Here is a 57,239-nt window from a genome sequence, read left to right as displayed (position 1 = left end):
AGAAGCGAGCCGAAGTGGCCGCCTTCCAGCGCCTGGCCGCCGAATACGGCGATTAGAGCGATCAGGATGCCGATTATGCTATTGAAGTCCATGCGCGTTCCTTAAGTTTGGCGCGTAACCGCGCAACCACCTGGTTATGTATCTGACATACTCTCGACTCTGATACGCCGAGAACCGCACCGATCTCCTTGAAATTCATCTCCTGCTCGTAGTACAGGCCCATCAGCGTTTTTTCCCGCTCCGGCAGGTCCGCGATCGCGTCGACCAGTACTTGCCGCAGATTATTGTCCAGCAGGCTTGCCAGTGGATCGCTACCGGTATCGGCGCAATTGCGCTCCAGAAAATCATCATCGCCACCCTCCACGAAGTCTTCATAATGGATAAGCTGGGTTCCGCGCGCATCCAGCAGCATCTGGTGGTAGTCGGCAAGTGGCACCTTGAGTTCTTGGGCTATCTCGGCTTCGTTAGGCGAACGCCCAAGACGCTGCTGCAACGCATGCACCGCCGCCTCGATTTGACGCATACTCTTGCGCGCCCCCCGCGGCAGCCAATCCGTCTGCCGCAGTTCATCCAGCATTGCGCCGCGGATGCGCTGCGCGGCATAGGTCTCAAACTGGGCTCCCGGAGTCTCCTCGTAGCGGCTCAATGCATCCATGAGGCCGATCATGCCAACCTGGACCAGGTCTTCCACCTCCACGCTCGCCGGTAGTTTAGCCATCATGTAATTGGCAATGCGTTTAACCAGCGGAACGAATTCGTCGAGTGGACGCTGTTTGGCGACGATACCTGCCGCGTTATACATGGTTCACCTGCTGCTCTCGCCGTCCATGCGATCCTGCGGACGCCGGGTTGGTATCGCTGCCTTGCCCGGCTTGGATCAGGCATTGCATGAAACCCTTCAACCCCCCACCTTCGCTGTTATTTTCACCCTCACGGTACGGCCAGCGAGTGAGTGATTCCGCTAACTGACGGAATGCGGATACGGACGCGGCCGCGGGGAACGATTCGATTACCGGACGCCCTAGATGAACTGACTGCCTGAGTTTGTCATCCGGCGGAACGAAACCCATAAAGTCGAGCGATACCGTCAGATAGCGATTTGCCGCGCTTGCCATATTGTCAAAAATTATCCGCGCTTCGGTTTCTGTCCGGGCCTTGTTGACCAGTATGCGGAATTGTCTCTTGCCGTGTTCGCCGCTGATATGCTTGATCAATGCATAGGCCGCAGTAATCGAAGCCGATTCCGGTGAGACCGCTACCACGACTTCATGGCTGGAACAATTGAGCGGCAGCAGTCGGCTGGCCCGGCCCGCCGCCGCGTCGACCAGTACTACGTCCGCCGGCGGGGCAAAACGTGCGAAACAATCGATCAGATGCGCCTGGTCACGTGAACCAAGCTTTCCGAGCATGCGCATGCCGCGTCCTGCCGGCAGAAGACGGAAGCCTGGGGGGGCAAGGATGATTACTTCATCGAGCGTTTTATCGCGCCGCATCACATCCAGCAGGTCACGGTGTGCGCGGAGGCCCAGCGTACCGCCAAGATTATTGGCACCCGTATTTTCGTCGATCACCAGCACGTCCTTGCCGTCACGCACCAGGGCCGTGGCCAGGTTGATCACCGCGGTGGTCATCCCTACACCCGCACTGCCGGAAGCAACGGTGACGATACGCGGAAAATCCCGTACCAGCAGGCGGCGCAGCCCCTCGGCCTGATCCTGGACCGGGTTAGCCAAGGCGAGCCCCATTCATATTCAGTCTGGCCGCACCACTTTTAATGCCTGCCATGAGCAGCGGGAGTGCCTCCTCCGGCACGGTGAAGGGAGACGCGGCGGGAAGATTGTTGAATGCGCTGTCAACCAGGTAAGCGGGATCCGCCAGATGCAGATCTTCCGGAACGCGCTGCCCAGTGGCGACATAATAGAGCGTTAACTGATGGCGGATTGCGATATCCAGCGCGCAACCCGGCGTAACCGCTTCGTCCAGCTTGGTGATGATGGCTCCGGCCAGGCCGCCGCCCCGGTAGGCCTGAACCACCTCGTTCAGCGTGTCCCCACTGGATGCGGCATTGAGCAGCAGCAAACGCTTGACCTCGGTTCCGCAGCCGGCCAGCATCGCCGCCTGCTCGGCTACCATTTTGTCACGCTGGCCCATGCCGACAGTATCGATCAATACCATATGCTTGCCCCGCAATTCCGCCAGCGCCAGAACCAGATCCTGCGTGTCCTTTACCGCATACACCGTGACGCCCAGGATTTTGCCATAAATGCGTAGTTGTTCATGGCCGCCGATCCGGTAGCCGTCCGTCGTCAGCAGCGCCAATTTGTCCGACCCGTGACGTACGACGCAACGCGCCGCGAGTTTGGCGGTAGTGGTAGTCTTACCCACGCCGGTCGGTCCCACCAAGGCGTAAACCCCACCTTTTTCAAGCATTTCGTTCTCGCTGCCGATCGTCGGGAGATTGTCCGCCAGGACGGTCTTTACCCAATTCATCGCATCTTCCCCATGCCCATCTTCCTGCCGTCCCTCCTGCCACCCTTCCGGTCGCCCTTGCTGTGACGGGGGCAGTTTGTCCAATAGTTCGTGGGCCAGGGAAGTGCTGAAACCTGCCGCCAATAGCTGGCGCAGCACCTGTCCGCGAGCCGGGTCGCGCCGTTGCCGTTCGTTCCAGGTCAGCGCGGCCAATTGTTGTTCCAGGTTGCCCCGCATTGACTTGATCTCGCTAAGCACGCTTGCGGCGACTTCGTCGGCCACCTGGCGAGCAGCGGATTTCTGTTTATCGACGCCGATCCCGGCCTTCGACACCGTCCGGCTGACTGCTTTGCGCGCGCCGGTTGCAGTCTGCCGCTTTTTGACCCCTGTCTTGCCGTAGACAGTTTCCGCCGTTACCGCGTCCTTCGCCGACTCCGCCAGCGTGTTTGCCACCTGATCCGCTATTCGCCTGATTATGGAATGCTCCGTTTTGCGGGCATTCATTGCGGGCTGTCTTTTTTTACCCCCACTGGCGGAATCCTGCTCCTGCTGCCCCCAATGTCCCATATCGATCTTCGTTTGACGGGATTCAATGGCAAGATCGGCAAGTGCCCGCCGTTTTACCAATTGCCCATGCTTCCCGTCGAAAACGGGCAACTTGAGCCGGGGCAGATCTTTGAAGCCTGCCCCGGCCTCCACTTCAGACCCAGGGAAATTTTTTCCAGTGGGAGAATCAACGGCTTTGACCTGGTCCCCAGGCTCGGTTCCATGCCCCTCACGGAGCGGGTGTGCAGTGGCTACGGCTACGGCTTCGTCCTTCACGGCCGCCGGCACCAGTGCATTCATATCGTCGGAACGCAGGGCCAGTATCTCAACGCCCCCATCAACGGCACGATTGGACAGAATCACCCCATCCGGTCCGAGCGCCTCGCGCACCAGATGCAATGCGTCACGTGTTGTTTTAGCCAGAAATCGCTTAATGCTCATGCTCTTGCTCCTAGGATAGAGGTAACTTTAATGTTGCTGGAATCGGGTACTTCAGCATGCGATAGTATTTTGAGCTGTGGCAGAGCCCGGCGCAGGAAGCGTGCGAGCAATATTCGCAGCGGCGCCGGCACCAGCAGTACCGGAACGAGGCCCACTTGCTCCTGGCGCTGGCTTGCCCCCGTCGCTTCACGCAGCAGGGTATCAGCCAGTCCCGGCTCAATGCCGGGGCTGTTCGGACTGGCTAGCAAGGCTTGCGTCAGCAATCGTTCAAGTCCGGCATCGAGCGCCATGACCTGTAACTCGTCAGCCTGGGGCCAGATCTGCTGAACGATCGCACGGCCCAGGGCGATGCGAACCAGAGCAGTCAGCTCATGCGAGTCCTGCACACGGCCGCCGTGCTCGGCCATGGCATCGGCAATCGTTCGCATGTCGCGAATGTGCACGCTCTCTTCGAGCAGGTTCTGCAAAACTTTCTGCACGGTCGAAAGTGGCAGGAGCTTGGGAGTCAGGTCTTCCACCAGCTTGGGCGAATCCTTCGCTAGACGGTCGAGCAGATGCTGCACTTCCATGCGACCGAGTAATTCCGACGCATGGGTGTGCATGACGTGATTCAAATGCGTCGCCACCACCGTGCCGGGATCGACTACGGTATAACCCAGTATCTGTGCCTGCTCGCGATGGCTGGCCTCGATCCAGATTGCGGGCAGTCCGAAGGCGGGATCGCTGGTGGCAAGACCGGGCAAACTGCCTGAAACACCGCCCGGATTAATCGCCAGGTACTGAGTGACGTTGACCTCGCCGACGCCGACCGCGACGCCTTTGAGCGTAATGCGATAGCCATTAGGTCGCAATTCCAGGTTGTCGCGAATATGCACCGAGGGCGGCAGGTATCCGAGCTCCTGGGCAAACTTCTTGCGCACGCCCTTGATACGCCGCAGCAATTCACCGTCCTGCGCCTTATCCACCAGTGCGATCAGCCGGTATCCCACTTCAAGCCCGAGGATATCCACCGGCGTGACGTCGTCCCAGCTGGCGTCCAGCACTTCAGTCTGAGCGGAAGATGCGGCAATCACTGGGGTGGCTGCCTGCTTCTTGCGCCGCGCCATCAAATATGCACCGCCCCCCAGTACAGCGGCCAGCAGCAGAAAGGCAACGTGCGGCATGCCCGGAATGAGGCCCATGAGACCGACAATCGCGGCGGTCAGAATCAGCACCTGGGGCCTGGAAAAGAGCTGACTCGCAAGTTGGCCGCTGATATCCTCGTCGGTGCCGACTCGGCTCACCACCAAGCCCGCGGCGGTGGAAATGATGAGTGCCGGAATTTGGGCGACCAGGCCATCGCCGATGGCGAGCAGCGTGTAATTGCTTGCCGCGGTGGAAATATCCAGGTCATGCTGTAATACGCCGACAATGAGGCCGCCGATTACATTGATGAACAGGATCAGGATCCCGGCGATCGCATCGCCCCGCACGAATTTGCTGGCGCCATCCATCGAGCCATAGAACTCCGCTTCCTGGGCGATCGTGGCGCGCCGCTTGCCAGCTTCCTCCTCGCCGAGGAGGCCGGCGTTCAAGTCGGCGTCTATGGCCATTTGCTTGCCCGGCATCGCATCCAGGGTAAAGCGCGCCGCGACTTCCGCGATGCGCCCGGCACCCTTGGTGATGACGATGAAATTGATCACGACGAGAATAATAAACACGATGATGCCAACCGCGTAGTTGCCGCCCACCAGGTAATGTCCGAATGCCTCGATCACCTTGCCGGCGGCATCCGGCCCGGTATGGCCCTCCATCAGCACAATGCGGGTCGAGGCAACATTGAGCGACAACCGCAATAACGTCGTAAGCAGCAGCACCGTGGGAAATACCGCGAACTCCAATGGCTTGTGGGTATGAATGCTCACCAGTAACACCATGATGGACAAGGCAATATTGAATGTGAACATGACATCGAGCACGAAGGCCGGCAACGGCAGCACCATCATGCCCAGAATCATGAGTATCAATAACGGCCCCATGAGGCTGCGCGCATTCACGCCGTTGAATAGATAGTTGAGCCTGGTGATTGCGTTCATTGGTTATTCGGTCCTTTCTCCGCCAGGCATCGCATGTTCCGGATCCAGTTCGGCTGGCACCGCTGAGGCGTCAGGCATGTGAGGAGCTTTGCCGCCGTATTCGCGATGGCGGCGCAACTGATAGACGTAGGCCAGCACTTCGGCCACTGCGTTGTATAAAGTTTGGGGAACCTCATCGCCCAACTCGGCATGGTGATACAAGGCACGGGCGAGCGGCGGCGCTTCCAGCAGAGGCACCTTGTGTTGCTCGCCCACTTCCCGAATTTTCAGTGCCAGGAGGTGCGACCCCTTGGCGACGACGCGCGGCGCGCGCATCTTGCCCTCTTCGTATTTGAGCGCAACCGAGTAATGCGTCGGATTGGTAACAATCACGTCGGCCTTGGGGACTTCGGCCATCATGCGCTTTCTCGACATCTCGCGCTGCTGGGCGCGAATGCGCGCCTTGATGTATGGATCGCCATCGGTTTCCTTGTTTTCCTTGCGCACTTCTTCTTTTGTCATCCTCAACTTGCGATGGTGATCCCAGATCTGGAATGGCACATCCACCGCTGCGATCAATATCATGGTCCCCGCGATAGCGAGAAAGCTCATGACGACCAGGTCGCCCATATGACCGGCGCCCAGGGCGAGTGGAGCCGCGATGAGTGACAGTACCGCTTCCTTGTGGTGCCAGATGGTCCAGGCGCCCACCCCCCCGATCAGCGTGGCCTTGAGAAGAGCCTTGGTCAGTTCAACGAGACTGTTCCACGAAAACATGCGGCCCACCCCGCTTACCGGGTTGAGCCGTTTGAAGTCGGGTGCGAGAGACTTCCAGGTAAAGAGCCAGCCGGAAATCAGCATCGGCGCGGCCAATGCCACCAGGAACATCAGGATCAGGAAAGGAGCGAAGGCAAACAGGGTATGCAGGGATTGACCGAACAGCCGCTCGAAAAGCAACCCCGAATCGAAGGCGACGTCGCGCGGCACCCGCATTCCATCTCTCATCAAGGATGTAAGCTGAGCGGTGAGGTGATCCCCCATCAGCCACAGACTGCCGCCGGCCGCGATCAGGACCGCGAACGTGGATAGCTCCGCGGAACGGGGGACTTGCCCGTCGTCGCGGGATTTCTCAAGTTTTCTCGGCGACGCAGGTTCCGTTTTTTCCAGATCACTTTCTTCGCTCACCGCTGACCCCTGCAAATGCGTTCATAACCGGCCCATCTGCTGCATGGGAGCGATTATCGAACGGTTCAGGAACCGGCTATCGAATGAAAAGAGCGGAATTCGTCCCGCAATTCTGCTTTAAGAATAAAATTATTGTTGGATGGCTGCTTTAACTTGAAGCCGCTCCGTTGGAGCTGGCGGTGGACAGTCGGCTGTAGCGAACGCACCAAAAGGTGAAACAGCGGCACAAGAAAGCCGGATTCGAGTTTAACCGGCTTCGGGAGGCAGCAAGGTTTGCGTATTAACGGTGGCGTCGCTTCTGACTTCCCGCGTTGTACCGCCTTCCTTGCTCAACGCATCCGCCGCCTTGTTGCTCATCACGATAATGCTGATACGCCGGTTAACGGGATTGGTCGGGTCGTTCTTGTCGAACAGTACTGCCGAGCTCAAGCCTACTACACGCATGATTTTCTGCTCGTTCATGCCGCCCATGATCAACTGGCGTCGCGAAGCGTTGGCCCGGTCAGCCGACAGTTCCCAGTTGCTGTAACTCTTCTCACCGTTTGCATAGACTGTAGCGTCGGTGTGGCCCGAGAGGCTCACCCTGTTTGGCATTTCATTCAGCACCCCGCCTAGCTTTTGCAGAATATCCTTGGTATAGGGTTGCAATTCAGCCCTGGCGAGCGCGAACATGGGTCGGTTCCTGTCATCGACGATCTGAATACGTAGGCCTTCAGAGGTAATATCCAGCAGCAGCTGCTCCTTGAAGTCACGCATGGTCGTGTGAGACTCGATCAAGCGCTCCAGCCGTTTTTTCAAATTTTCGAGCTTGAGTGTATCGAGCGCCTCCAGCTCGGCTTGCGCAGCCTTGAGGCTACGATTTCTTTTACCGGTTTCGAAATCGGCCTTTCTCACCTGCCCTTCGCGCCGCGTCAAGTCCTTGCCGCCCCCCTGGATCAGGCTGGTTTTATCCTCATTACCAAAGCTTCTGGTCGGAGAGATCTGAAGCGGGGTCCGGAAGTATTCGGAGACGCCCTCCAATTCCTCCCTGGTGGAAGAGCTCAGCAGCCACATGAGCAGGAAGAATGCCATCATTGCGGTAATAAAGTCAGCGTAGGCGATCTTCCATTGGCCGCCGTGGTCGGCACCACCTTTTTTAATTTTCTTGACAACGATGCGGCGCAGATCATTAGCCATGAATGGGCTCCGCTTCGATCACTTGTTCCTGGCCTGCCTGACACGGTCTTCCAGTTCAATGAAACTGGGCCGTTCGGTCGAGTACAACACCTTGCGGCCGAACTCGACCGCCAGCGCCGGCGCGTAGCCGTTAATACTGGCAAGCAGGGTAATCCTGATGCACTGCAGCATTTTGGTGGACTCTTCCAGCTTCTGCTCCAGCACGGCGGCAAGCGGACTGACGAAACCGTAGCCAAGCAGGATACCGAGGAAGGTACCCACCAACGCCTGGGCAACCAGAATTCCCAATTCAGACGGCGGCAGGCCTACCGACGCCATGGTATGAATCACGCCCATTACCGCCGCGATAATGCCGAAGGCCGGCATGCTGTCACCCAGTTTGCTCATGCAATGCACCGGCATTTCCCCCTCCTGGTGATGAGTCTCGATCTCGTTGTCCATCAAATTCTCGAGCTCGAATGCATTAAGATTGCCACCCACCATCAGACGCAGGTAATCTGTCATGAACTCGATCACCTGATGGTCGGCGAGAATATTGGGATAGTGCGCAAATATGGGACTTTCAAAAGGTCTATCCACGTCAGCCTCGATCGACATCATTCCGTCCTTGCGCACCTTCGCGAGGAGATCGTAAAGCAGCGCCATCAAATCCATGCATAGCTCTTTTGTGTACCGGGGCCCCTCCAGAACTTTCGGGAGCGTTTTGAACGTCGCTTTTTGCGCCTTGCGCGTATTCCCCAGAACGAAAGCGCCCACCGCCGCGCCGCCAATTATCAATAGTTCCAGGGGCTGGTACAGGGCAGCCAAATGGCCACCGGCAAGAGCAAACCCACCAAATACCGACCCGAGGACAATGAGACATCCCACTATGACCAACATCTTTCCGATACTCCCCGACTTAGGTTATTGCGTCGATTACACAGGCTTCGCCTTGATCCGTGGCTCTTGCGCTGTAAATATGATCAAGCGCAGATGCGGCGACGGGATTAAGGGGCAAAAACACGCACCTGTGTAACGGCCGGAATCCGGCAAACTTTAGGTAACAAGCAAGGAAGGACGGCCAGGAAAGAAAAACCGATGGAGGGAAAAATCCCAACCACCGGTAAAGAGGGTAATCGGACTGGCGGACGACTGCCGGAGCTGCTACGCCGCCATGGCCGCGAGCGTGACCGCCCGTGATTTGTTGGTTTTTCCGGCGCGGGAGGGAGTGTGGCATAAGCCGCACACATAGCGGTGATAAAGATCGTTGCTGTGCACTACAAAATGTCCGCTGCACTGCGTGCAGGGCGCCGTTTGCAGCATGCCGCCTTTGAAGAAGCGTACCAAGGTCCAGGCACGGGTCAGGCTCAATATCGGCTCCAGTTCGCTCATCTGGCAGTGCTCCAGATAGAGCTTGTAGCTTTTAACAATTGCGCTGATACCGCGACAGTCGGCATGCGCAGTCAAATAACGATAAATATCGATAAACACCGAGGAGTGGATATTGGGTTGCCAGGTCAGGAACCAGTCGGTGGAAAACGGCAGCATTCCCTTGGGAGGGGAAACGCCTTTCAATTCCTTGTATAGCTTGATGAGCCGCTCGCGGCTAAGGCTGATTTCGCTCTCCAGCAACTGCAGGCGAGCACCCAGGCCGATCATTTCGATTGCGGCCTGAATCTCTTTAGCTTCCGACACCACGCTTTTTTTACCCATTATGATGCTCCCTCTTTATCCCGCGATCCGGAAAAACTCCTGGCTCCCGGAAACTTTTACCAGCCTTCAGAAAATTTTTTCGACTCTTTGGAAGTCTTCCTGATCTTCAGCAGATTTCTTCGACCGGTTGGCCGGCCATGAGGATAGCGGCATGAGATTGCGCCATCATCTTTTCTTTACCGTAATTGGCGAGCATGCCGAACACCAGGTTATCGTCGAAGCGTATGCGGCACAACATCATATTGGAATTTGACATCTTAAGAATCTGGCCCGGTGTCAGGACCGCCAGTATCTCAGCAATATCCTTGCTGATTCCCAACCGGAAAATCGCCATATCCTTATCGGCATGCACCATCTGCCTGGCCAGCATCAGGTAAGTCAGGTTGAGCTCCTTGATTTCGGTCGTCAATTCATTAGCGTTCATTTTTCACCCCCCATTTGTGTGAGGAGTTCATTGTGCGCATTCGAGCAGCGCGAAAAAACCGGAATCCTTCCGATTTACGCGTAGGAAACGGTCATACCTCCGTGTAGGAAAACTTCCTACACGGAGCGCTCAAGAACTGTAAGAGACGATCTCCCCTGGTAAATCGAATGTCGCCCTGCTATTACAGCCATATTATGAAAGCATGTTTCAATCAACGACGGCATCGCGGGGAACTTTAGGGCGGAACATAAATATTTTTTATTATGCGCGGATACTGGATTTGTCATCCTGACAGGCGAAGTCTGCGCCGAGTTAGTATGGGACTGATGTGTGGCAGAAAAAAACACAGGCCAAGAAAATACTTCTAGAAGTAGAATTAAGAGTGCACCATAACATGTTGTTTTATTGGTGCCCGGAGCCGGAATCGAACCGGCACGGGCGGTTAAGCCCGAGGGATTTTAAGTCCCTTGTGTCTACCAATTTCACCATCCGGGCACTTTAATCGAAATTCATCCCTATTTATCAGCATGTTATGTCAACATTCGGTTGGATAATTGTAACCAATAAGACGACTGCTGTACACGATTAATATTCCTACGCTCCAAGGGCCCCCTGGAGTATCAATTACTTTTGACCTACTTTCCTCCTCCCTCCTCTTCTACATCGCAGCAGATTGTAAACAATCTGTTTATTATATTAAACAAATTGTTTAATATAGCGACATGGTATGTGAATGGATTGAACAAGATGGAAAACAGCTACGCGCGCCTGCTGAAAGCGGCGAAGGAATTGAAGGGGGCAAAGAACGAATCAGCCGTTGCTTTGTTGCTGGATATTTCGGGACAAACGCTACACAACTGGAAAAGCAGAGGTGTGCCGCGCAGAAATCTGGTTGAAATCGAAGCCAGGATCGGCGCTAGCCCCATGTGGATCGCTACCGGCGATGGGGACATGAGCGCCAGAATGCGATCTGGGCAGTCCCATGATTCTCTTATTGTTGATGTGATGAACGCGATGCGGTTCATGTCAGCGGAAGACACGCATCTTATAGCGGAGCTATGTAAAAGACTGAGTAAAAAAAGACCCCGCCTCAGTACTCCCAAGGACACACGTAAAATCCGGCAACGCACTCCAGCTAGTGTTTCTGCCCACCGCGCTCCCGCTGCTTCCCTGTCCTCCTGGTCAGATCGAAGGACAGTCGAGCAGCGAAAGATCGATAACCCGCGATGGTACGGAATAAAAGACCGGCGCAAACATGAAAGGCGTGCAAGCAGCCGCTAACAGCATGCCGAGCTTCAGGATTGGAGCAACAAATCAGGGGTAACTCAGGATTTTGAAGGCCGGTAGCTATTCTATTGGCAAAAAAAGCCGTGAGATATGGACCGGCCGCTAATTAAACGGCTCGGACGACAAAACCAGGAGGAAGCCAGACAATGGAAGTTATTGAACAACCAGCAACGATCCCTTCGCTTGAGGAATTTCAACGCTCTCATCACATCCTCGAGGCGCTCATCGCACTGCTGCCCCCCAATACTCGGAAAGAGCTTGTTAAGCTCCTTCAGACTCTATCTGAGGGGAATGTATCTCAAGAATTATCTGAGTCCATGCGGCGAAGAGCTCTAGAGATAATATCCGGGATTTGCAAGCCAAATTCGGCGCAGGAGCAGATTCCGGCGGAGACGGCGCCGCGAGAGCATCAAAAAAGATTGGGTGAAAGACGACAGCGCGATAGGCGGGGGCAGCCGGTCAATTCCGGTAAACCCTGGACAACACAGCAGGAGCAGGTTTTAAGAAAGCTCGCCGAACAAAATACGCCAATAAGACGGATCGCACTAAGGCTGGGCAGGACTTCCACAGCAGTGCAAACCAAAGCCAGGGAAATTAACCTGCCATTAAATCCACTCAAGATGTCTTCCAGCTAGCATATAGCGGCAAGCGGTAAAAATGTTGAATAAGGAATTCCACGGAACAGTCCGGGTGCGGGTGGTCCTTCCAGCATTCTTCTTTGCACCCCGACAAGATGAGGCGCGCTGTTAAAATACACCGCCGTAATTTTTAGGAACGGGTATTATGCGGATGAATAAGGGTTTGCGTCATCCTTTAATAAAGCAACGAATAATTTTGTTGCCAGCTTGCTCGTCTGTTCATTTTTGGCCGGCTAAAAACAGTCTTAACCCCTTAAAGCGAACACGAAAAAAACAGGGGCACTCAGCCCCTGTTTCTCCCTGGTCGTCACGCACCCTGGTCAAACGCGACGGCGGCGAGCCATCAGGCTTACCATAGCAAGGCCGGCAAGCAGCATCCCGTAAGTCTCAGGTTCGGGTATGGGTGCCAGGAAACCGCGGATCTCCCCGGCGGGGAACGCAGTGGTGTGAATGTTCGCATAAGCGGTACCCGCATCCAGTCCTGCCACAAGTGCACTGAAAGCGCCACTCACGGTTCCATTTGCCGCGACAAAGGTTGGGTTGTAGCTCGACGCGAGTGTCATGTCGAAAGTGTGGTCATAAGTACCAGAGGTCACACCGGACGGAAAGTCCGTAAACGTGGGAACCGTGGTCGCCACACCGACGGCGCCGGTTCGAGGTTCATCCGTACAACAGTGGATGTGTGAAGCTGTGACATCATACAAGAGGCCGCTAAAACTCTCCTGAACACGCATGGTGGATGCATCAAGATCAATGGTGACCGTTGCCGTACCGAGTCCGGGAGAATTATTCGGATCGTCCTCGCTTGGACCATTGAGCACTGCTGTATATACTGTCTGCTGAGCGGCCGCCGGCATGGCGAGTGCGGCCGCGAATAAACAACCTGCAAATAAGGCGCTGAGTTTCATGATCGTTATCCTTCAAGATGGGTTGGACTGCCAAGCGCTGCAAAACAATCAGCGAACAAACTACCAGGATCGACGGAATACAAAGAGCTAGTTCATTTTACTCATCGAGATCGGTTCTTCAATGGTACTTTCGGACTGATCGTGGGGGGTGGTTGACTGACTCCGCGGAGCGGTGCCGTTCAGTACACAGAGCTGTGGACGCATGTTGCACCGGTGCTGAAGAAATTCCCTGCCCCCTTGCAAGCTTCACCAGCCCATTCTGACGAGTGTTTCTTAAGTAAGAAGTTTTCCCACTTCGCGTCATGCGGTAGTATTCGGGACCAAACAAAATTACGGATGTGGAAATTGCGGATCCTCGCCATTTTGGAATCACTCAGGTCGATATGCTCAGAAATTTGACCATCAAGTCGCGCCTGATCTTTATTTTATTTTTCATGGGCGCGTTCCTGCTGGGAATCGAACTGCTCGGCTTGTTCGGCATGAGTAACGCGATTGACGGCTTGAAAACGGTTTATCATGATCGCGCCATCCCCCTCAAGCAGGTCGCCGATATTGAATCGCTCCTGCTGCGAAATCGACTCGCCATCACCTCGGCGCTAATGATGCCAACGCCTGAGACTATTCAGAGCAAAACCGCAGCGATCGACCAGGATATCGAGGAGCTCACGCGTATCTGGGAAGATTACATTACAACTTATCTTACCCCGGAAGAGAAAGTGCTGGCCCTGCAATTCGCTGAAGACCGCGACAGATTTCTTACTGAAGGCATAAAGGCGGCGGTAACCGCGTTACGCGCAAATGAAGTGGGGGAAGCGTACCGGATTCTGGTAGAAAAGATTCGCCCCCTCTATGATCCGGTGAATAGAAGCATCAAGTCGCTCTCCAAGCTGCAACTGGATGAAATCGGCCGGGAATATAACCGGGAACAGAACCGCTTCGAGGCCATTCGCAACCTTCTCATCGCATCGGTAATTATTGCGCTGATGCTGGCTGCACTGATCAGCATCATGGTCAGCAGGACAATTTTCCGGCCTCTGGAACACGTAGTAAAGATTTCACGAGGCGTCGCCGCGGGAAATTTTATGCAGGAAATCGAGGTTCGTTCCAAGAATGAAATCGGACAGCTCATGCAAGCCTTGAAGGAGATGCGGGACAGCCTGGTGGATACCATTCGCCAGATACGCGAGAGCGAGGCACATACCAGCGCCCTCCTGAGCAATCTGATCGATGGCGTCGCCTCGATTGATGAAAAGGGTGTGATCAAAACCTTCAACCCGGCTGCAGAGCGAATTTTTGATTATGCGGAAAGCGAGCTCATCGGGCAAAATGTCAATTTGCTGTTCCCGCAACCGGAGCCCGAGCAAGGTCAATATGCTGACTATTTCAGGCAATATCTGGAAGCGAAAAAATCCGCAGCGCTTGGAATGACCAATGAGGTAACCGGTCTGCGTAAAAATGGCACGGCATTCCCCATGGACCTTGCGGTGGTCGAGATACACGGCAGCGAACACCGCATGTTTGTTGCGATGATGCGCGACATCAGCGAGCGTAAACTGGTGGAGGAACAGAAATCACGTTTAATGGCTGAGCTGGAAAGCGCCAATGAAGAATTAAAAGATTTTGCTTATGTCGTATCTCATGATCTAAAGTCGCCGCTGCGCGCCATTGGGGCGTTAGCGGATTGGCTTTCCACCGATTACGCGGATAAATTCGATGACGAGGGAAAAGAGCATATGCGCCTGCTCGTCAGCCGGGTGCATCGCATGAGTAACTTGATCGACGGTATTTTGCAATATTCGCGGGTTGGCCGTGTGAAGGAGGCACTGATCAAGCTGGATCTCGGCCAGGTTGTGCAGGAGGTGATTGATCTCCTTTCCCCGCCTGTAAATGTTACCATCAGCGTAGAAGCTCCTCTGCCGAACATCATCGCGGAGCCGACCCGTGTCCAGCAGATATTTCAGAACTTGCTCTCCAACGCGATTAAGTACATGGATAAGCCTCGCGGCGAAATTCGTATCGGTTGCAGCGCCGAGGGTGATCAGTGGAAGTTCAGCGTGTCCGATAATGGGCCCGGCATCGAGCCGCGCCATTTCGAAAAAATCTTTCAACTATTCCAGACGCTCGCCCCGCGCGACCGGATAGAAAGCACAGGTGTCGGACTGGCGCTGGTGAAAAAAATCGTGGAGATGTACGGCGGGCGTATCTGGGTCGAATCCGTACCCGGCGAAGGCAGTACATTTTTTTTTACCCTGCCTCAAATTGCGGAAGTTATTAACCTAACTAAAGGAAAAGAAGCGTGAAAATTACTAACAAACCCATTCTCCTGGTGGAAGACGATCAAGTGGACACGATGACGGTCACGCGTGCGTTGAAGGAGATCCACGTAACGAATCCGCTGGTGCATTTGGAAAACGGCGAGGAAGCGGTAAATTACCTGCAAGACCCGGCAAGCGAAAAACCGTGCATCATATTGCTTGACCTGAATATGCCAATCATGAATGGCATCGAATTTCTGCAGGTGGTGAAAAATGATGATCAACTAAAGCGTATTCCGGTAGTGGTATTGACTACATCGGAGGAACAGCAGGACAAGGTAAACAGTTTTAATTTGGGAGTAGCGGGCTACATGGCCAAGCCCGTTGACTACCGGCAGTTCGTCGAGGTCATGCGTTCGATTGACGCGTATTGGACCATTAGCGAGATGCCCTGACAGGGCGAACCATAGGAATATTTCGGGATTCTTGCCACCACCTGATTCTTTTATGACTAAACCGTTGATTCGCGTACTTCTCGTCGAGGACGACGTAGTGGATCGCATGGCCTGCCGCCGCACTCTTGCGCAGGATCCGGACTATGAGTTCGTGCTTTCCGAAGCCGAAACCGGCAGGGAGGGGCTGGAACTGGCTCATGCGGAACAACCGGACTGCGTTTTGCTCGACTACCATTTGCCGGACCTGAACGGGTTGGAGTTTCTGGCTGCATTGAGCGATGTCACGGGTAATATCTCAATACCCGTAATGATGCTGACAGGGGCGGACAACGCCACAATCGCGGTGGCAGCCATGAAGCGCGGCGCGCGGGATTACCTGATCAAGGACACGGACCGGCAATACCTCGAATTGCTGCCCGCCGTCATTCAGCGCGTGCTGGCTGAGCGGCGGATGCTGGCGGAAAAAAAACAGGCGGAAGACAAGCTGTTTCAGGCAGAGGCCAAATACCGTTCCCTGGTCGAGAAAATTCCCGCCATCGTTTATATCGCCGCGCTGGATGGAACGAACCGCTTTCTCTACGTCAGCTCCCAGATCGGGACGCTCGGTTTTTCCCCCGAACAATGGCTGAACGATCCGGATATCCACCTCGCCCAAATTCACCCCGAAGATCGGCCCCATGCCCTTGAAGAACGCGCAAAAAGCCGGGCTACGGGTACTTCATTGCGTTGCGAATACCGTCTGCTTTCCCGTGACGGGGCAGTTTCCTGGTTCCGGGATGAAGCAAGCGTGGTACGCGATGAGTCGGGACGCTCGCTATTTCTTCAGGGCATCCTGGTGGACATCAACGAAAGCAAACAGGTGGAGGAGGAATCGCGTCAATATCGCGACCGTCTTGAGGAACTGGTCGCCAAGCGCACAAATGAACTGGCGAAGCTGAACGAGGAATTGCGCCGGGACATTGCCGAACGCAAGCTGATCGAGGTAGAGCTGACTAAAGCCAAGACCGATGCCGAAAAAGCCAATCTTGCAAAATCGGATTTTCTTTCCAGCATGACTCATGAGCTGCGTTCTCCGCTGAATGTCATGCTTGGTTTCACCCAATTGATGGAGTCCGGTTCCCCCGCGCCGACACCTACCCAAATGACGATGCTCAAGGAGATTGCCGGCGCGGGATGGTACCTGCTGGAATTGATTAACAAAATTCTTGATCTCTCGGCGATCGAATCGGGCAAACTCGTGGTTTCGCAAGAACCGGTTTGTATGGCAGAGGTCTTGTGTGAATGCCAGACCATGAGCGAACCGCAAGCGCAGGAGCGCGGTATTCGTGTGACTTTTCCGCCGCAGGATACACAGCTATATGTTAAAGCCGATCGAACCCGGGTGAAGCAGGTACTGATCAATCTCCTGTCGAATGCGATCAAATACAACCGCGACGGGGGGACTGTGGAAGTGGGCTGCCACGCGTTGGAATCGGGACGTATTCGTATCAGCGTCAAGGATACCGGACCAGGGCTGCCGCCGGAAAAACTGGCGCAGCTTTTCCAGCAATTTAATCGTCTCGGGCAGGAAACCGGCTCTGTTGAAGGCACAGGCATCGGCCTGGTGGTAACGAAGCAACTCGTCGAACTGATGGGCGGGACAATCGGCGTGGAGAGCACCGTCGGAGTGGGTAGCATGTTCTGGTTCGAACTGATCCTGGACGATGCTTCCAGACTTGTTACGAAGGAACATAAAGCCGAAGCGGTTGGTACGAAAAACTAGGATTGCCATTCCCGCATCCACCAATTTCCTGACCATACCAGATTTTCCTAAGCTCTTCTATTTGTCTTCTGGCTGTGCGCGTGAAAACCTCGGAATGTGTGTAGGCAAATCCACCTTGCATTCCACGAACTCCTCGAATACGCATCCCTTTTTTATGCCGCTACCCTCTTCCCCGATCTGTTAACATTATATACAACAGTCCCATAGCTCATCAGTAACCCATGGAATAGCAGACACTCCCCAAGGTCTAACTATGAGGTTCAATCTTGATGAAGACTAAACCAGCAATTGTTAAACCAGCAATTGTTAAACCAGCAATTGGATCACATCCGGCGGACCGGGCGGGCGAATCCATTGAGGCCCTGCGAAAGGCGGCCGTGACTTGTCGGGCTTGCCCACTATGGAAGAACGCTACGCAAACTGTTTTCGGCGAAGGCCCCGCGCACGCGCCAATCATGCTCGTCGGCGAGCAACCTGGAGACCAGGAAGACCTGGCGGGCCACCCATTCGTCGGCCCGGCCGGCGGGCTTCTGACCCGGGCGCTGGCGGCGGTCGATGTTCCGCGCGAGCAGGTGTATGTGACCAACGCCGTCAAGCACTTCAAATTTGAACTTCGCGGCAAGCGCCGTCTTCACAAGAAACCCGTTGATGCGGAAATTGCCGCGTGTCACGACTGGCTGAGACGTGAAATCGAACTGATTGGCCCCAACCTCCTTGTCGCACTGGGCGCAACAGCCGCTCGCTCTATTCTCGGTCGCGCAACACCCATCATGGTGAATCGCGGCAAGCTGCATCAGTATGCGCCAGGGATATCATTATTGATTACCGTCCATCCATCGTTTTTGCTGCGCGTGCCCGAGCAAGACAAAGATAATGAATACCGCCGGTTTGTAACCGATCTCGAGCTGGCAAAGCCGTTCCTGCGCGCCACGTAAAATAGGGCGTTGCTTGCCTTGAGAGCGATGACAAATCTTGTGGAATCCTCCGCAAGCATCAAGCATCGCGAAACCGCTTATGTTCCCATGGTTCAATTATAGATTGACACAGGAGGCATAAATGAAATGGAAAAATCTACGGTTCGAAAATGGATTTCGCGTGGTCCTCGGCAATCGCGGCTCCCAGGCAGCCGAAATGGTTTTACCGCCCGGGAGTGCGGAAGGCGGTTCCGGCAATCGCCACCGCGGCGCTGATCAGTGGCTCTATGTATTGTCGGGAACCGGTATCGCGACAGTGAATGGTGAACGCCACCAGCTGGAAGAAGGCGCGCTCATGCTTGTCGAACGGGGCGACGAGCATGAAATTCGCAATACGGGCCAGGACGCCTTGCGAACGCTCAATTTCTACGTACCGCCCGCCTATACCCCCGGCGGCGAAGCATTGCCGGGCGGACAGGGCTGATAACAAATGGGCGAAACGCGAATTGGAATTTCCGGCTGGCGCTATCCGCCATGGCGGGGGGTCTTTTATCCTCCCGGCCTTCCGCAACATCGCGAACTTGAATACGCCTCTCGCAAGTTTTCCACAATAGAAATAAACGGGACGTTTTACTCGCTGCAAAGACCGGAGAGTTTCGAGCGCTGGTATCAGGATACGCCGCCAAACTTCGTTTTCAGCATCAAGGGGGCGCGCTATATTACGCATATAAGACGTCTGCGGGATGTCGAAGGCCCGCTCGCCAATTTTTTCGCGTCCGGAATATTCAACTTGCGGGAGAAAATCGGCCCCATCTTATGGCAGTTTCCCCCGAGCTTCCGCTACGACGCCGGAAGAATGAAGGGTTTCTTCGAGATTTTGCCGCGTGATACCAAACAGGCGCTGAGCCTTGCCCGCCGGCGCGAGAAACGCATGACCGGGCGTGCCCGCCTGGCTATCGATGCCAACCGCGTATTACGTCATGCGATCGAGATCCGGCACGAAAGCTTCGTCGACGAGTCTTTTGTGCAGCTGCTGCGTGAACACAACATTGCGCTGGTGGTCGCGGATACAGCAGGAAAGTGGCCCTACCGGGAAGACATTACGGCCGATTTTCTCTATCTCCGCTTGCATGGCGACAAGGAGATCTATGCAAGCGGCTATTCCCCCGAAGCGCTGACGCGCTGGTCAGACCGGATCCACGCCTGGCGCATCGGCTCTCAGCCGGATGATGCGCACCTTATCTCCACGCAACCGCCGCCGCAACGGCATTCCCGCGACGTCTATTGCTATTTCGATAACGATGTCAAGGTAAAGGCTCCGTTTGACGCCCAGGATCTGATAGCAAAACTCTAAAGGAGCGCCCCGTCTAACTCCACAGGCAGAGCCTGGAAAGCCTTGCTGCATGAGGTGTAACAGCTGCGGAAGAAGACGTTCTTTCTGTCTTCTTCGCGCACCGGGCTGTTAGCGGTTTTTATGGCTTTGACTACCTGCCTTTGCATGCTGTCCGGAACCCCCGCCCCTGCTCGAAGACGAAGAGTCATTATTGTCCGCACCGCCTTTTCCGCGAGATTCCCCGCCCTTTCGTCCAGCTTCCCGAGCCTCCTGAGAACTGAATTCGTGCGCCCTTCCTTTCTCATGCGCCGCTTGGCCACCTTTTCGGCCGGCTTCACGAGCTTCTTCAGAATCGAACTCGTGCGCAGTTCCCTTCTCATGAGCGGCTTTACCACCCTGGCTGGCGATTTCACGTTGTTTATTTTCATCCATCGAAGCAAAGCCACGTTTACTTTCGTTACCGCCGCCTCTGTCATTACTGTTTCTTTCCCTGTCTGAAGTCATGATGGAAAACTCCTATTTGGAATATTTGAAAAATTCTTCCGCTGACACGTTGTTGAATTCAATTAAGCACATGGATGTCATTGGAATCCTTACCTCATTATAGGTATTAAAAACAGAGGACGATTTGATGCTAGTGAACAAAATCACTTCCTTCTGTTCGGAATCATACATAGTCGGATAGGACTAGCAGGGATAGCAATCAGGCCGTCTTGCCGCCACCGAGCCTTCTCACAAATAGCATGCTCAAGAATTGGGCGGCGAATGTGGGTTATCGAACGGAACCTGAGAGCGCCACGGATTATCTTGCTTGCAACGAATGCATGGCCCATCTGTTATGGATTCGAGAAGAAGCGAAGAAGCGATTTGCGGTCTTCGACAAATCACCCAATTTATCGTTATTGACACAACTGGAGATAATCATGCCGACAACACAAAGCACAACACGGAAATCCGCAACACATGCAACGGGCAAAAGCAAAAACGATGCAACCAAGCTCTTGACTGATGATCACAACAAGGTAAAAAAGCTGTTCAAGGAGTACGAAAAGTTATGCAAAAAGAATGACGAGGAAGGAAAAGAAGAACTGGCCACACAGATCTGCAAGGAACTTTCCATCCATGCGCAACTGGAAGAGGAAATATTCTATCCTGCCGTCCGCGAAGCGATTGATGATGATGATCTGATGAACGAGGCAGTAGTGGAGCATGCATCGGCAAAAGATCTGATCGCGCAGATTCAGTCGATGAATGTTTCCGATCCGATGTATGACGCATTGGTAACTGTATTAGGTGAATATGTTAATCACCACATAGAAGAAGAACAGAATCAGATATTTCCCAAGGCACAAAAATCCAAAATGGACCTTGAAGAGATTGGTCTTGAAATAGCCAGGCGCAAAGAGGAATTAATGGAGGAATAACGAAACGATACCAAAGTGGGGCTGGAGACTCCTGCCGAAACTTCCCGCTGGAAACGTGCCTTCGATAATTTATCGATATCGATGCAAGCAGGAGTCGGTCTTTAAGAAATGACGCTCATATCAGGTCATTTTACTTTTTTTTTATTGGCCCCACTGGATGTTCACGCGAGACAGCAGGACCGCATATGTTGTGCCTGAATACATTGCCATGTCCTCATTCCAGCAAAGCAAATCGTCCCTCTTGGAGACTCAATGCAGACCATTATCGTCATGTCACACCTCCGGTGGGACTTTGTATTTCAACGGCCTCAACATCTTTTGTCCCACCTGGCGGAGCATTACCAGATCCTTTTTTTCGAGGAACCGGTATTTCATGAAAAAGAACATTTGGCGGTGGTTTCTACGCCGCATCCAAACATTACCGTCCACACGCCTCATACCCCGGTAAAAGCTGCCGGCTTCCATGATGCGCAACTGCCCTATTTGAAGCCGCTGATTCGCCAATTGATAGCCGAACACGAAGATCATATCGCCTGGTTCTATACGCCTATGGCAATACCGCTGCTGGACGAATTGCATCCACGCTTGATTGTATATGACTGCATGGATGAACTGGCCGCGTTCAAGAATTCTCCCAGGCAGTTGCTGCAACGTGAAAATGCATTATTCAAGAAAGCTGATATTGTCTTTACTGGCGGCCCCAGCCTTTTTCGGGCCAAACATGAGCGTCACCCTAACGTCCACTGTTTCCCCAGCAGCGTGGATGTCGCCCATTTCGCCCAGGCACTGGATCGTACCCGTATTCACCCCACGCACCGGGCGATATCCCGGCCGCGCCTGGGATTCTACGGCGTTATTGATGAGCGCATCGATACAGGGCTCATTGCGAACCTTGCCGACGCACATACCGATTGGCAAATTATATTGGTCGGCCCGGTGGCAAAAATTGATGTGGCGGAGTTGCCGCAACGCCCAAATGTTCATTACCTGGGCCAGCAGCCTTACAGGGAACTGCCACAATTTCTGGCAAGCTGGGATGCCTGCCTCCTCCCATTTGCGCTTAACGAATCGACCCGCTTCATTAGCCCTACCAAGACCCTGGAATATATGGTGGCGGAATTACCCATCATCAGTACGAATATCACGGATGTCGTCGAGCTCTATGGAAGTGCCGTTTCTGTTGCCGCCCGAACGGAAGAATTCATTTCGGCTTGCGAAAGAGCCTTGCGGGAAACACCACGGGAGCGAGCGGATAGAATCAGGATGATGCACGCTATCGTATCTTCCGGTTCGTGGGAAATTACGGCGGCGAGAATGCATCGCTTGTTGTCGGAAGCGTCACCGAACCCCGGATTTATGGAGTACTTTCAACCTGTGGAGCGGCGCGAGGCTTTGTATCCGAATAAAGCGAACGCGTCCAACGTATCGGACTTCGACTGCATCATCCTGGGAGCGGGGCCAACAGGGCTCAGTGCCGCGTATCATCTGGGAAAAAGCACACTCTTGCTGGAAAAAAATCCGACGGTGGGAGGATGGTGCCGCTCCATCGAAGATAAAGGCTTTACCTTTGATCATGCCGGCCACATCATGTTTTCCAATGATGACTACGTCCAGGAGCTTTATAAGAAATTGCTGGGTGAAAATGTTCATTGGCAGAATCGCGAGGCATGGGTCTACAGCAAGGAGGTTTATACGCGCTATCCCTTCCAGGGCGCGTTATATGGGCTGCCGCCCAAAGTGATCAAGGAGTGTTTGATCGGAGCGATCGAGGCCCGGTTTGGAAATGTCAAAGCAGAAACGAAAAATATGCCAAGCTGTGCCACGACGGCTTCACCGGCCGGTATAGGCAACGACTGCTGTGCGGATGGCACGGTAACCGTTCCATCCAATGCGATATCCCTGGATAGGGGTGCAGAAAAAAAAGAGAATAGTCAGGACTTTGAAGAATTCATTTATAAGATGTGGGGCTTTGGAATAGCAAAGCATTTTGCAGTTCCGTATAACCGAAAGTTATGGACGGTTCCCCTTGAGGAGATGGAAACCTCATGGCTGGGGGGGCGGGTTCCGCTGCCTGACCTTGAGGAAATAATCGAAGGGGCGCTGGAGCCTGTCGCAAAGCCGATGGGACCCAACTCTCGCTTCGGCTATCCTCTGCGCGGGGGATTCCAGGCAATGATGTCAGGCTTCCTGCCTCACATCAAAGGCAAAATTGAACTGAACGCGCAGGTTATTGAGGTTTCGCCCGGCAAACGTCTCGTGAGACTTGCAAACGGGAGCTGTTTTCGTTATGACCAGCTGATCAGTACGATGCCTTTGCCTGAGCTCATCAAGACGATGGGTGAAGAGGCTCCACCCAAAGTACGGGCAGCGGCCCGCGGTTTACGCCACGTATCGGTACGCTGCATCAACCTGGGCGTGGCGCGTGAAAAGATTACCGATAAACATTGGGTTTATTATCCCGAGGACACAATTTTCCATCGCATCTTTTTTCAAGGAAACGCGAGTCCGGAATGCAATCCGCCCGGAGGATTCGGTCTGACCTGCGAAATCACCTACTCTCCCTGGAAACCCTTACCTGTTGACGGACAGAAATTGATCGACCGCTGCCGGCAGGACTGCATTAGCGTTGGTGTGCTGAGGGATGACGACGAGATTATCGCTGCGAATGCCGTGGACATGCCTTACGCTTATGTCGTCTATGACCACCAGCGAGCGGATAATGTCGCGGTGATAAGAAATTGGTTGGCCGGAAATGACATTATTTTAGCGGGCCGCTACAGCGAGTGGGAATACTATAATTCGGACCATGCCTTTATAGCCGGGAAAAAAGCTGCTGAGGCGCTGAAACGTTCGGCTCAGGCGACAGTACAGCTGATTTAGAGGCAAGGGCAGCCGTAGTAAATCCGCCCGATTGGTGCCGCCATAGTGCAGCATAATGACCGCCAAAGCGCAGCAGTTCATCATGCGTGCCCTGCTCGACGATATGGCCCTCGCTCAGCACGAGCAGCCGGTCCATGCGCGCAATGGTCGATAGCCGATGCGCGATAGCGATTACCGTCTTGCCTTCCATCAGTCCAAGCAACTGTTCCTGGATCACGAGTTCAACTTCACTATCCAGGGCCGACGTCGCCTCGTCCAGTACCAGGATCGGGGCATTTTTCAGCACCACGCGTGCAATCGCGATGCGCTGCCTTTGGCCGGCGCTGAGCTTCACTCCTCGCTCGCCTACGTATGCTTCATAGCCAGTACGTCCCTTCCAGTCCTTCTGGCCCAGAATGAACTCGTGCGCCTGCGCGCGCCGCGCGGCGAATTCGATTTGCGCCACGGTTGCCTCCGGGCTGCCATAAGCGATGTTTTCGGCGATGGAACGATGGAACAATGATGTATCCTGCGTTACCACGCCAATTGCCGCACGCAGGCTTTCCTGCGTTACTTCACGGATATCATAGCCGTCGATCCGGACGGTTCCTGCTTCGGCCTCATAGAAGCGCAATAGCAGGTTGATCAGCGTGGATTTGCCGGCGCCCGAGTGCCCCACCACGCCGACGCGTTCCCCAGGGCGAATGACCACGTTGAGGCAGTCGAGCACTTTCCTGTCGTCGCCACGGCTGTAAGCGAAGGCCACGTTTTCGAAGCGAATTTCCCCTCGTACCTTGCCAGTGTCTACGCCCAGCTTGATCGCCCTGGGCTTGTCAATCAGTGTATGAGGCACAGCAATCGTTTCCATGCCCTCCTGTACTGCGCCAACGTTTTCGAAGACGCTGGCCATGTCCCAACTTACCCAGCCTGCCGAGTTGGCAATCGTCCAGACGAGCGGAATCGCCATTGCCACCGCGCTCGCATCCACATGACCCTGGCTCCATAACGTAACGCCGATCGCTGCGGTGCTAACCAAGAGCAGTGCGTTAAGCATGGATAGCGCGACGATAAAGCTTGTAATGACGCGCATGTGGGCGGCGACCGTCGCAGTATGGGCGTCGATCACCTCGCGCACGTATGCGTCTTCGTCAACGGCACGAGAGAACAATTTGACAGTGATAATATTGCTATAACTATCCACTATCCGGCCCATCGTCACAGAGTTCAATGCGCTGCTGGCATTGGCTAGATCACGCATGCGCGGTACGAAATGCCCCAAAAAAAGAATATAGCTGATAAACCATAATGCGGTCGGCAGTGCCAGCCGCCAGTCCGCACCACTCATCAGCAACAGCGAGGAAACTCCGTATACGGCAATGTACCAGACTGCATGGATGCTTTTCATTACGCTTTCGCGTACGGCATGGCTGGTTTGCATGACACGGTTGGCGATGCGCCCCGCAAAATCCTTCTGAAAAAACGGCCAGTTCTGCCGCACGACATGCCAATGACTCTGCCACCGTATCAGGCTCGTCACGCCCGGCACCACAGCATTATGGCGCACCAGGCTGTCGATCAATATTGCGAGGGGTCGCCCGATCAGCACCAGCAACGCCATCCCGACAAGCATGGGCATGGCATCATGAAATGCGATAGCCCGGTCCGCCGCCTCCATCACATGGACGAGACGTCCGATAAAGACCGGGATCAGAATATCAATCAATGCCACGATCAGGCCGGTAACAAATAACGCGACATACAGGCCTTTTGTCTGGCTAACAAAATGCCAATAAAACGCCAGCAACCGGGGGGGTGGCGGCGCATCGGGCACGGCAGTCGGCTTGATGCGCTGCTCGAAGAATGCAAACATGAGGTTTGTGCGCTACTGGAATCGGAAGAGCGGCCGGCCTACGCTGCCCGCATGAAAGATATGGAGCCCGAGGTAATACCAGGGACTGTTACAGCCCGGAGACCTCCGGGAATCAGGAAGAACCTGGACAAAAATATATCCATGGGTTCCCGCTACTTTTAATGCTTTTTTCTTCTACTGTTGCACGATTGGCCAACTGGTTCAATTTGTCCCACACGTTTATCAATTTGCTTATTTCCGGTGTGCAGTTTTCCTTGCGGGTTTCCTCAATATCAGTTAGCTCGTCAGAAGCGGCATAGAGCGGCATAGGCCCTTCTCACCCGGTTTATCCCTTTCAGCCATGGACAGCTCAAGAGGTGGGGTCTACCCGGGACGAGCATAATTCCGATAAGAATCCTCCTACATCTCTTTGTGTTCTGTTCGGTGCACAACATTAGTTCGCTTTTAAACATGAGGAACCCATTCAGCTAAAAGAGCGAGGGCCAATCTGACCAGTATGGGACGTAGATTTCAGTAATGAATGGAAAGACGTCGGGGCGAGACAGGAGGGGTCGGGATAAATGCGTCCCAAGAATATCAGCTTGGCGCCAAGCGTAAACTTTCTTACGCATCTGTTTGTTATCGCACAGAAAATTCCTGTAAAAAGGATCAGCATGACCTACGCCTTGACCTGCTTTATCAAGCGCGTAACCACCCATGTTTAAATATAAGGAGCTCTCATGAAGAACCTGTTAATCATTGCCCTCGCTCTGATGGCGCCTACCATTGAAGCCGTTGCTCAGGATAAAGGCAGCCTCAATGATACACAAATTATTGGTATCTTGATTGCCGCCAACGAAGTCGATATCCACGCTGCGGAGCTTGCAGAATCCAAAACCACCAACGAACAGGTTAAAGCATTCGCTAACACCATGATCAGCGAACATACCGACGTCAACCGGCAAGTAGTCGAACTGGCAAAGAAACTCAACATCACGCCCGAAGAAGGCAAGATCAGTAAAAGCCTAAAACAGGATCGCCAGAAAAATCTGACCCGGCTCAAGAAAATGAGCGGCAAGCGTTTCGATAAAGGTTACGTCTATCAGGAAATCGTTCTCCACAAACAGGTTATCGACGTGATAAACCATAAACTGATGCCTAACGCCAGGAATGACGAACTGAAAGCCTTGCTGACTAAAATAAAGCCCGCGCTGGTGTCACACCTTGCCGAGGCCGAGCGGCTTGAGGTAAACGTGGATCAAATGCACTATCCGAAGTAACCTTCCTCGGCGAGGTGCTGGAGAATAGCGGTTTCCCCGGTCAGCCAGGAGTAGCCAGGTGTCAGTTTGGATCAGTTCCAGGGGGTTCTATGCCACCTTCTCCGCTCGCTACGGTTCTTTGTCCGGTGGCCATGCACCGTCATTGCTCTGTATGGTAGCGTACAGAAAAAGCGCGGCTTTTAGCCATATCATCACGACAAACTCATCAAGCACCTCATCGAATTAGGAAGCTGCGCGTCCACGGCGAATTCGTAAAAGACAAGGGATTTGGCGTAGAAGAGTGCGCCCCTGCCAGGGGCAATGAGCTTTGCATAAATGGCGAAGATCTTTATCACGGAATGCACTGACAGCGTACTCTCCCAGGTTCCGTGCAAGTGCTGAAATATTCGCCTTTACCCTGACTCGACCGCCTCCGAGGGGAACCACGCATTGCAATTTGCCTACCCCCGCCCTCAAATGCAGCGCTCCAATTGGACTTCGCTCAACGGTGTCTGGCGATTTTGCTATGACGACTCAGGACAATATGCCCTGCCATCCCAAATCAAATCCTGGCCAATGGAAATTGTCGTGCCCTTCGCGCCCGAGTCGGAGGCCAGCGGTATCGGAAACCGGGGATTTCACCCATTGTGCTGGTATCAGCGCAACTTCAACTTTAAACCGGCCCCCGGCCGGGTAATCTTACGCTTCGGCGCGGTTGATTATGCCGTTCGGGTATGGATCAACGGTTGCCTGGCAGTTACCCACGAGGGTGGACACACTCCATTTTGGGCCGATATCACCCACATGCTCAAACCGTCCGGCCATCAGACAGTGACGGTGCAGGTGGAGGATGACCCGCATGAACTGGCCAAGCCGCGGGGCAAGCAAGATTGGCAATTGGAGCCGCACTCCATCTGGTATCCGCGAACAACCGGAATCTGGCAGACGGTCTGGCTGGAACGGGTGCCACACACCTACTTCGAGAAAATCCGATGGACGCCCCAGGTCGAGCACTACGCGATTGGCTTTGAAGCCCGCGTCCTGGGAGACCCGGCCCAGGGCTTGAGCGTGGACGTCTGTTTGCGCCACGGCGAGCGTCTGCTTGCCCATGACCGCTACCAGGTGGTGGACCGTGAAACCGACCGGTTGATAGTGCTGTCGGACCCAGGCATCGATGATTATCGCAACGAGCTACTGTGGAGTCCGGAACGCCCTACGTTGATTGATGCCACAGTGCGGCTCATGCGAGGTGAAGAGGTTGTGGATGAGTTCATCTCATACACCGCGTTACGGTCGGTTCACATTCTGCGCGATCGCTTCATGCTCAACGGAAGACCGTACACGCTCAGGCTTGTGCTCGATCAAGGCTATTGGCCGGATACCCTGCTCACCGCCCCCGGCGATGATGCCCTGCGCCGGGATGTGGAGCTTGCGAAAGCCATGGGTTTTAACGGCGTGCGCAAGCATCAAAAGATTGAAGACCCGCGATATCTATACTGGGCCGACCGGCTGGGACTCTTGGTATGGGAAGAAATGCCCTCGGCTTACCGCTTCACGCGCAGCGCCATCAAGAGGACCGTACGCGAATGGACAGAGGTGATCGAGCGCGACTACAGCCATCCCTGCATCATCGTTTGGGTGCCCTTCAATGAATCCTGGGGCGTGCCTGAACTCACTGTCATGGGCAAGCAGCGCCATGCTGTCGAAGCACTGTACCACCTGACGAAAACGCTGGATGCGACACGCCCGGTGATCGGCAACGATGGCTGGGAAAGCAGCGCCACCGACATCATCGGCATTCATGATTATGACGCCAACACGGAACATCTGCGCCAGCGCTATGGCCCCGAAATCCGCTTGGACCAGCTATTCGACCGGCGGCGGCCTGGCGGGCGAATTCTTACACTCGATGGTTATCCCCATCGGGGGCAGCCGATCATGCTGACCGAATTCGGCGGCATCGCATTCGCCAAGTGCCCCCAGCCGGGCATAAAGCAGATTTGGGGCTACAGTACCGCCGAAGACGTTGACGAGTTCGCGCGGATGTATGGCGAACTGATGGATGCAGTGATTCACACGGCGCTCTTCAGTGGCTTTTGCTACACCCAGTTCACCGATACGTTTCAGGAAGCGAACGGATTGCTCTGCGCCGATCGCACACCCAAGATTCCCATTGAAGACATTGCAAAGATGACGCTTGTCTCGCCCACGCACATACCCGGCGGCGTCTAATGCATACACTCGATCTCACCAAACCGGATGGGCGGCAACTGACTCTTTACGCCCGTCAGGCGATCGATCCAAATATCATTGCGCCAAGTCCTTTCGCCGAACCCTTGAATAAGCACCCTCACTTGCGTTGGCATCCACTGCGCGGCGAATGGGTGACTTATGCGGCATATCGGCAAGGACGCACTTTTTTGCCACCCCCGGAGTACAACCCGCTGGCGGTAACCTCTGATCCGGCTTTTCCAACGGAAGTGCCGGCTGGGGAATGGGACGTGGCGGTGTTCGATAACCGCTTCCCCTCCCTCGACAGAACTAGCGCCGAGCCGCCTGCCCTTATCGTGCCGAGCGCACCCGCGGCGGGCCAATGTGATGTGGTGGTGTTCACGCAGAACGCATACGCGTCGCTTGGTTCGCTGTCTCTCGCCCACATTGAGTTGCTGCTGCAAGTATGGGCTGACCGGACCGCCAGGCTCGCCCGGCGTGGTGACATCGCCTATGTATTGCCGTTCGAGAATCGGGGCGCCGAGGTCGGCGTAACCTTGCACCACCCGCACGGACAAATTTATGCCTACCCTGTCGTGCCGCCCGTGCCGGCGCGCATGCAGCAGGAAGCGCAATCACACCATGCCAGGCAGGGCCGCGGGGTACTGCAGGAACTCATTGCGGACGAACGGCGCGTGGGTGTGCGCATGGTTTATGAGGGCGTCCATGCGGTGGCGTTCGTACCGGTATGCGCCCGCTATCCCTATGAGGTCTGGGTCGCCCCGATCGAGCCGGTGGAGAGCTTCATCCAGCTCGCCGTCGAGCAGCGCGCCGACCTGGCCCGGGCACTGAAGACCGTACTGCTGAAATATGATGGGCTCTGGGAAAGGCCTTTCCCGTATTTAATGGCCTGGTACCAGGCGCCTACCGATGGCAAGCCCCATCCTGAATCGCATCTTCACGCGCAATTTTATCCCCCCTACCGCACGCGCGACCGGCTCAAGTACCTGGCCGGGACGGAAATCGCCGCAGGCTTCTTTGCTATGGATGCGCTGCCGGAAGACAAGGCTCGTGAACTACAGCAAGTAAGAATCAAAATCGAATGATTGCCTTCCTACGCTGGAGCCAGGCCGGTTCCACTCCTTCCGCCGAGACATTCAATGAGTAGCTTCCAGGAAATATTTGGAATGTCCCCCGTTGCAGTGGGGCGAGCCCCGGGCCGTGTCAATCTGCTAGGGGATCATACCGACTACAACGACGGCTACGTATTGCCGATCGCCATCGATCAGCACACGCTGGTGAGCATGCGCCCCAACAACAAGCATGAATACGTCTTGCATGCCGATGCGCTCGACGTCACGGTTCGCTTTACGTTGGACCACCCGCCGTCCGAGCACTTCGCCACCTACGTGTATGGCTGCCTCGTGGAAGCCCGCGCAGCGGGCGTCAAAACGTCCGTTCTCGACATCCATGTGTGCTCCAGCGTTCCCATCGGAGTAGGTCTTTCATCAAGCGCGGCGCTCGAGGTCGCAACCCTCCGGGCCTTGCGCTCGCTGACGGGCGTGCAGCTCGATGATGTTCTCATCGCGCGACTGGCACAGCTTGCCGAGGTAAAGCACGCGGGCGTGCGCTGCGGCATTATGGATCAGATGGCTTCAAGCCTTGCCGACACCCGCAACGCATTGTTTCTCGACACCCGTACACTGGAACGGCGGCTGATCCCGTTACCCCCTGTATCGGCGGTCCTGGTCCTGGATTCGGGAGTTCCACGCAGTCTTGCGGATAGCGGCTACAACCGGCGCCGCGCCGAGTGCGAGGAGGCAGCGCGTCGACTGGGAGTGACCGCACTGCGCGACATCCACGACAGCTCCGCCTCCCGCGCCCTGCCTGAGCCGTTGCAACGCCGGGTGCGGCACGTCGTCAGCGAGAATGACCGTGTCCGGCGTGCAGCAGCTTGTAAAAACGCCGAGGAATTCGGCGAACTGATGAACGCGTCTCACGCGAGCCTTCGGGACGACTATGAAGTCTCGATACCTCAGCTTGATTATCTGGTGGCATTGCTGCAGGCGAACCCCCATGTATATGGGGCCCGATTAACGGGCGCGGGATTTGGCGGCGCTTGCGTAGCGTTATGTGAACCCTCCAGGTTGAAAGACGTCGCCGCAGCTGTTCTCTACAGCTACAACGACGCGGGTCACCCCGGAGGATCCGTGCTAGTGCCTTTTACCAAAGGCAGCGCAAATCCAGCCTAAGCGGCAACGGCAGCATCATCCAGCACAGACTCCTTAAACCACTGGCGTATGTGTGCCAGATGTACATCTTCCTCCTGCAAGGCGGTCTCAAAATCCCGGGCCATGTCATCCATGCCCATCTTGGCAGCCAACTGAATAAGCAGTTGCCAAGCGTCGTTATCCGCGAGCTCGGCAATGAGAATAGCTTCCAGACAGTGCGACAAGGATGTGCGAGGATCGGTCAGTACCTGCATCAAGCCGAGCGAAGCCATGCCGTCGACATCGGCGGACGGCGTTTGCGTCGTAGGGTCGGCGCCAATTGAACGTATTGCTCCCTCCAGAAGCCTGAAGTGCCGCAGCTCTTCATTCCGGAATTTCCGCAATGTATCGAGCGGAATCTCGGACGGGGCTCCAGGAATGGATGAGGCCTTCACGATGAGGGCGTCGTAAAGACGCACGCCGGCGCGCTCGAAGGCAAGCCGGCAACCAAGCTTGTCGATGAACGCTTCCGGGTTTTTTCCTGTCAGTTTTTGCATTGCGGTACTTGCCACCCCCTTCAGGGAGCCCGGGGGTGGAACTGAGCCGATAACGCTGGCATCGGCAATGTGCCGGCTACGCATTTCTGCGATTGCTCGTTCGTCTCCGTTTGAGCTGGGAGGCGTGACGTTGGTCAGCGCCAGCATTTTCTTGACGTCAACGGGGGACATATCGATACCTGTGCGATTGGTTCCTAAAGCGGTGCTTTTTTCCATGATTTGATCTCCTGTTGTCTGTATCTGTCGTCCTAGCGGATGAATTCTGTATTCCGGGCGGACTTCGAATCGCGGGTGGCCTCCATATCGCCGGTATACTCGGTTCCTCGAGCAAGCTCTGTTCCGGGAGACCACTGATAGCCAGCCGCAACCGTCTGGGTGGGTGAGCCTCCCGAGTTCATATGTGCCCGGTATTCCTGTGATTCCGGCCCTTCCCGGGATTTATCCACGAATTGCTTGCCAAGAGCGCGTAAATCGACCTCCTGGCTGAGTACGCGGCGTACGAATTCCCGCTGACTTTCATAATGGATGGGCTCGGGTAGTGTCTGGGGCAGAATCTCGGCTGGGTCACGGCGCTCGTACTGCTTGAATAAATCCATTACGACGTTGAGATGACCCAGCTCATAGTCAAGGCACCGCTCCCAGATGGCTTTGACCCGCGAGTTGGATTCCTGCTGTACACATCCGTAGTAGTTGTAGACCTCGTTGGCTTCATGCAACAGCCACTTTTCCATCCAGGTCTCATTCGGATCGATGATCGATTCGTACTGGGTGACATGCTGCTCCTCTATCGACGCAATCTCGGCGTACAACTGCCGCGCCACGGGGTCGGCATAAAGAGGTCCGACATTCATGTAAAAATTATGCGTTTGCTGTTCCCCGGACAGGATGGTCAACGCATTCATTTTTGAAATTGGGGCGGCGCGCGAGCGGTCATAGTGTTCGCGGAGATCGTCCTGGGGGGCGCGGTGCTCCACCCCCGTGGGACGACCCGGAACGATATCCGTGTAGCACTGCGTGATATTATTCGCGTCCTTGCCTTCCAGCCGGTCCAGCAGCGCGCTGTAACGGTAGAGATGGTCAAAATCCTCCAGCATCCCGAAACGGTACACCTGGGCCAGGTACTCATCCGGTTCATTTTGTGCCACGACGGCGGTGACTTCGATCGCAACCTGTTCATAGCCGATCGTTGTTTCCAGCGTTGAGTGGTCGGCGCCGAGCAATCCATTTACCATGGTAGCCTGGTGTTGCTCGACACGGCGGAGCTGTGCGAGCGGGAGTTGCAGCGCCTGGTTCATGCGCGCACAGGAATGCGAGAAACGCAGCGCTTCCATCTCTATGCCGTTCATCAAAATGATCCGGACCCGAGTAAACGCGTCGTCATCGAGCTTGCTGATGGGCGTCTGTACGAGTTCCTTCCAGGTAAACCGTTGCCTATCAAGGGGGCAACCCTTCTCTTCAAATAAATTAAGCGCCATTTTGGTCTCCTCATGGGGATTACTTGCGTAGCGGATGGGGGATGAGGTAAAAGCGTGCAAAGCGTCAGCCTATGCCGGCCCTGGACTCTGTTTACCTCGACTTTTTTCAAGTTTCCTGAAGCAAGTCACGCTTTCATTCTAATAGGCGAGGCTGGATATTCCGTTCGGAATCAAACATAGGGATAAAGAAAGACTCGCCGCCGCAAGTAGGAGGCCGATCTGGAAGCGCGGCTCAAGAAGGAATTCAGCTAAGCACGGAGCCCATTACTTCCGGCAAAAGTTTGGCGATGATGGGTGGCCCATGGCGTCCCAGCATGGAAGTAATGCGAAGCGTGGCATTGCCCTTCTCAACGCCGAGTGAATCCCATGTCCTCAGAGGGTAGCGCTTCCGGAACCCCATTTCTTTCAGCATCCCGGCTGATTCCTCAGTTGTCACAATAGGAATATCCCGGTCCAGATTCTTTTGCACGAACCGGTCGAAATGGTCCTCGTGCATGTGGGAGAGCACGATCAAGTCAATTGGCGGCAAATTCGCCAGCTCGATAGCCGGATTGGTGAGCCGTTTCGAAGTCAAACCATATCCAAGGTGGACATGATCCCCTTCATGCAGAAAATTGGGGGCGGTAAGGATAATCAACCCACCGAAACGTATCATTACGGTTGCAGTTCCAACGAAGGTAACGGAACCCGTTGCCTCTGCGGCCCGCTCCCCCTCGTCCGCAGGAGGGAATGTCAGTAGATATTTGGGTTCCGATTTTCCGTCAGGGTTTTCTGCTGTCGTGGCGCCAGGGAGAATCAGTAGGCATCTTCCCTCCTGTAGGCCGTCAACGCCGGACGCGAACTGAAGCGGACGCGAAGGCCATATCGTCCCGCAAGGGAGCGGGAGATATAATTTTCAGTTTGCGCGGGGACGGTGCCTGGATTTCTGTGAAATGGCAATCACCTTGCCTCCGCTGCGCTCGGACACGTCGTCCAGAAAATTTCGTTCTTTCTTGTGGCGTTTAAACATTTTTCGTGAGCTCTTTTCCGCCCAATCCTCGAACTGGGCAAGGGTGAAGCCGAATATATCCCTGTCTACCGGTTTTTTCATTTTCCACTCCGTGAAGATCCATTGACAAAATGACTAAGCGGCTGCCGCCACTGTCGCGTTTCGAATTCAAGAATTGAAGAGAATCAGAAAAATTTCTCACGAGCACCTTCTCGCATTTCACTAGCTGAATCTGTACGGTAAGCCACATAAAAGAATAGCTCGATCAGCTCATCCCGAAATAACCGCGTTGAGCGCTATGGGTACTATTTATGGCTATCTGGGCTACAGTGCTACGTGACTTGGGAGGTTGACAAAGACATTGGCGCAGCGGCGACCTGCCGGGCCGGCCGAAGGGCCGTGCGGGAAGTGATATCCGGGAATAACAGGTAAAAGGCTTTCCTGGCCCCCGATAACTACCGGGGTCAGGAAAGGCCTATGGATGGGAGTGGAAAGTATGGAAAAAATGCCGACGAAAAAATATGACGCCGTTTTGCTTTTATGTTTACTTCTTGCTACTGAGTGTCGACTATCGGGACGAGAAGTCTAACAAATCGCCTAGCATATCCAGCGGTTCGCTCCGCTGATGAAAACCTATCGTCCGTCCAAGCTGGGATCACGAAGTCACGCTTATTACACTCTCGTATAATTCCGGCTTGAATCCCACCAGCAAACGTCCATCGAGGTCCAATACGGGCCGCTTGATAAGGGAAGGATGCGCAAGCATCAAGGCGGTAGCCTTTTGCGCATCCAGTTCCTGTTTGTCGAGGTCCGGAAGCTTTCGAAACGTCGTACCTGCGCGATTCAGCAACGCCTCCCAGCCGAGCTCCCTGCACCAGTACTCCAGATTACTACGCTCGATCCCAGCCGTTTTGTAATCATGGAAACGATAAACGACTCCCTGGCCTTCCAGCCAGGAACGGGCTTTCCTGATCGTATCGCAGTTCCTGATGCCGTAGATCGTAATGGTCAAATTCAAGTTTCCTCGTTGATACCCTTTATTTCCATATCAATCAGGGTAGTGAGTCCACCTGTCTTCACCACCGATCCGGCGACTTCTTCACGGTCCCTAAAAGATCTCTTTAGTCAATGACATTCAAGGAACCAGGTAGATGGATATTCTTGGGGTGGAGTTGGCACCAAATTGTGAAAGCGCCAGCCTTGTTAGCGACAAAAGAGATGGTCTTGGTTTCTCCCGCCTTCAGTACTTCTTTAATTCCATAGTCATCAATGGAAAATCCCTCGCTGATGGGAGATTTGTTCTCTACAGTAATCTTTACTGAGGTCCCTTTCTTGACGGTCAGCGTCTCGGGTTCATTGAGAACATTGAAAGCGCGAATATTCTTAACTGTCACGCCTTCGACGTTGAGCTCAGGAATATTGGTGTCATAAGCATTAATAACCACGTGAAATTTTTGTTCCGCAGCCTGCGCGCTCCCTATCAACAGCAACCCAAGAGCAAAACCCGCAAACGCTGACATTGTTTTGGTTGTTTTCATCGTTACTTTCCCCTTTACTCAAATTTACGTTTAATGAAATAGCATCCTTGGTTGACAAGCCTTACAATTTCTTACACTGAATGGACTGCAAAAACAGCACCTTGGATATTTACTAAATAACCCATGGGCTTAATACTCTAAATGGGATAATCGCGGATGTCAATCGCAAGCTTTTCCCGACGAATTTCCTCAATAAAAAATAACCGAAGGAGTGTCACAGAAGATACGTTGTCCAAAATGGAGGGTAGCCGAATAAACTATCATTCCACTGACGGACAGGCTGAATTCTGCCTTTATTATGGATACATGTACATCACACTGTATGAAGTTCAACCTGGTCAAAGGCTGCGCGTTGCAACCGGTAGATGTGTAATAACAGTCAAAGTATTTATGCGTATGCGTAGGGATTCAATAGTTGAGACGGCTTGTGGCGGGAACAACAGCCGCTAAAAACGACGAGCTTGAGATGGATACCAGCCGACGGCGATGCCTACAGACGCTCGCCGCCAGTACTGCGGCTATAGCATTGGGTGCGCTAGGCTCAACCACACGCAACGGCGGGTTCACGGTCCTCACATTCGGGGATTCGATCCTTGACTGCGCACGGTACAATGCCTATGGTGTTCATCCGGGACAGTTGATCGTGCGCAATAACGACCAGCTGTTCCCCGACTACAAGGGCCGCGATCTTTCGTCGTTCGTGCCCGCACAACTCAACCATCGGGCACAGGATGGTGGCCGAGTCGATGATCTCTCCCGGCAGGCGATAGCGATCAAGGTGAGCGGCCCGGCGGTCGCCTTGGTAACGGTTGGTGGCAATGATCTCCTTGCCGGACTTGCCGCCGATACCGGGGGCGGCATAGTGCGTTTCCGGCAGCGTTTAGATGCATTTCTGCATGCGCTCCCAGTACGGCCAGTTCTGCTTGGCACAGTTTATGACCCAACGTTCGGTGATGATTCCCGAAACTTTCTGAGTACTGACGCGCGCGTTGCGCGGGGCAACTTGAACCGAATCAATGGAGTCATTACGGAGCTTGCCCCGCGCTACGGACAGATCGTCGACTTGCATCGTCACTTCCTGAACGGCAACCCTTCCTGGTTTACGCATACGATTGAACCGAGCCTCCGGGGCGCATCGGAAGTTCGCGCGGCTTTCCTGCCAGCCGTACTGAAGGCCGCAAATAACGCAATCGTCAGAAGGCAAGCTATTTCCTAAGGTAAGCGAAAAAAAGATGTAACGGGCTTCTGTTTCTGTTTGAGAATCTTGGACAGCTATATTAATTGCAATCGATGCAGCCCGTCCTCTATGTTGGTCCAGCAAATTCCTTACTTGACTTGGCTGCCCGCATTTTTCAAGCAGCGCCCCCACTAGTCGGGCGGAAGCGCTGGCTAAGCTCCACCTCGATCTTGCTTCGACCATAGCATTCAGCGGCAAAACATCATCGTTTTTCAGATAGGGGTAGGCTGCCCTGAGGTGGAGAATGGGATGGGCGATCGAAGGACCGTCATGTTTCCGGTACGAGCCCCTCCTTTAGGCCAGGCGCAAAGAGCTTGAACTTATATTTTATCTGGTGCCGCCTGAACCGCTCCCGGAACCGGCGCCGGATTTCATGCCCGAACTGCCAGGCATATTGCTACCCGGGCTTTTTTTCTTACCTAAATTTGATCCGCTGTCCGTGCTTCCCGAACCGCCCGTCCCGGTAACCGCCGGGTTCATACCAGTCCCGGTATCGGACTGACCCCCTTTAATGTTGCTGAATCCTTGATCTGTGGAGCCGCCCGGTGCACCGACGGCAGACGGACTCTTGGGCGTATCCTCCCGGGCATGAAGCGTCCCCGCGACGACAAAGGCAACTGCCGCGAGTACTGCGCAACAAGCCTGCTTATTTACTGTGGATAGATGCTTCATTCTCAGTTCCTCATGATGAATTAACGAAAAAGAATAAGTCCATTCATCAAAAGCGGCGTTTGGTTTCGTTGTTATTGCTACGCTTTTGTATGAATCAAGCCAATGCAGCTCACACTCTGGATCAGCAAGTGTTGTGATTGGGAGTGGTGTAAAAGACTCTATATCAAAGTTAACCACTACCATTATCTTAGCCGGAGTTTTATTATCGACCGAGGTCAATATCCACCAGAGCCTGAAGATGTCCCCGACGTACTCGAACCTTGAGAAGAGCTTGACCCCATACCGGTGTCTCCTCCTCCGGATTTAGATCCTTTCCCTTTTTCTTTCCCTTGACCTTGGGCCTTGGACCACTCCTCCGGGGCAGCGTTGTTAGTACCAGAAGACCCCTGGCCGGACTTGGACGCGCCCTGTTTAGTTCCTTGGCTTGAAGAGCCTTCTTTCCCGGACGAGCCTTGTCCTGCCATCGAACCGCGCTCCCCTGCTTGGTCGCCAGCACCAGCGGCGTAAGCCACTCCAGATAAACAAAGAGTGATAACACCAGCGAGCACTATTGATCTACCCCCATTTTTTAGACTATGTCCCATGATTATTACCTCGATTGGCCAGCGAAATTGCTTATCGAAATGGTACGCCCGTCTCCCATTCGTTCCGTACGCTAGCGAACCAAGCATCGCCAGACGACTGTAAAGCAAAGTTGCAAAATCCGTTAGTCTTTTGAACGCGACTCCGATTTTACTGATATCGTCATGTGCCGCACGATTCTGCCTGGCTAGCCTTTTGTGCCTTCAGTTTCTGCCCGGGGGCTATGCCATTTGCAAGTAATTTATGCGCAACGTCGCGCTCTCTGTTGCCCCCTCAAAGTCAATATCGGATGGATGTCCAGAGATAGCAGTTTTTCCTGGTGTCGAAGTGATATTTTTGAGATGCCCCACTTACTTTCGGCAGGGCTAACAATCGTGAATAAGCGGGCTCACAAAGAGCTTGCAGGCTTCGCGCCAAGGCTTGGTGCTGTAAACCCCGGTTAAAGTCAGGACATAAGGGGTAATTCCATTTCACAAGATAGGGTTACCCGAAGAATTACCCAATACAACGTTGACAGCGTTGAATGGGAATGAACGAATCTCACAGTATCAATGGCTTACGTCGATATTCCTTTCGCCACTACCTAGAAAACACTCCTTTATCCATGCGGGTTTCGGAGGCATGGCGAAAGTAAAATATGGTTTTTGGTGCAGTAAGATTGATATGCTGTTTGGAAAATTGTTGCTTATATTACCGCTCCATCTGGGCTCTTATTGAGCCAATCATGTGCGGCAGCCTCAGCAGCATGATGCGCACTTTGCATGTCAAACAGGCCGCTCAGGAAGCCTTCATGAACTATTATCTCCTTTCCCTCTTGAGCACGGTAAACACTATAGTGAGGCTTATAAAAGCCAGGTAGAGCCGAGGACTCCGCGTCGGCTACGATTCCGACGCATGATTTCTCTTTGTCACCCATGATGATCTCCTAATTAAAAGGGAGTTCGATAATGACTGACAATCGTTAAAACATCTACCCTACAATCAATATCAGGGCAATGTAGCTATAAGCCAATGTTCCTCGCCCTCGCCTCCATATTCTTCATTGCCGTCCTGGCATTTGTAGCAATTGCCCCGCAGCAAGTCATCCAAATATTCCTGGCGTTCACATGGTTCGGGATGGGGCTATCGGTGGTTTACACCATCCTAGCGGGCATCTTCTCGTAATTCCTTTACCTTCGTGTTGAGCCCGGCCATGAGCTTCGTGATTCGATCATCGATCGCTTTTACCTGTTCCCGCGTCGCACCCTTTTCAACCAGGTCAGCTTTCAGCTTGCGCTGTTTCGATACCAGTCGCTCCACCAGATTGGCGCGCACTATCTGCGCATACAGAGGCGGCAATTCACGCTGCGGCTCCGATTTCGCGGCTCCATCGACTCCATAGTTGGAATTCAGAATCGGCGTAAGAACATCTACTTTTTTGCTCAGCTCAGCAGCGCGATGAACGATCCCCTGCAACCTAGCTATCGCACATTCCTTCTCGCTCCGTGGCACACTTAATTGACCTATTGCCATTCCATTCATTTTGTTTTCGCCCATAAAAAAAAAGCCCGCCGAAATTGGCAGGCCAGAAATGCAAAAACCCACCAACAAGGTGGGTTAAATATTAGAAAGTAAGGCTTGAAATATTATTTAACTCAATTTTTCTGACGACCTGTGCTGATTCTTGCGCCGCCCCAGAAATCCAACCAATCCAAGTCCAGCCACAAGCATTGCATACGTCTCAGGCTCAGGAACAGCAGATATGGTAAAACTTAGGTTATCGACCTTTAGCACACTGCTAATGTCAGGAACTCCGAAAAAACCGCTTACGTAATAAAACCCCGGAACTCCGAACCCAAGCACACCACTAGCAAAGTCGGGATGCTGAGTTGGATCAACTGCGGTGATATTTTTTAGATCCGTAATGAGCGAAAAATCTGCTGCCTTGAGCCCAGCGGCATGCACTGTTTCAAATGTTCCTCCTAAAGTAGGACCTGAAATGACCTCCACATAAGAGTAAATATTTCCGCCTTGCGTTAAGACAACCGCAATGGCGTCACTGGCCGGCCGTGATAAGGCGGCATACGCATCGTATGTAAACTCGATTGAATCAATCGGTCCTTGAAGGCTCGGATCATACTGAAATGTCGTATTAATCAAATACTCGGTTGTATAAAATATTTGATTAGAGCTTGCGGGAATATGTGTATCAACCTGAAGCGCCGCACCTGGATTTCCTCCCGCCAACGTTTGACTTACAGTGATGTCTGCACCCCCTGTTTGATATGTTGAAATTGAATAATCGGACAGGTTAAAAGTACTATCCGAAAATGTCACACTTGCCGCCGCCATACTGGAAAACGTGAAGCCTACCAACGAGGAAAACAAGATTGCGGATAATTTATTCTTCATTTTTGCTCCGAAAAAAGTAGTTTCATACCGAAAACCGTTTTAAAGTTGCGCGGCGTTCGGAGGGATGTTTCGCCACGTCACGATGCACGTAAGCATGGTACAGCAGAGCTATGTTTTTTGCTCATCCACACGAGAAAATTTGTGTAGAAACAATAAAAACCCACCGGGTTATGGGTGGGTTAGGTTTTGAAGTGAGTATTTCTCACTCTATAGAATACTTCTATCAGCGCTTCCCGAGAAATGCCAAGTACATCGCCTGGGCCCAAAACCGGGAGCAATCAGGATTGTCACTTCGCACTTTGCAAGACCGGGAGAAGTACTGGAAGAAATTAGGACCTGTGTTCTCTGAGGCATCAATCGATCAATTGAGACCGGGATAAATGATCCGATATTTCGATCAACGATCATCCAAAGTCTCCGCCAAAAAAGAAATAAAACTCCTTTCCGTGATATTCAACTAGGCGCGCGCAAGGGGATTTATGTCTACCGCCAATCCTGTCACGGGCACCACAAAGCAAATGAAGGTCAAGGAAGGCCGGGATATTTATGTCACCGACGAGATGGTGGCGCTGGTATACGAATGCGCTTCGCCAGTAATTCAGGATGCGATCGATCTTGCCTACCTAACCGCCCAGCGCCCGGCCGACGTATTAAAGATGCGATGGGATCAGGTCAAGGATGGGGCGTTGTCGGTAGAGCAAGGAAAAACCAAGGCGCGGCTTCAAATCGATGTCGTTGGTGAACTCTCGCAACTGCTTGATCGCATCAAGTCACGCGGAGTCGTCGGTATGACTCTGCTCTGCGATCCGAAAGGGCAGCAATTGAAACACTCGGGTTACTTTCGCAGCCAGTTTAAGTTGGCTCGCGACAGGGCCGAGAAACGCGCCACCGAACTCGGTATTAAGCTTATCCGGTTCCAGCTCAGGGATCTTCGGGCAAAGAGCGCTTCTGACATGGAGAGCATGTCTAAAGCCAGGAGGCTGCTGGGACATTCAACCGAGGCGATGACTGCCGAATATGTGAGAGTGAGAGTCGGGGAAAAAGTCTCTCCGGTTTTGATCTCAGGTTATGCCAAACGAGAAAAAGCGTAAGAATGGCGAAAAAGTTGCAAAAATGGCGAAAAACTTTTTTCTCCATTATTACCTAAGCTACTGATTATAAATGGAGGCGGGGGTCGGAATCGAACCGGCGTCCACGGCTTTGCAGGCCGCTGCATGACCACTCTGCCACCCCGCCTTGTTACGCAACCCGAATGGATTGCGCTGCAATAGCAAAAACAAAAGGGAAAACGGATTTCAGCAAAGGCGCATAATTTAACTACGCATGGCCTTTTGCGAAAGGATCCATTTTCCCTGCAAACTGGAGCGGGAAACGAGGCTCGAACTCGCGACCCCAACCTTGGCAAGGTTGTGCTCTACCACTGAGCTATTCCCGCGAAAAACAATGCTGGCATTATAAGGGTGCTGTCGCCTTTGTCAAGAAAAGGCAACGTAAGGGCCGGGTTTAAAACTGGTTTTCAACCATGCTTTAATGCCTGGGGAATCGCGACTTTCAGATAGTACCCCATCGACCACAGCGTGAGTATGGCCGCTAGATAAATCAGCCATGTTCCCACCTCCTGTGGGTTGAAGCTGTCGCCTATTTTATCGTGATACAACAGCAGCGGGATTGCTGCCATTTGCGATACGGTTTTTAATTTGCCCAGGAAAGAAACGGCCAGGCTTTTGCCTTTACCGATCTGCGCCATCCATTCACGCAGTGCCGAAATAGTGATTTCGCGTCCAATGATGATGAAGGCGATCAGGGCATCGAGCCTGCTTAAGTAGACCAGCACGATCAATGCCGCCGCCACCATCAGCTTATCCGCCACCGGGTCAAGAAATGCGCCGAAAGCCGACGTCTGATTGAGCACTCTCGCAAGGTAACCATCAAGCCAATCGGTAATGGCTGCGCCCGTAAAGATAATGGTAGCGATCAGGTTCTGATTGGACGGAGACAACCACGCGGGCGGAAAATAGAAAATACCCACAAACAGTGGAATCGCCAGTATGCGCATCCACGTAAGCACGTTGGGCAGGTTAAAAGGCATATAAATCCAGATATACCGTTAAACCTGAAACTGGCCGTTCGCCACAACTGCCGGATTCAGGTTGAAACGGCAGTCCAAAAAGCGCCAAAACATGGAACGAGCAGGCAACTGCGGGGCAAGGCTCAATGCAATTCCTTGTAAATCTTCTCCGCCAGTGCACGGCTGATTCCTTCGGCCTGCTGTAATTCTTCGATACTCGCGGTGAGCACGCCTTTCAGTCCGCCAAAACGTGCCAGCAGGCTTTGCCGGCGCTTGGCTCCGATCCCTTCAATTTGTTCCAAACTTGAACTGGTGCGCGATTTTCCAAGTTTGGCACGATGGCCGAAAATTGCAAAACGGTGAGCTTCATCACGAATTTGCTGGATTAGATGCAATCCAGGATGGTCCTTCGGCAATTGTAGCGGCTTTTCCGTTCCCGGGAAAATCAAATGTTCCAGGCCGGGTTTGCGTTCCTCGCCTTTAGCCACTCCCACCAGGTTCGCATCATTCAACCCGAGCTCAACCAGCACTTCCCGCGCGGCGCTTACCTGCCCTTTGCCACCGTCGATCAGAATCAGGTCGGGGAGCCTGCCCTCGCCTTCGGCAATTTTATGGTAGCGCCGCGAAAGGACATCACGCATGGCGGCGTAGTCGTCTCCCGGCGTAATGCCATTGATATTGTAACGGCGGTATTCGCTGTTGCGCATTGAAAAATTATCATAAACCACGCAGGATGCGATAGTCGCTTCACCTTGCGTGTGGCTGACGTCAAAACATTCAATGCGGCCGAGTCCCGTGATATCCAGCGCCTGCTGCAAGGCTTGCAGCCGCTCCTCCTGGCTGGCCTGCCGGCTCAACATTTGCTCCAGTGCAAGCCGCGCGTTTTCCGCCGCCATATCCAGCCACATACGCCGGTCGCCGACGGGATTGGAATTGATCACGATCTTATGGCCGGATTGTTCGGCCAGCAGGGTTTCCAGCGTCTCCCGCTGAATTTTCTCGCCGACGATAATGAGGTGCGGCACGCTTCGATTAAGGTAATGCTGAGCCAGAAAAGCCTCCACTGCCGAGGGCAGATCGTATCCTTCCGCATTTTGCGGAAAAAAGCTCTTGTCCCCGAGGTGCCGCCCTCCCCTGACCATGGCAAGGTTGACGCAGATCCTTCCCCCGCCGCTATTCTCCGCAACGCAGGCAATTACATCGGCATCCAGCGCCCGGCCGCTGTCCACAAACTGTTTTTCCCGGATCTTTCGCAGTGACTGAATCTGGTCACGGAACAACGCAGCCTGCTCGTAATCCTGAGCATTCGCGGATTCCTGCATTTTCCTGGCAATGCTTTCCATTACTTCAGTTTGCTTGCCCTGCAAAAAAAGCTCGGCATTTCTCGCATCTTCCCGATAGGCTTCGGGGGTGGTCAGATCGACACAGGGTCCACTGCAGCGTTTGATCTGATAGAGCAGGCAAGGCCGCGTGCGATTGCTGAACACGCTATCCTCGCAGGTGCGGATACGGAATACTTTCTGCAGGAGTTGAATGCTTTCTCTCACCATCCTTGCGTTGGGAAAGGGTCCAAAATAATGATGTTTTTTATCCAGGCTCCCCCGGTAAAAACCCAGCCGGGGAAAACGGTGTCCGGTCAGGATGACGTATGGGTATGATTTGTCGTCCCGAAACAAGATGTTATATCGGGGAGTTAAACTCTTGATTAAGTTATTTTCAAGTAACAGCGCCTCGGCTTCTGAGCGGGTGACAGTGGTTTCAATTCCCGTAACCTGGGAAACCATCAGTTGGGTGCGAGGGCCCAGCCCATTTTTCTGAAAATAGGAGGAAACGCGTTTTTTGAGATCAATGGCCTTGCCGACATAAATCACCTGCCCTGAGGAATTCATCATGCGATAAACCCCCGGTTGGGAAGGCAGGCTGGCGCAGAATGCCCTGGCGTCAAAAGTGGATACCGCCAGCAAGGCGATCAGTCCTCCTCGCCCAGCAAGTTACCCGCTATCGCCCAATTTTCATGGGCCAGCTCGTCGAAAGCGATATACGTATAGGACTTCGGTTTGTGCGCAATACGCTCCAGCGTATCAGTGATTTCCTGTGCTATCTGTTTCTTCTGCTCCCGGCTGAGTACGCCGGCAATGCGAATATTGACATAGGGCATGGCTAAATTCCCGTTTCGTTTCCGTTGAGTTTCTGCCTGGTTTGCGTTCAATCTATGGTTTGCTGCTGGGCTGCCAAATGAGGGGAAGCCAAATCAGCACAAATTCTTGCAAATATCTGCTCGAACATTTCAGCGGTCAAACGCCGTGTCTGGGTATTGTAACGGCTACAATGATAGCTGTCATATAACGTCAAGCCGCCCATGTTCATGCCGCCGGAGGTCAAATTCCCGGGAAATTTGTGAATCGCGCCATGGGCAAAAGGAAAACCTGTGAGCTTGAGCCCTAAAGCCATCAGTGCCGCCTGGTGGGCGACTCTGCCGAGAGCAAGCAGCGCGATGCCTCCCCTTTTCTTGAAATCAGCAATTTCGGCAGCGAGATACCCGTTGCATTGACGGATCTCGCTTGGCTCCGGCTTGTTTTGCGGCGGCAGGCATTTGACCGCATTGGTAATGCGGCAGTTCGTGAGCGCCAAATTGTCGTCCGCGAAAGCGGAGCCTTCATGGCTCGCATAACCAAATTTATGCAGTGTTCGATATAACAGGATTCCGGCAAAATCCCCTGTAAAGGGCCTACCCGTGCGATTGGCGCCATGCATGCCAGGAGCGAGGCCGACAACAAGCAGCTTGGGCGCCACATCGCCAAAAGGCGGCACCGGACGGGCATGATAATCGGGATAACGGACTTTCACGTCGTCCAGGAATCCTGCCAGCCGCGGGCATTGCCGGCAGTCGGGTGAGAACGTTGATTGCATGGGGTTATCACCTGCCTTTTGTAGTAAAATGCGCGCTCTTTTGATTCACCGGGAAAACACTGGAAAAATAATGGCCAAAGTTCTTGCAACAGAAATTCGCGTCGGAAACCTGATCGAGTGGGACAAACGCATCTGGCGCGTCCTGAAATGTTACCACGTCCATGTTGGCGGCCGAGGGGGAGCATTCATGCAAGTGGAGATGAAAGACATCGAAGCGGGCACCAAAACCAACCAGCGCATACGTACCGAGGACAAAGTCGAGCGCGCTTTCGTCGAACCACGCGATATGACCTATCTCTACCAGGAGGGTGACAACTATATCTTCATGGATAAGGAAAACTACGAGCAATTAAGCCTGTCGCAGGAATTTCTTGAGGGTCAGTACGAATACCTGTTGCCGAACACCGACGTGCAAGTCAATTTCCACAATGAACGTGCCATCGGCGTACAGCTTCCGGCCAGCGTGGTGCTGACTATTACCGATACCGAACCCAACCTCAAAGGTTCTACCGCCACCAGTTCCTACAAGCCGGCCACGATGGAGACAGGGCTTGTGGTCATGGTCCCGGCATTCGTCCTGCAAGGGGAAAAAATCAAGATCAATACCGATAGCGGGGAATATATCGAGCGGATGTAACCAACCATGCGGAACTAGCGAAACCGCAGGTTTGCTGCCGGATAACCTCAACTCTTCGCCAACTCCCTCATTGCCATGTCCGCCACAGTCAGATCCGCCACGACATGTTCGCTTTCGGGCTCCCCGTCCTGGAGCCACCACACCGCCGATAGTCCGGCCCAGGCAACAATCCATTGCAATAGTCGCTTACGTTCCAGACCTGCCGCTTCAACTACCACGTCTACCTGCCGCGCCAGGCGTCCCGGAGTAACCGCTGTTTCGGGGTCGGGATTGCAGAACAAATTCACATAATCAAAACCGCGTTCCCCTAGCAGCCGTTTAGGGTCGATCGCCAGCCAGCCACGCGGCCCGAAGTCGAGAATGTTTTGATGGTGAACGTCGCCATGCAGCACCACGACTTCCCGAGGTGCTGCCAACAATTCGCCTGCTGTTGCAGCGCACGCGGCGAGTATTCCACCATGCTCCGCTGCGGCAGGAGCCAAATCTTCAAACCATTCGGCTAACGGGATAAGGTCGAAAGGAGGATTTCCTTTCTGACGATGAAGTGCCGCTACGGCGTCGCAAATAATGCGGCTCGCCTCGTCGTCGCCTCCATTTCGTGCAAGGTCCGCGAGCAGAATATTATTTTCGGCACGCTCCATGAGCAGCGCATCGCCCTCATGAGCCAGTACGCGTGCCGCCCCTTGCCCGCCCCACCAGGACATCAGAAGACCACCGAACTTCTCCTCCGTCTCAACTGCAACCTTGAGCATCGCGGGAATATCGCCCTGAAGTACAGGCAAAAGCTGGCTGCTGTAGGTAACAATGGGATCACCATCGGGCTTCAGGCCCCAGCGATCGAGATATGCATTAAACATAGATTCTTATCCGGATTGTAGTCTCGAATCTGCATATGACCATGCTATAATTGATATGTGAATTAGCGAGCCCGCGCGCAGTACTGGAAGAGAAGCTTGCAGAACTCGCGGAGGAGAGCATAACTTCTCTATCCTGCCACCGCCGCACCCGATACTAAAGAAGCACGTTAAAACACATGAAAACATGGCTACTTGGAGCAGGCGATCTTAAGTGACCGGATATTCTCAAAAGGCCCGAGCTTTTCATTTAGATCGGGTATTCGCTGTCCGGCCTTGAAGGTCGCTGTCTTGTCCTGATAGTTCTGGTTATCGTAGATCGTCAGAGTCGCTTTCGGCCCAACGATGACACTATCGTACTTGCGGCCCCACACCAAGTTTTCTCCTACCCGCGCACTGGGAATGTCGATCGGGCCAGCAAGTGTGAGCACATCGCCACGGTAATCCTGATCATCAAAAAGCCGAGCCCAGCAGCCATCCGCCAATGACGGGTTAACCGCGAACATAGGAGGAACCAACAAGATAACCGGCGCCGTGGCGGCCCTCCCCTTATCTTCGTTCTTGCCTGGCGTTGTATCCTGCGCTGTGGCGGCAGGTATAGTGACAAGCGCCAATAGCGATGTCAGCAGAGTTGCCAATATGATCATTTTTCTCATTCCTCATCTCCTGGTTTTAAAATTTCCCAAGCACGGGTTACGCCCGACAAATAACCCTATCTCGGTGGAAAGTGATCGTCGTATCACGCCGCACATAGGACCGGGAGAAGCGCGATCTAGGCTCGAAGTCGACTCCCCGCGAATAAAATAGCTGATCTGTAAACTGCCTGCATCAGGAACCTGACGGACAGTAAGCCCGGTTTCTCGATTTAGAAACTTAGCTGAGTGCGGAAGGAAATGACGGACAGATTGTCCCGGCGATCCGTGGGGGAGTTGCCGCCGTGGCCGATTCCGGCCTCGGTCATATAGTAATTGAGCATGAAGCGCAAACCTTGCCGAACATACCAGTTGGCGCCCAGCGTAATGATCTGAACCTGGCATTTCGACGTGCCGGTGCCACAGGGGTCTGCAGCCAAGCTCTGACTCATGTTCTCCGCCAAATCGTAGCGCACCGCGAGTTCGAGTGCACCCCATTTGCTGATCGGCTTTGGCTTTCCAAATGCGCCGCGTTCCTTCCTGTAAATTGATCGCTCACCGGTGACAAACCAGCCGGCTTGCACATAGTATGCCTGTATCGTGGAATCCTTCTGTCCTCCCGCCACCAAGTGAGTGTTGTCGAGCCTGGAATTTGCATATTCGCCTTGCAGGGTCACCGGCCCGATCGAATAAGCGGCCTCCACTTCCCAAGTGGTTTGACTATCCGCGCCGGATGGGCCCCCGCCTGCGCCAGCGATACCCAGGGATTTGCTGATTCCCCGGCGCCCGCCATACACATCAACCACTTTCGCAGGAAGCGACTCGGAACTCGGGTCGTCCCTGCTGCACGAGAAGCCGAAATGGAGCGTGTTTCCCTCCTCTGCAAATGGCACCCAAAACAGGCGGCCCCCGTAACTTGCACCCGCTATCGGCATACCAGCGTGCGCCACGCTCATTATATCCACCGCATAGCCAAGCTGATCCGCGAAAATACCCTTGTAGCCCATGCCCATCATCCACTGCCGTCCTGAATAAATGCCGCTGGATGTGGTTGAAGGCCGCTCCATCATCGTAATCTCGTTCGAACTGGTAAGCTCTTCCATACTGCGAAAAGGCTTGAATTGACCAATCATGAGCTGGCCCGGCCCAAGCTTGGCTGCAACCCAGGCTTCGCGAAGGCTGCCGGGAAAAGTGCCGGCGGCAAAGTCATTCTGGAATTTGAAACTTAGATCATAGAATCTGGCTGTCACGTCAGTGTAGCCACGGCGGAAGTTGAAACCATCTTCGGGGTGACTGTTGGGTACCTGGCTGCCGAATGGCGGATATGCGGGATTGGATTTATCGTCGTTAAACGCATGTACATCAAGATGAGCACGAGCGCCGAAGACCATTGCGAAATTGCCATCTTTCGACTTGATCGTGGGGCTGCCCTTGGTTTCAAAGGTAAACGCAAAAACCGGGTCAATAGTGATGCCCATGAATAAAACCAGAGCGCAGTATTTCAGAGCAGTGTGCGTCGGTCCGACTGACAAGTTGATATGTTCCCTGATTATTTATACTTGCTGATTATGTGATCAGTAATAATGCGGACGAATCGCGTCCTGATGGAAGAATCGCTAGCTACCCCTTCCGGAAAAAACCACATGTACTATCTTTGACACAGTGACGTGCTGGATTGGCAAAGGAATAGCGACGAAATTTCCCCAATATTATCAGCAAAATCATCGGGATTAGCCAGCTCGTTGATTGCAGTACTGCGGGCGCCGGCATCGTATTGCGCAGAGCTATGCTCAGGGCGATTCCACACAGAAACCTGGCCACTCTGGAGGAAGAGCCATCAATAATCAAAACGACGCCTTCATACATCAGGCTCTCTCACTCCGGCAAAAGGACGTGTGTGCTACCGCACTGAAGAGCTAAAAAACGGCGCGTAGCATTTTTGGTACAGCAATATCGCTGGAATGATTAAAGGAGCAGTCATGAGCATCGTCCCTATAATATCCACCATCCGGTCACCGGCGTCCTTGTTAGTCATCGCCATTACCATGTTTTTTTGCATCGCGGGCATTGCCCATGCCCAGTACGGCGATAGCGATTCCGCCGCCGGACAAAGTTCCACCGGGCAAGGTGCCACCGGGCAACGTGAAGCACCCCGTCCTTCCGAAAAAGATAAATATGGCATACCTAAAGAGCAAGAGCATATGGATACCGGGTATGTAGATCAAAAGAAACGGGTGGAGCGGGGATCGGACCCGGCGTCGCCCAGCAAGGATACTCACGTGCCGGAATTCGCAAGGGATAAGGAAGGCAGGCCGATCAAAGACCCGAAGGATGAGCAAGGGGGACCTATCGGACCAAACTGAATCGACATCCGGGACGATTACGGAAGCAAGGTGCCGGTGTAGTGCTCCGATATTATTCGGGACTGAACCTTAGCAGCAGGATTACATGGGGCATCCTTTCCGGGATGCCCTTTGTTTTGTCCAACCGTTTTCTTTTCCCTACGCCACTCGAGCCCGCGACCGGCTTCATATTCTCGTTCGAAACTCAAGGACACCGGAGGCGCAATGCGTTACACGAAATCTCAGTGTGCTACCGCACTGAAGAGCTAAAGAACGGCAAGTAACATTTTTAGTACAGCAATGTCGCTGGTTCGATAAAAGGAATAGCCATGAAATTTTCTTTTAAATCCGCAAATCGACCGCTGGCAACCGCCCTAGTGATCGCAACCGCCCTTGGTTTCAGCATGGCGAGCGTAACGCATGCCCAGTATGGCACTTCCGGACAGGGGTCCTCTGGTCAGGGCAGCGCAACCGGGCAAGGAAGCTCTACCGGACAGGGAAGTTCTACAAAACCTTCGGCGGGTGAATATGGCATCCTCAAGGAAGGGGTGGATTCAGGGCAGGTAGATCAAAAAATAAGGAATGAGCGGAATAAAGGTGTAGAACCGTCCGTCCCGCCACCGGTACGCAAGGATGAGAAAGGAGTACCGCTTAAAGACCCAAGCGATATTCAAGGTGGGCCGATCGGGCCAAATTAATTAACCCGGAAACCTTGGCAGTCTTGCCGATATATATTTTCCTGATAGGGCTGGCGCTGCTTGCGGGCCCGTCTGCCGCCGAGAAAAACGGCGCAGAAAATCGCGCCGTAAATATCAACGTAGGCAGTACCGATGGTGCCGTGGATAACGCAGCTTTAAAATCGGTTCGCAAAACGATTGGCAACGCCGTCGCAGCTGATACTGTTGACATATTTCGTGTATATGGTCCCGTTGCAGGCGGCCCGGCCTCTATGGAATTCGGCTTGTCCGCATGCGCGGAAGCTGGTTTTAACTCATCCCTGAAAGAGTTTAATGATTGGGTCCAGCGGCTGCGTTCCATCCGACCCAGAGCGGGAACCTTCCTCAATGTGGAGCTAACCGAACGCTGCAGGGAGACAGAGCCAATCAAGCCGTTGGATTGCGGCGGTGTTCTGGGGATGTTATGTGCTGGTACGCAGTATTGTAAAATCGCGGCCGGGCAATGCAAAATTGCCGATGCACAAGGATCGTGCACGGCAATTCCCGCTGTTTGCACCCAGGAATACAAACCTGTTTGCGGTTGCGACGGCGAGACCTATGGGAATGAATGCGAAGCCGCACGTGCCGGAGTTTCCCTCGATCACCAGGGCAAATGCAAGTCGCCGGAGGAGTTGGCACGCGATCCCGAATCTGGTGGTTGATTATTCATTTTTTAATTTCACGCCACGATTCACCAAGATTATCCCTCTTATCCCCATGATTTCAGCAGTACGATAACGCCTCCACGCCACACCCGGTTGTTTGCCCTTCATGATCCAAGCGGAGGGTCAATACGATTGGCCGTGATAGACTCGCGCAACCGCGCCGCCACGATGCCCGCTATTGCAATCAAGCCCATGCCCAACAGTGCAAGTCCGGTGATTGGATCATCGAATAACACCACGCCGTACAAAAAAGACCAGGCGATGCCCAGATATTGCAAACTGGCGTTGGCAAGCGTACGACCGGTTCTGTAAGCACGGGTCATCATCAACTGCGCCAGGGTAGCGAGTACCCCCACGGCGAGCAGCATGCCCATTCCTTGCATGCTGTGAGCATGCCATCCGCTGATGAGCGACGTTGCCACGGCTCCCCCACCGATGCTGCCGAGGGAAAAATAAAATACGACGCGATCCTCCGGTTCCCCGGCCCTGCCAAGCGCAGTGACCTGGAGATAGGCCACGGCGGCAAGCAGGCCCGACAGCAGGCCCATCAGTCCGCCCCATAGCTGCTGAGGTTCCATAGTGGGCTGAAGCACGCACATCACGCCGGCAAAACCGGCAAGCACAGTGCATACCAGGCGCGCATCCACCCGGCTGCCGCCGAGCAAGACGGATCCGCCGATGAGCAGCAGCGCCATCCAGATGGAAGACATGTAGTTCAGGGTCACGGCGGTGGCAAGCGGCAGTTCTCCTATCGCGTAGAACCATAGCCCAAGCGAGCTGACGCCGGTAAGGCTTCTCCAGGCGTGCATTGCGGGCACACCGGTGCGAAGCGTTTCGCCGCGATGATGCATGACAAATGCCATCATCATCGCGCCTACAATGCCACGATAGAATACGATTTCACCGGGACCGTAATCGGCGGATGCAAACTTCACGCACGCGCCCATGGTTGCGAAAAGCAAAGATGCGCCGAGCATCAACACCGGAGGCGACAATTTTCCGCCTGGAACGGTTTTAATCAATACCAAAGGAACCTCGTCCAATCACCTTTTTGCTTCGATTCTTCAAAATCCGGCAGGCTGACCATAGCCCGTGCCCCATGCCGCCGCTCCACCTGTAAGATTTTACAGCTATCCGTGCTTCCCGATCCCGAGTTAAATAGCCCGTCGAATGGCAAACGAGGGGCAACGTTTCGTATGGAGGTAGAGTGAAGCCGGACCAACGGAAGAAACACAAGCGCTCTACCGTCGCGGCGAAGAAGGCTCTCCAGGAGGCGGAACAGGTATTTGGTTCGAATCATCCCAAGGTGGCCATGGGGCGAAACAATTTGGCTGTGCTGTATTATGCCGAAGGGAAATATGCCGAAGCCGAAATGCTTCTCAAGAAAGCGCTGCTGTTCTGGGAACAGACCCACGGCGCATATGATCTCGATTTAGCCGCGAGCCTGAATAATTTGGCCGAGGTGCATCGTGGCCAGGGACAACTCGGACTGGCTGCGGCGCTTCTTGCACGTGCATTGGCGATTTGCGAGAAAGCCCTGGGGTCGGATCACCCCGATGTCGTCACGAACCTGCACAACCTCGCGTCACTTTACTGCGATCGGGCGCAGTACGCGCCAGCCGAGCGATTTCTCCAGCGTGCGCTGGAAATTTCGGAAAAGGCAGTCGGTCCGAATCATCCCGATGTCGCTGTCTGCCTGAATAACCTGGCGGAAGTGCATCGCGCCCAGGGGCAGCATGAAATAGCGGCATCGCTTCTCACGCGTGCGTTGAAAATTAGCGAAGAGGCCTGGGGTCCGAATCACCCTGAGGTTGCCACGAATTTGAATAATCTCGCGTTGCTGTATCTCGCGCAGAAGCAATATGACGAGGCCGAACCGCTCCTCCAGCGCGCGCTCGCGATTTCAAAAGGGGTTCTCGGTCCGGTTCACCCCGATGTTGCTACAACCCTGCATAATCTCGCGGCGCTTTATCGCGGAAAAACGAAGTATTTGCAAGCCGGGAGACTCTACAAACGTGCACTGAAACTCAATGAAAAAAGTCTCGGCCTGAATCACCCCACCGTGGCGGCGAGCCTTAATAGCCTTGCGGCTCTATATCGCGACATGTGCCGACCGGAGGAAGCTGAGTGCCTTGAAAAACGGGCATCGGAAATATTGGCGATGAAGCAATAGCCTCTACCTCAGCATCCTCTGATTTGCCAGCATTAGCCGAAGATCAAACCGACAGTGTATATCATCCTCCAGCAGTACCTTTACCCATTCACGATCGGCAATGCCGTTGCATATGCAACTTGGTTTTTCGCGGAACCCGCTATAAAATTGCTACATGAATGCAGTCTCGCCGACTCCGCCAGTTATCGATTTTTCCGCCTCGTCCGTAGACGTGGCGCGTTCCCTGATAGGCGCCACCCTGCTGGTCAATGGCGTCGGAGGCCGGATTGTCGAAACGGAAGCCTATGACCACGAGGACCCGGCGTCGCATAGCTTTGGCGGTCCGACCAGGCGTAACAGGGTGATGTTTGGCCCGCCCTGCCGGGCGTATATCTACCGCTCCTACGGGCTACACTGGTGCCTCAATTTCGTTTGCCGGGGGGATGGGCATGGTGCAGGTGTTTTAATCCGGGCGCTCGAACCGCTTGCCGGGCTGGATACCATGCGTGCGAGACGCGGGCTCAGCAATATACGCCTGCTTTGCGCCGGGCCCGGCCGCGTCTGCCAGGCGCTTGGCGTCACGGACGAGCACAGTGGCATGCAGATCGATTCGCCGCCTTTTCAACTCATACCCCTCACCTTCACGGAACAGGCTTCTATCGTGACGGGCCCCCGCATCGGCATTTCCAAAGCGAAAGATGCGCCCTGGCGTTTCGGACTTTCCGGATCTCCCTTTCTGAGCCGTCCGTTCCGCTAGCTATTCCATTCCGGATGCCTGGGGGTTTCAGGTTCATCGCGACACAGTTTTCACCTCGGAGAGAGAATGAGTCACTTATTCAACAAACTTGGCTGGTTCGCACTCGCGGCTACCGGCGCCTTCGCATTCGCTTTCATCGCACTGCATCTGGGCGAATCCATCGGCGCTATCTGGATCGTCGTCGCCACAGTTTGCGTCTACACCATTGCTTATCGCTTTTACAGCCAGTTCATTTCCCGCCGGGTGCTGAGGGTGGACCCGATACGCATGACGCCCGCTTACAAATTCAATGACGGGCTGGATTATGTGCCGACCAACAAATATGTCCTGTTCGGGCATCATTTTGCCGCGATTGCCGGAGCCGGCCCCCTCGTCGGCCCGATACTGGCGGCGCAGATGGGGTATATGCCCGGCATGCTGTGGCTGCTGGCCGGCGTCGTCTTCGCTGGCGCGGTGCAGGACTTTATCGTGCTGTTCATTTCCACCCGGCGCGACGGCCGTTCGCTGGGCGACCTGATCAAATCCGAATTAGGGCAGGTACCGGGCATGATCGCCCTGTTCGGCACATTCTTCATCATGCTGATCCTGCTGGCAGTGCTGGCGCTGATCGTGGTCAAGGCGCTGGCGGAGTCGCCGTGGGGCACGTTCACTGTTGCCGCCACCATCCCCATCGCCCTGTTCATGGGGGTTTACGCGCGCTTTATTCGCCCCGGCGCAATTGGCGAGGTATCAATGGTTGGTTTTGCCCTGTTGATGATGTCGATCGTCGCAGGGCAATATGTGCAGGAAATCCCCGCGCTCGCCGCCCTCTTCACCCTGACGGGCGAACAACTGACCTGGCTGCTGATCGCCTATGGCTTCATCGCTTCGGTGCTGCCAATCTGGCTGTTGCTGGCGCCACGCGATTATTTGTCCACTTTTCTCAAGATCGGCACCATTGTCGGCCTGGCGATCGGCGTCATATTCATTTCACCGGAACTCAAAATGCCGGCGTTCACGCAGTTTGTGGATGGCTCCGGGCCGGTCTGGTCCGGCAGCCTGTTCCCTTTCCTGTTCATTACCATCGCCTGCGGCGCCGTGTCCGGTTTTCATTCGCTTATATCGTCCGGCACTACGCCTAAAATGATCAGGAATGAGAGCGATGCACGTTTCATCGGCTACGGCGCCATGCTGATGGAATCATTTGTCGCCATCATGGCGCTGGTTGCCGCCTCTACTATAGAGCCGGGCGTGTACTTTGCCATGAACAGCCCGGCAGCGATCATCGGCAGCACAGCGGAATCGGCTACGCAGGCCATTTCGCAATGGGGCTTTTACGTTACACCTGAGATGATCACGCAGACCGCGCGCGATGTCGGAGAGCACACCATTATTTCCCGTACCGGCGGCGCGCCGACCCTGGCGGTCGGCATGGCGCAAATCCTGTCGGATGTGGTCGGCGGACGGTCAATGATGGCGTTCTGGTATCACTTCGCCATTCTGTTCGAGGCGCTTTTCATCCTGACGGCGGTCGATGCGGGCACGCGCGCCGGACGCTTCATGTTGCAGGATTTGCTCGGCACATTCATCCCGTCCATGAAACGCACCGATTCGATAGTCGCCAGCCTCATCGCAACCGCTATTTGCGTCGCCGGCTGGGGCTATTTTCTGTACCAGGGCGTGATTGATCCACTGGGCGGCATTAACACGTTATGGCCACTGTTCGGCATCGCCAACCAGATGCTTGCCGGCATTGCGCTGATTCTTTGCACGTGCGTCCTATTCAAGATGAAGCGTGACCGTTTTGCTTGGGTCACCATCGTACCGGCCACATGGGTGATCGTTTGCACGTTGACCGCCGCATGGCAGAAGATTTTCGATGCCAATCCGCGCATAGGCTTTCTGGCGCATGCCAATACATACAAAGAGGCACTGGCGGACGGTACGCTCCTGGCGCCTGCCAAATCGCTCGGCCAAATGCAGCAGGTAATCTTCAACGATTACGTGAATACGTCGCTGACTTGCCTGTTCATGCTGGTATTGCTCAGTATGCTGGTATTCGGAGTCAGAACGGTGTTGCGCGCGCGTGGTGCCGGCGGACCCACCGCAAAAGAGGCGCCGTTTGAATTATTGCCGGCCGAAGCGGCGCCTGGAACGTGAGGATCACGATATGCTAGATAAAACTACCGGAATTGCGAAAGCGGCATGCTATGTCCGGCAAACCCTGCGGTTAATGGTGGGCGTGCCTCCGTACAGCACCTACGTGACGCACATGAAAAATACACATCCGGATCAGCCGGTCATGTCCTACCAGGAATTTTTCCGGGAACGCCAGGAGGCGCGGTACGGCGGCAACGGCAAGGTCACGCGATGTTGTTAGTGGCTGAACCGTACGGAGTGCCTCCCCGTTAACCCGGATACCGATATTGGAACCGAGCGATGCAACCCAGGAAACTGCGAATATCGGTAACTTGAGCGGCGCCTGCTGAGATGAAACGTGCGCTACCCTCAACAGTCTTGCTCACCAGCGGAATGCCAGGCTTGTCATGAGGAAAGTTACACTTCGGCCGCCAGCCTGTGTCAGGGCTTCCCCTGCCCGGAAATGGACCGCAGCCGCACGCATTTCCCACTGTGGGCTGAGACGATAAGTACTTTCGAGCCTGATCTGATCGCCAATGTACCTGTCGGTTCCAATGGTTTCAGGGATCACCACCAAGGGTGCTGGTGGCGTGTAAA

At 54.1% G+C, this 57,239-nt stretch carries 57 protein-coding genes and 3 tRNA genes (2 of these 60 running past the window's edge); 24 read left to right on the top strand and 36 right to left on the bottom strand.

The genetic code is table 11. The features are described 5' to 3' along the window. The 11 genes from BLP45_RS03160 to BLP45_RS03110 form a co-directional block, all read right to left on the bottom strand. Positions 1 to 92: the beginning of a flagellar motor protein gene (locus tag BLP45_RS03160; protein WP_090369696.1), read on the bottom strand. It extends 649 nt beyond the left edge of the window; 92 of the gene's 741 nt are visible here — the first part of the coding sequence; its start codon is at positions 90 to 92; its stop codon lies beyond the left edge, outside the window. Next, positions 74 to 802 carry an RNA polymerase sigma factor FliA gene (locus tag BLP45_RS03155; RefSeq protein WP_090370035.1) on the bottom strand — a complete coding sequence of 243 codons (729 nt, stop codon included), beginning with the start codon at positions 800 to 802 and terminating at the stop codon, positions 74 to 76. The genes BLP45_RS03160 and BLP45_RS03155 overlap by 19 nt, the downstream gene beginning before the upstream one ends. Further along, positions 795 to 1,745 (bottom strand): MinD/ParA family ATP-binding protein, encoded by a 951-nt coding sequence (locus tag BLP45_RS03150; protein WP_090369694.1) that lies wholly within the window; start codon positions 1,743 to 1,745, stop codon positions 795 to 797. The genes BLP45_RS03155 and BLP45_RS03150 overlap by 8 nt, the downstream gene beginning before the upstream one ends. After that, positions 1,726 to 3,456, bottom strand: coding sequence for a flagellar biosynthesis GTPase FlhF (gene flhF / locus BLP45_RS03145; RefSeq protein ID WP_090369692.1), 1,731 nt, complete (start codon positions 3,454 to 3,456; stop codon positions 1,726 to 1,728). Before flhF ends, BLP45_RS03150 begins: the two co-directional genes overlap by 20 nt. Further along, positions 3,453 to 5,531, bottom strand: a complete 2,079-nt coding sequence (gene flhA / locus BLP45_RS03140; RefSeq protein ID WP_090369691.1) for a flagellar biosynthesis protein FlhA — start codon at positions 5,529 to 5,531, stop codon at positions 3,453 to 3,455. Before flhA ends, flhF begins: the two co-directional genes overlap by 4 nt. Positions 5,532 to 5,534: 3 nt before the next feature. Next, entirely contained in the window at positions 5,535 to 6,695 is a 1,161-nt protein-coding gene (flhB, locus tag BLP45_RS03135; RefSeq protein ID WP_090370034.1) for a flagellar biosynthesis protein FlhB, read from the bottom strand. Between the two features lie 246 nt (positions 6,696 to 6,941). Next, complete coding sequence (gene motB / locus BLP45_RS03130; protein ID WP_090369689.1) at positions 6,942 to 7,871, bottom strand: flagellar motor protein MotB; 930 nt, start codon at positions 7,869 to 7,871, stop codon at positions 6,942 to 6,944. 18 nt (positions 7,872 to 7,889) lie between these two features. Next, positions 7,890 to 8,750, bottom strand: a complete 861-nt coding sequence (motA, locus tag BLP45_RS03125) for a flagellar motor stator protein MotA (RefSeq protein WP_090369687.1) — start codon at positions 8,748 to 8,750, stop codon at positions 7,890 to 7,892. A gap of 264 nt (positions 8,751 to 9,014) precedes the next feature. Then, positions 9,015 to 9,563 (bottom strand): flagellar transcriptional regulator FlhC, encoded by a 549-nt coding sequence (gene flhC, locus BLP45_RS03120; protein WP_090369685.1) that lies wholly within the window; start codon positions 9,561 to 9,563, stop codon positions 9,015 to 9,017. Between the two features lie 106 nt (positions 9,564 to 9,669). Continuing rightward, the gene (gene flhD, locus BLP45_RS03115; RefSeq protein WP_090369683.1) at positions 9,670 to 9,987 is read right to left on the bottom strand and encodes a flagellar transcriptional regulator FlhD; all 318 of its coding nucleotides are present in this window, start codon (positions 9,985 to 9,987) and stop codon (positions 9,670 to 9,672) included. A 406-nt stretch (positions 9,988 to 10,393) separates the two neighbouring features. Next, positions 10,394 to 10,482 (bottom strand) — tRNA-Leu (locus BLP45_RS03110). Positions 10,483 to 10,734: 252 nt separating this feature from the next. Here BLP45_RS03110 and BLP45_RS03105 point away from each other — a divergent pair. Both BLP45_RS03105 and BLP45_RS14860 read left to right on the top strand, forming a co-directional pair. Then, complete coding sequence (locus BLP45_RS03105; RefSeq protein WP_090369681.1) at positions 10,735 to 11,268, top strand: helix-turn-helix domain-containing protein; 534 nt, start codon at positions 10,735 to 10,737, stop codon at positions 11,266 to 11,268. 152 nt (positions 11,269 to 11,420) lie between these two features. After that, positions 11,421 to 11,909 (top strand): hypothetical protein, encoded by a 489-nt coding sequence (locus tag BLP45_RS14860; protein ID WP_256327652.1) that lies wholly within the window; start codon positions 11,421 to 11,423, stop codon positions 11,907 to 11,909. A 323-nt stretch (positions 11,910 to 12,232) separates the two neighbouring features. Here BLP45_RS14860 and BLP45_RS03095 read toward each other — a convergent pair whose 3' ends face one another. Continuing rightward, a complete protein-coding gene (locus BLP45_RS03095) occupies positions 12,233 to 12,820 on the bottom strand; it encodes a CHRD domain-containing protein (protein WP_090369679.1) in 588 nt (195 codons plus the stop codon). A gap of 383 nt (positions 12,821 to 13,203) precedes the next feature. On the opposite strand from BLP45_RS03095, the gene BLP45_RS03090 reads away from it, so the two are divergent. From BLP45_RS03090 to BLP45_RS03065, 6 genes are all read left to right on the top strand, one after another. Then, positions 13,204 to 15,120 carry a Tar ligand binding domain-containing protein gene (locus tag BLP45_RS03090; RefSeq protein WP_090370030.1) on the top strand — a complete coding sequence of 639 codons (1,917 nt, stop codon included), beginning with the start codon at positions 13,204 to 13,206 and terminating at the stop codon, positions 15,118 to 15,120. Then, entirely contained in the window at positions 15,117 to 15,530 is a 414-nt protein-coding gene (locus BLP45_RS03085) for a response regulator (protein ID WP_090369677.1), read from the top strand. Before BLP45_RS03090 ends, BLP45_RS03085 begins: the two co-directional genes overlap by 4 nt. Before the next feature lie 52 nt (positions 15,531 to 15,582). Continuing rightward, positions 15,583 to 17,292, top strand: coding sequence for an ATP-binding protein (locus tag BLP45_RS03080; RefSeq protein WP_090369675.1), 1,710 nt, complete (start codon positions 15,583 to 15,585; stop codon positions 17,290 to 17,292). A 269-nt stretch (positions 17,293 to 17,561) separates the two neighbouring features. Then, the gene (locus tag BLP45_RS03075; protein WP_090369673.1) at positions 17,562 to 18,227 is read left to right on the top strand and encodes a UdgX family uracil-DNA binding protein; all 666 of its coding nucleotides are present in this window, start codon (positions 17,562 to 17,564) and stop codon (positions 18,225 to 18,227) included. A gap of 121 nt (positions 18,228 to 18,348) precedes the next feature. Beyond that, positions 18,349 to 18,690: a cupin domain-containing protein gene (locus BLP45_RS03070; RefSeq protein WP_090369671.1), complete on the top strand. Its 342-nt coding sequence runs from the start codon at positions 18,349 to 18,351 to the stop codon at positions 18,688 to 18,690. A gap of 6 nt (positions 18,691 to 18,696) precedes the next feature. Beyond that, entirely contained in the window at positions 18,697 to 19,560 is an 864-nt protein-coding gene (locus BLP45_RS03065) for a DUF72 domain-containing protein (RefSeq protein ID WP_090369669.1), read from the top strand. Between the two features lie 108 nt (positions 19,561 to 19,668). Here the strand turns inward: BLP45_RS03065 and BLP45_RS03060 are convergent, their stop codons facing one another. Further along, complete coding sequence (locus tag BLP45_RS03060; protein WP_256327673.1) at positions 19,669 to 19,971, bottom strand: KGG domain-containing protein; 303 nt, start codon at positions 19,969 to 19,971, stop codon at positions 19,669 to 19,671. Between the two features lie 491 nt (positions 19,972 to 20,462). Between BLP45_RS03060 and BLP45_RS03055 the strand changes: the two genes are divergently transcribed. Next, entirely contained in the window at positions 20,463 to 20,963 is a 501-nt protein-coding gene (locus BLP45_RS03055) for a hemerythrin domain-containing protein (RefSeq protein ID WP_090370028.1), read from the top strand. Between the two features lie 252 nt (positions 20,964 to 21,215). Next, on the top strand, positions 21,216 to 23,843 hold the full coding sequence (locus tag BLP45_RS03050; RefSeq protein WP_090369665.1) for an FAD-dependent oxidoreductase: 2,628 nt from the start codon (positions 21,216 to 21,218) through the stop codon (positions 23,841 to 23,843). Here BLP45_RS03050 and BLP45_RS03045 read toward each other — a convergent pair. Together BLP45_RS03045 and BLP45_RS03040 are read right to left on the bottom strand one after the other, a co-directional pair. Next, the gene (locus BLP45_RS03045) at positions 23,776 to 25,692 is read right to left on the bottom strand and encodes an ABC transporter ATP-binding protein (RefSeq protein ID WP_090369663.1); all 1,917 of its coding nucleotides are present in this window, start codon (positions 25,690 to 25,692) and stop codon (positions 23,776 to 23,778) included. The genes BLP45_RS03050 and BLP45_RS03045 overlap by 68 nt on opposite strands. Positions 25,693 to 25,804: 112 nt before the next feature. Continuing rightward, positions 25,805 to 25,999, bottom strand: a complete 195-nt coding sequence (locus tag BLP45_RS03040) for a hypothetical protein (RefSeq protein ID WP_090369662.1) — start codon at positions 25,997 to 25,999, stop codon at positions 25,805 to 25,807. A gap of 412 nt (positions 26,000 to 26,411) precedes the next feature. On the opposite strand from BLP45_RS03040, the gene BLP45_RS03035 reads away from it, so the two are divergent. The 4 genes from BLP45_RS03035 (at position 26,412) to galK (ending at position 31,393) form a co-directional block, all read left to right on the top strand. After that, a complete protein-coding gene (locus BLP45_RS03035; protein WP_090369660.1) occupies positions 26,412 to 26,951 on the top strand; it encodes a DUF4142 domain-containing protein in 540 nt (179 codons plus the stop codon). A 456-nt stretch (positions 26,952 to 27,407) separates the two neighbouring features. After that, positions 27,408 to 29,162 (top strand): glycoside hydrolase family 2 protein, encoded by a 1,755-nt coding sequence (locus BLP45_RS03030; RefSeq protein WP_090369658.1) that lies wholly within the window; start codon positions 27,408 to 27,410, stop codon positions 29,160 to 29,162. Then, a complete protein-coding gene (gene galT, locus BLP45_RS03025) occupies positions 29,162 to 30,247 on the top strand; it encodes a galactose-1-phosphate uridylyltransferase (protein WP_090369656.1) in 1,086 nt (361 codons plus the stop codon). The genes BLP45_RS03030 and galT overlap by 1 nt, the downstream gene beginning before the upstream one ends. Before the next feature lie 54 nt (positions 30,248 to 30,301). Next, a complete protein-coding gene (gene galK, locus BLP45_RS03020) occupies positions 30,302 to 31,393 on the top strand; it encodes a galactokinase (RefSeq protein WP_090369654.1) in 1,092 nt (363 codons plus the stop codon). On the opposite strand, the gene BLP45_RS03015 is transcribed toward galK, so the two are convergent. From BLP45_RS03015 to BLP45_RS02990, 6 genes are all read right to left on the bottom strand, one after another. Further along, the gene (locus tag BLP45_RS03015) at positions 31,390 to 32,124 is read right to left on the bottom strand and encodes a ferritin-like domain-containing protein (RefSeq protein WP_090369653.1); all 735 of its coding nucleotides are present in this window, start codon (positions 32,122 to 32,124) and stop codon (positions 31,390 to 31,392) included. The genes galK and BLP45_RS03015 overlap by 4 nt on opposite strands. A 32-nt stretch (positions 32,125 to 32,156) precedes the next feature. Then, a complete protein-coding gene (locus BLP45_RS03010; protein WP_218117934.1) occupies positions 32,157 to 33,383 on the bottom strand; it encodes a hypothetical protein in 1,227 nt (408 codons plus the stop codon). Between the two features lie 244 nt (positions 33,384 to 33,627). Next, positions 33,628 to 34,038 carry an MBL fold metallo-hydrolase gene (locus tag BLP45_RS03005; protein WP_090369651.1) on the bottom strand — a complete coding sequence of 137 codons (411 nt, stop codon included), beginning with the start codon at positions 34,036 to 34,038 and terminating at the stop codon, positions 33,628 to 33,630. Positions 34,039 to 34,278: 240 nt separating this feature from the next. After that, positions 34,279 to 34,473 carry a hypothetical protein gene (locus tag BLP45_RS03000; RefSeq protein ID WP_090369649.1) on the bottom strand — a complete coding sequence of 65 codons (195 nt, stop codon included), beginning with the start codon at positions 34,471 to 34,473 and terminating at the stop codon, positions 34,279 to 34,281. A gap of 553 nt (positions 34,474 to 35,026) precedes the next feature. After that, positions 35,027 to 35,383, bottom strand: a complete 357-nt coding sequence (locus BLP45_RS02995) for an ArsC family reductase (RefSeq protein WP_090369648.1) — start codon at positions 35,381 to 35,383, stop codon at positions 35,027 to 35,029. Positions 35,384 to 35,492: 109 nt separating this feature from the next. Then, a complete protein-coding gene (locus BLP45_RS02990) occupies positions 35,493 to 35,909 on the bottom strand; it encodes a nitrosocyanin (protein ID WP_090369646.1) in 417 nt (138 codons plus the stop codon). 415 nt (positions 35,910 to 36,324) lie between these two features. Between BLP45_RS02990 and BLP45_RS02985 the strand changes: the two genes are divergently transcribed. Continuing rightward, positions 36,325 to 37,125 carry an SGNH/GDSL hydrolase family protein gene (locus BLP45_RS02985; protein WP_256327651.1) on the top strand — a complete coding sequence of 267 codons (801 nt, stop codon included), beginning with the start codon at positions 36,325 to 36,327 and terminating at the stop codon, positions 37,123 to 37,125. Positions 37,126 to 37,473: 348 nt separating this feature from the next. On the opposite strand, the gene BLP45_RS02980 is transcribed toward BLP45_RS02985, so the two are convergent. The 4 genes from BLP45_RS02980 to BLP45_RS14855 form a co-directional block, all read right to left on the bottom strand. Then, the gene (locus BLP45_RS02980) at positions 37,474 to 37,818 is read right to left on the bottom strand and encodes a hypothetical protein (protein ID WP_090369642.1); all 345 of its coding nucleotides are present in this window, start codon (positions 37,816 to 37,818) and stop codon (positions 37,474 to 37,476) included. A 1,267-nt stretch (positions 37,819 to 39,085) separates the two neighbouring features. Then, positions 39,086 to 39,316, bottom strand: coding sequence for a hypothetical protein (locus BLP45_RS02970; RefSeq protein ID WP_090369639.1), 231 nt, complete (start codon positions 39,314 to 39,316; stop codon positions 39,086 to 39,088). A gap of 227 nt (positions 39,317 to 39,543) precedes the next feature. Beyond that, positions 39,544 to 39,912 (bottom strand): hypothetical protein, encoded by a 369-nt coding sequence (locus BLP45_RS02965; RefSeq protein ID WP_143002377.1) that lies wholly within the window; start codon positions 39,910 to 39,912, stop codon positions 39,544 to 39,546. A gap of 117 nt (positions 39,913 to 40,029) precedes the next feature. Then, positions 40,030 to 40,791 carry a PEP-CTERM sorting domain-containing protein gene (locus BLP45_RS14855; RefSeq protein ID WP_256327650.1) on the bottom strand — a complete coding sequence of 254 codons (762 nt, stop codon included), beginning with the start codon at positions 40,789 to 40,791 and terminating at the stop codon, positions 40,030 to 40,032. 479 nt (positions 40,792 to 41,270) lie between these two features. Between BLP45_RS14855 and BLP45_RS02955 the strand changes: the two genes are divergently transcribed. Then, positions 41,271 to 41,882, top strand: coding sequence for a tyrosine-type recombinase/integrase (locus BLP45_RS02955; protein ID WP_090369636.1), 612 nt, complete (start codon positions 41,271 to 41,273; stop codon positions 41,880 to 41,882). 71 nt (positions 41,883 to 41,953) lie between these two features. Here the strand turns inward: BLP45_RS02955 and BLP45_RS02950 are convergent. The 6 genes from BLP45_RS02950 to BLP45_RS02925 form a co-directional block, all read right to left on the bottom strand. Then, a tRNA-Cys gene (locus BLP45_RS02950) sits at positions 41,954 to 42,027 on the bottom strand. A 124-nt stretch (positions 42,028 to 42,151) separates the two neighbouring features. After that, positions 42,152 to 42,226, bottom strand: a tRNA-Gly gene (locus BLP45_RS02945). Positions 42,227 to 42,307: 81 nt separating this feature from the next. Then, entirely contained in the window at positions 42,308 to 42,880 is a 573-nt protein-coding gene (pgsA, locus tag BLP45_RS02940; RefSeq protein ID WP_090369634.1) for a CDP-diacylglycerol--glycerol-3-phosphate 3-phosphatidyltransferase, read from the bottom strand. A gap of 122 nt (positions 42,881 to 43,002) precedes the next feature. Beyond that, a complete protein-coding gene (gene uvrC / locus BLP45_RS02935; protein ID WP_090370024.1) occupies positions 43,003 to 44,820 on the bottom strand; it encodes an excinuclease ABC subunit UvrC in 1,818 nt (605 codons plus the stop codon). A gap of 8 nt (positions 44,821 to 44,828) precedes the next feature. After that, positions 44,829 to 45,017 (bottom strand): tautomerase family protein, encoded by a 189-nt coding sequence (locus BLP45_RS02930; RefSeq protein ID WP_090369633.1) that lies wholly within the window; start codon positions 45,015 to 45,017, stop codon positions 44,829 to 44,831. A 47-nt stretch (positions 45,018 to 45,064) separates the two neighbouring features. Then, positions 45,065 to 45,769 (bottom strand): uracil-DNA glycosylase, encoded by a 705-nt coding sequence (locus tag BLP45_RS02925; RefSeq protein WP_090369631.1) that lies wholly within the window; start codon positions 45,767 to 45,769, stop codon positions 45,065 to 45,067. A 70-nt stretch (positions 45,770 to 45,839) separates the two neighbouring features. Between BLP45_RS02925 and efp the strand changes: the two genes are divergently transcribed. Then, positions 45,840 to 46,406 carry an elongation factor P gene (gene efp / locus BLP45_RS02920; RefSeq protein ID WP_090369629.1) on the top strand — a complete coding sequence of 189 codons (567 nt, stop codon included), beginning with the start codon at positions 45,840 to 45,842 and terminating at the stop codon, positions 46,404 to 46,406. Between the two features lie 47 nt (positions 46,407 to 46,453). On the opposite strand, the gene BLP45_RS02915 is transcribed toward efp, so the two are convergent. The 3 genes from BLP45_RS02915 to BLP45_RS02905 form a co-directional block, all read right to left on the bottom strand. Further along, entirely contained in the window at positions 46,454 to 47,263 is an 810-nt protein-coding gene (locus BLP45_RS02915; protein WP_090369627.1) for an aminoglycoside phosphotransferase family protein, read from the bottom strand. Between the two features lie 188 nt (positions 47,264 to 47,451). Continuing rightward, the gene (locus BLP45_RS02910) at positions 47,452 to 47,916 is read right to left on the bottom strand and encodes a beta/gamma crystallin domain-containing protein (protein ID WP_090369626.1); all 465 of its coding nucleotides are present in this window, start codon (positions 47,914 to 47,916) and stop codon (positions 47,452 to 47,454) included. Between the two features lie 209 nt (positions 47,917 to 48,125). Then, positions 48,126 to 49,370: an OprO/OprP family phosphate-selective porin gene (locus BLP45_RS02905; RefSeq protein ID WP_090369624.1), complete on the bottom strand. Its 1,245-nt coding sequence runs from the start codon at positions 49,368 to 49,370 to the stop codon at positions 48,126 to 48,128. A 501-nt stretch (positions 49,371 to 49,871) separates the two neighbouring features. On the opposite strand from BLP45_RS02905, the gene BLP45_RS02895 reads away from it, so the two are divergent. From BLP45_RS02895 to BLP45_RS14750, 3 genes are all read left to right on the top strand, one after another. After that, positions 49,872 to 50,255, top strand: coding sequence for a hypothetical protein (locus BLP45_RS02895; RefSeq protein WP_176754640.1), 384 nt, complete (start codon positions 49,872 to 49,874; stop codon positions 50,253 to 50,255). A 308-nt stretch (positions 50,256 to 50,563) separates the two neighbouring features. Then, positions 50,564 to 50,932, top strand: a complete 369-nt coding sequence (locus BLP45_RS02890; RefSeq protein ID WP_090369620.1) for a hypothetical protein — start codon at positions 50,564 to 50,566, stop codon at positions 50,930 to 50,932. 23 nt (positions 50,933 to 50,955) lie between these two features. Further along, entirely contained in the window at positions 50,956 to 51,612 is a 657-nt protein-coding gene (locus tag BLP45_RS14750; protein ID WP_256327649.1) for a Kazal-type serine protease inhibitor family protein, read from the top strand. Between the two features lie 107 nt (positions 51,613 to 51,719). On the opposite strand, the gene BLP45_RS02880 is transcribed toward BLP45_RS14750, so the two are convergent. After that, on the bottom strand, positions 51,720 to 52,658 hold the full coding sequence (locus BLP45_RS02880; protein ID WP_256327648.1) for a DMT family transporter: 939 nt from the start codon (positions 52,656 to 52,658) through the stop codon (positions 51,720 to 51,722). A gap of 164 nt (positions 52,659 to 52,822) precedes the next feature. On the opposite strand from BLP45_RS02880, the gene BLP45_RS02875 reads away from it, so the two are divergent. From BLP45_RS02875 to BLP45_RS02860, 4 genes are all read left to right on the top strand, one after another. Further along, positions 52,823 to 53,788: a tetratricopeptide repeat protein gene (locus tag BLP45_RS02875; RefSeq protein ID WP_090369618.1), complete on the top strand. Its 966-nt coding sequence runs from the start codon at positions 52,823 to 52,825 to the stop codon at positions 53,786 to 53,788. 154 nt (positions 53,789 to 53,942) lie between these two features. Beyond that, positions 53,943 to 54,524, top strand: coding sequence for a DNA-3-methyladenine glycosylase (locus BLP45_RS02870; RefSeq protein WP_090369616.1), 582 nt, complete (start codon positions 53,943 to 53,945; stop codon positions 54,522 to 54,524). Between the two features lie 66 nt (positions 54,525 to 54,590). After that, a complete protein-coding gene (locus tag BLP45_RS02865) occupies positions 54,591 to 56,663 on the top strand; it encodes a carbon starvation CstA family protein (RefSeq protein WP_090369614.1) in 2,073 nt (690 codons plus the stop codon). A gap of 10 nt (positions 56,664 to 56,673) precedes the next feature. Then, on the top strand, positions 56,674 to 56,883 hold the full coding sequence (locus tag BLP45_RS02860) for a YbdD/YjiX family protein (RefSeq protein ID WP_090369612.1): 210 nt from the start codon (positions 56,674 to 56,676) through the stop codon (positions 56,881 to 56,883). Positions 56,884 to 57,024: 141 nt separating this feature from the next. Here BLP45_RS02860 and BLP45_RS02855 read toward each other — a convergent pair whose 3' ends face one another. Beyond that, positions 57,025 to 57,239, bottom strand: partial view of an alginate export family protein gene (locus BLP45_RS02855; RefSeq protein ID WP_090369610.1) — the 3' end only. Its footprint extends 1,201 nt past the window's final position; only the last 215 of its 1,416 coding nucleotides appear in the window; the start codon falls outside the window, past its right edge — the gene reads right to left on this strand; the stop codon is at positions 57,025 to 57,027.

Origin of the sequence: Nitrosospira sp. Nl5 (assembly GCF_900102495.1) — a bacterium.
GTDB lineage: Bacteria > Pseudomonadota > Gammaproteobacteria > Burkholderiales > Nitrosomonadaceae > Nitrosospira.
Note: the sequence above shows the minus strand (reverse complement) of the source record. Positions and strands in the feature narration are given on the sequence as shown.

Coding starts and splice junctions, on each gene's coding strand:
- motA (WP_090369687.1), bottom strand. CDS start 8,750: ATGTTGGTCATAGTGGGATGTCTCATTGTCCTCGGGTCGGTATTTGGT.
- BLP45_RS03065 (WP_090369669.1), top strand. CDS start 18,697: ATGGGCGAAACGCGAATTGGAATTTCCGGCTGGCGCTATCCGCCATGG.
- BLP45_RS03045 (WP_090369663.1), bottom strand. CDS start 25,692: ATGTTTGCATTCTTCGAGCAGCGCATCAAGCCGACTGCCGTGCCCGAT.
- BLP45_RS03080 (WP_090369675.1), top strand. CDS start 15,583: ATGACTAAACCGTTGATTCGCGTACTTCTCGTCGAGGACGACGTAGTG.
- BLP45_RS02910 (WP_090369626.1), bottom strand. CDS start 47,916: ATGAGAAAAATGATCATATTGGCAACTCTGCTGACATCGCTATTGGCG.
- BLP45_RS02865 (WP_090369614.1), top strand. CDS start 54,591: ATGAGTCACTTATTCAACAAACTTGGCTGGTTCGCACTCGCGGCTACC.
- BLP45_RS03015 (WP_090369653.1), bottom strand. CDS start 32,124: ATGGAAAAAAGCACCGCTTTAGGAACCAATCGCACAGGTATCGATATG.
- galK (WP_090369654.1), top strand. CDS start 30,302: ATGAGTAGCTTCCAGGAAATATTTGGAATGTCCCCCGTTGCAGTGGGG.
- BLP45_RS02970 (WP_090369639.1), bottom strand. CDS start 39,316: ATGGGTGACAAAGAGAAATCATGCGTCGGAATCGTAGCCGACGCGGAG.
- motB (WP_090369689.1), bottom strand. CDS start 7,871: ATGGCTAATGATCTGCGCCGCATCGTTGTCAAGAAAATTAAAAAAGGT.
- flhD (WP_090369683.1), bottom strand. CDS start 9,987: ATGAACGCTAATGAATTGACGACCGAAATCAAGGAGCTCAACCTGACT.
- flhC (WP_090369685.1), bottom strand. CDS start 9,563: ATGGGTAAAAAAAGCGTGGTGTCGGAAGCTAAAGAGATTCAGGCCGCA.
- BLP45_RS03035 (WP_090369660.1), top strand. CDS start 26,412: ATGAAGAACCTGTTAATCATTGCCCTCGCTCTGATGGCGCCTACCATT.
- flhF (WP_090369692.1), bottom strand. CDS start 3,456: ATGAGCATTAAGCGATTTCTGGCTAAAACAACACGTGACGCATTGCAT.
- flhA (WP_090369691.1), bottom strand. CDS start 5,531: ATGAACGCAATCACCAGGCTCAACTATCTATTCAACGGCGTGAATGCG.
- BLP45_RS02915 (WP_090369627.1), bottom strand. CDS start 47,263: ATGTTTAATGCATATCTCGATCGCTGGGGCCTGAAGCCCGATGGTGAT.
- BLP45_RS03030 (WP_090369658.1), top strand. CDS start 27,408: ATGCAGCGCTCCAATTGGACTTCGCTCAACGGTGTCTGGCGATTTTGC.
- BLP45_RS14855 (WP_256327650.1), bottom strand. CDS start 40,791: ATGAAGAATAAATTATCCGCAATCTTGTTTTCCTCGTTGGTAGGCTTC.
- BLP45_RS03070 (WP_090369671.1), top strand. CDS start 18,349: ATGAAATGGAAAAATCTACGGTTCGAAAATGGATTTCGCGTGGTCCTC.
- BLP45_RS02895 (WP_176754640.1), top strand. CDS start 49,872: ATGAGCATCGTCCCTATAATATCCACCATCCGGTCACCGGCGTCCTTG.
- pgsA (WP_090369634.1), bottom strand. CDS start 42,880: ATGCCTTTTAACCTGCCCAACGTGCTTACGTGGATGCGCATACTGGCG.
- BLP45_RS03010 (WP_218117934.1), bottom strand. CDS start 33,383: ATGGCGCTTAATTTATTTGAAGAGAAGGGTTGCCCCCTTGATAGGCAA.
- BLP45_RS03060 (WP_256327673.1), bottom strand. CDS start 19,971: ATGGATGAAAATAAACAACGTGAAATCGCCAGCCAGGGTGGTAAAGCC.
- BLP45_RS02980 (WP_090369642.1), bottom strand. CDS start 37,818: ATGAAGCATCTATCCACAGTAAATAAGCAGGCTTGTTGCGCAGTACTC.
- BLP45_RS03055 (WP_090370028.1), top strand. CDS start 20,463: ATGCCGACAACACAAAGCACAACACGGAAATCCGCAACACATGCAACG.
- BLP45_RS14860 (WP_256327652.1), top strand. CDS start 11,421: ATGGAAGTTATTGAACAACCAGCAACGATCCCTTCGCTTGAGGAATTT.
- BLP45_RS03075 (WP_090369673.1), top strand. CDS start 17,562: ATGAAGACTAAACCAGCAATTGTTAAACCAGCAATTGTTAAACCAGCA.
- BLP45_RS02905 (WP_090369624.1), bottom strand. CDS start 49,370: ATGGGCATCACTATTGACCCGGTTTTTGCGTTTACCTTTGAAACCAAG.
- BLP45_RS03105 (WP_090369681.1), top strand. CDS start 10,735: ATGGAAAACAGCTACGCGCGCCTGCTGAAAGCGGCGAAGGAATTGAAG.
- BLP45_RS02955 (WP_090369636.1), top strand. CDS start 41,271: ATGTCTACCGCCAATCCTGTCACGGGCACCACAAAGCAAATGAAGGTC.
- BLP45_RS02930 (WP_090369633.1), bottom strand. CDS start 45,017: ATGCCCTATGTCAATATTCGCATTGCCGGCGTACTCAGCCGGGAGCAG.
- BLP45_RS02890 (WP_090369620.1), top strand. CDS start 50,564: ATGAAATTTTCTTTTAAATCCGCAAATCGACCGCTGGCAACCGCCCTA.
- BLP45_RS03005 (WP_090369651.1), bottom strand. CDS start 34,038: ATGATACGTTTCGGTGGGTTGATTATCCTTACCGCCCCCAATTTTCTG.
- BLP45_RS02965 (WP_143002377.1), bottom strand. CDS start 39,912: ATGGCAATAGGTCAATTAAGTGTGCCACGGAGCGAGAAGGAATGTGCG.
- BLP45_RS02925 (WP_090369631.1), bottom strand. CDS start 45,769: ATGCAATCAACGTTCTCACCCGACTGCCGGCAATGCCCGCGGCTGGCA.
- BLP45_RS03050 (WP_090369665.1), top strand. CDS start 21,216: ATGCAGACCATTATCGTCATGTCACACCTCCGGTGGGACTTTGTATTT.
- galT (WP_090369656.1), top strand. CDS start 29,162: ATGCATACACTCGATCTCACCAAACCGGATGGGCGGCAACTGACTCTT.
- BLP45_RS03000 (WP_090369649.1), bottom strand. CDS start 34,473: ATGAAAAAACCGGTAGACAGGGATATATTCGGCTTCACCCTTGCCCAG.
- BLP45_RS03150 (WP_090369694.1), bottom strand. CDS start 1,745: ATGGGGCTCGCCTTGGCTAACCCGGTCCAGGATCAGGCCGAGGGGCTG.
- BLP45_RS03040 (WP_090369662.1), bottom strand. CDS start 25,999: ATGCCGCTCTATGCCGCTTCTGACGAGCTAACTGATATTGAGGAAACC.
- BLP45_RS03155 (WP_090370035.1), bottom strand. CDS start 802: ATGTATAACGCGGCAGGTATCGTCGCCAAACAGCGTCCACTCGACGAA.
- BLP45_RS03095 (WP_090369679.1), bottom strand. CDS start 12,820: ATGAAACTCAGCGCCTTATTTGCAGGTTGTTTATTCGCGGCCGCACTC.
- BLP45_RS03090 (WP_090370030.1), top strand. CDS start 13,204: ATGCTCAGAAATTTGACCATCAAGTCGCGCCTGATCTTTATTTTATTT.
- BLP45_RS02870 (WP_090369616.1), top strand. CDS start 53,943: ATGAATGCAGTCTCGCCGACTCCGCCAGTTATCGATTTTTCCGCCTCG.
- BLP45_RS02990 (WP_090369646.1), bottom strand. CDS start 35,909: ATGAAAACAACCAAAACAATGTCAGCGTTTGCGGGTTTTGCTCTTGGG.
- efp (WP_090369629.1), top strand. CDS start 45,840: ATGGCCAAAGTTCTTGCAACAGAAATTCGCGTCGGAAACCTGATCGAG.
- BLP45_RS02860 (WP_090369612.1), top strand. CDS start 56,674: ATGCTAGATAAAACTACCGGAATTGCGAAAGCGGCATGCTATGTCCGG.